The organism is Streptomyces sp. LARHCF249 (assembly GCF_052871255.1).
Genome location: NZ_JBIXJQ010000005.1, coordinates 1 through 57,671 on the forward strand (window position 1 = coordinate 1; position 57,671 = coordinate 57,671).

Below are 57,671 nucleotides of genomic sequence, written 5' to 3' on the forward strand. Positions count from 1 at the left end.
GGGCAGGGCAATTACGCGGCGGCGAACGTCTTCCTCGATGCCCTCGCCGCGCACCGCCACGCCGAGGGGCTGCCCGCGACCGCGATGGCCTTCGGCCTCTGGGGTGTCAACACCGGCATGACCACCATGCTGGACCTGGCCGAAGAGCGGATGGCGGCCCAGGGTCTGCCCGCCCTCTCCCCGTCCGAAGGGCTCGCACTGTTCTCGCTGTCCCTGCGCTCGGGGCAGCCCGCCGTGGTCCCGCTGCGCATCGACACGAACGTCCTGCGCGGCCGAGCCGACCGGATCCCAGCCCTGCTCCGCGGCATCGTACGTACCCCCGTACGCAGGGCGGCCCAGTCCGGGGACGGTGCCGAGGGGCTCGCCGCGCGGCTGGCCGGACTGGACGCGAGCGGACGGGCCGCCGCGCTGCTGGACCTCGTACGGGGCCAGGTGGCCGGTGTCCTCGGGCACGCCTCGCCGGAAGCGATCGAGCCGGAGCGGGCGTTCAGCGAGCTGGGCTTCGACTCGCTCGCCGCGGTGGAGCTGCGCAACCGGCTCGGCTCGGCGACGGGACTGCGGCTGCCCGCCACGCTGATCTTCGACTACCCGACCGCGCAGTCCGTCGCCGACCACATCGGCGCCGAGGTGGCCGGCCGGGACCACGCCGCACCCGCCCCCGTCCGAGCCGTACCCGCCGTCGGCGGGGCGGACGTGGACGACCCGATCGTGATCGTGGGCATGGGCTGCCGCTACCCGGGCGGGGTGGCCACCCCGGAGGAGCTGTGGGAGCTCGTCGCCGAGGGCGTGGACGCCATCGGCGGGTTCCCGGCCGACCGGGGCTGGGACCCGGAGGTCTACGACCCCGAACCGGGCACGCCGGGCCGTACCTACGCGCGGGAGGGCGGTTTCCTCTACGACGCGGCCGAGTTCGACCCGGTGTTCTTCGGGATCAGTCCGAACGAGGCGCTGATGATGGATCCGCAGCAGCGGCTGCTGCTGGAGGTGTCCTGGGAGGCGATCGAGCGGGCCGGCATCGATCCCACCACCCTCAAGGGCTCGGCGACCGGAGTGTTCGCGGGCGTCATGTACCACGACTACGCCCTCGGCGTGGAGGCCGCGGCCAGCAGCGGCGGAAGCCTCGTGTCCGGCCGTACGTCGTACACGCTCGGCCTCGAAGGCCCCTCGGTCACCGTGGACACGGCCTGCTCCTCCTCCCTGGTGGCCCTGCACATGGCGGCCCAGGCGCTGCGGTCGGGGGAGTGCTCCCTGGCCCTGGCGGGCGGTGTCGCCGTGATGGGTACACCGGGCATGTTCGTCGAGTTCAGCCGCCAGCGCGGGCTCGCGCCCGACGGCCGCTCCAAGTCCTTCGCGGCCTCGGCCGACGGTGTGGCCTGGGGTGAGGGCGCGGGAGTCCTGCTGCTCGAGCGGCTCTCCGACGCGCGCCGCAACGGCCACCCGGTGGTCGCCGTCGTCCGCGGGTCCGCGCTGAACCAGGACGGGGCCTCCAACGGCCTGACCGCCCCCAACGGGCCCTCGCAGCAGCGGGTGATCCGCCAGGCCCTGGCCAACGCGGGCCTTTCGGCCGCCGAGGTCGACGCGGTCGAGGCGCACGGCACCGGCACCACCCTCGGCGACCCGATCGAGGCGCAGGCGCTGCTCGCCACGTACGGGCAGGACCGCCCCGACGGGCAGCCGCTGTACCTGGGTTCCATCAAGTCCAACATGGGGCACACCCAGGCCTCCGCGGGTGTCGCGGGCATCATCAAGATGGTCATGGCCATGCGCCACGGGACCCTGCCGAAAACCCTGCACGTGGACGCGCCGTCCGACCAGGTGGACTGGGAGGCGGGGAGCGTGGAACTGCTCACCGAGGCGCGGGACTGGCAGGCGGCGGGCCGGCCCCGCCGGGCCGCGGTCTCCTCCTTCGGGATCAGCGGGACGAACGCCCACGTCATCGTCGAGGAAGCGCAGGAGGGAGCTGAGGAGGCGACCGTACGGTCCGAACCGCCAGCGCTGCCTTGGGTGTTGTCGGCCAAGACCCCGGATGCCCTGGCTGCCCGGGCCGAGCGGCTGCTGGACCGGCTCGCGGAACGGCCGGAGAGCGAGCCGGCGGACATCGGCCTCTCGCTGGTCGCCTCGCGCACGGCCTTCGCCCACCGTGCGGTGGTCGTGGGCACGGAGCGCGCGGAGCTGCTGCGCGGTCTGACCGCACTGGCGCAGCACCGCAACGCGCCCGCCGTGGTCCGCGACCTGGCGCGCCGCACCGGAAAGACGGCGTTCCTGTTCACGGGGCAGGGTGCGCAACGGTTGGGGATGGGGCGTGAGTTGTACGCGTCCTTCCCGGTGTTCGCGGAGGCTTTCGATGCCGTGTGTGCGGAGGTCGACCCGCACCTCGGCAGGTCGCTGCGCGAGGTGGTGTGGGGTGAGGACGCGGAGGCGCTGAACGCGACCGCGCTCACCCAGCCCGCCCTGTTCGCCCTCGAAGTGGCGTTGTTCCGACTCGTCGAAGCGTGGGGTGTACGGCCGGATGTGGTGGCCGGGCATTCGATCGGTGAGCTGGCAGCCGCTCACGCGGTCGGGGTGCTGTCCCTCGCGGATGCGGCCCGGCTGGTGGTCGCCCGTGGCCGACTGATGCAGGAACTCCCCGCCGGGGGCGCCATGCTCGCCGTCCAGGCGACGGAGGAGGAAGTCCTGCCGCTGCTGACCGACGGGGTCGGAATCGCGGCGGTCAACGGACCGGAATCCGTGGTCGTTTCGGGTACCGAGGAAGCCGTGCTCGCGGTCGGTGAGGAGTTGGCGGCAGTCGGCCGCAAGACCAGCCGACTCGCGGTCTCGCACGCCTTCCACTCCGCCCTGATGGAACCGATGCTTGCGAAATTCGCCTCCATAGCCGCGGAGTTGAACTACGCCGAACCGCGCGTACCCGTCGTCTCCACGGTCTCCGGAGAGCTGTCCGACGCGTGGCGGTCCCCCGAGTACTGGGTCGGCCAGGTCCGCGAGGCCGTCCGCTTCGCCGACGCCGTCCGCACGCTGGAACAGCAGGGCGCCACCCGGTTCCTGGAGGTCGGGCCCGGCGGCGTGCTCACCGCTCTCGCCCAGCAGGTCCTGGACTCCGAGCAGGCCGTCTCGGCGGCCGCCCTGCGCAAGGACCGCGCCGAGCCCGAGTCGCTGGTCTCGGCGCTCGCCCACCTGTACGCGGCGGGCGTGCCCGTCGACTGGGAGGCCTTCTACGCGGGCACCGGAGCCCGGCGGGTCGACCTGCCCACCTACCCCTTCCAGCGCACCCGCTACTGGGTCGACGCCGCCAAGCCCGCCACCGATGCCGTCGCCGTCGGCCAGGACGCCCTCGACCACCCGCTCCTCGCGGCCGTGCTGCCGTCCCCCGACTCCGACGCGGTCACCTTCACCGCGCGGATCTCCCTCGACGCCCAGCCGTGGGTGGCCGACCACGCCGTGCACGGCGCCGTCCTGCTTCCCGGCACGGGCTTCGTGGAGCTCGCGCTCCAGGCCGGCGACCACGTCGGCTGCGGACTCCTCGAGGAGCTCACCCTCCAGGCCCCGCTCGTACTGCCCGAGCGCGGCGGCGTCTCCGTCCAGGTCGTCGTGGGCGAACCCGACGACCGGGCCCGGCGCTCCGTACAGGTCTACTCGCGCCCCGAGGCCCGGCCCGACGAGCCGTGGACCCGGCACGCCGACGGCTTCCTCGCGGCCGGCACCGCCGAGCCCGGCGACGGCCTGACCGTGTGGCCGCCCGCCGGCGCGGCCGAGCTGGACCCGGACGGACTGTACGACCGGCTCCAGGAACGCGGGTTCGGCTACGGCCCCGTCTTCCAGGGCCTGACGGCCGCCTGGCGGCTCGACGACGCGCTCTACGCCGAGATCAAACTGCCCGAGCAGGCGCACGCCGACGCCGGCCGGTTCGGCCTCCACCCGGCCCTGCTCGACGCCTCGATGCACGCGCTCGGCTTCGGCGGGCTCGGCGCGGAGGAGGACGCGGGGGGCGCGCTGCTGCCCTTCGCCTGGGCGGGCGTCACCCTGCACGCCGCGTCCGCGACCGCCGTACGGGTCCGGCTCGCGCCCGTCGAGGGGCAGCGCAACGCCGTCCGCCTCGACCTCGCCGACCCGTCCGGGGCGCCGGTGGCCTCGGTCGCCGCCCTGCTGCTGCGGCCGGTGGCCGCCGAGCAGCTGCCCACCGGCGGCTTCCGGGACGCGCTGCTCTCCGTGGAATGGCAGCCGGTCGGCGGCGGATCCGGACCCCGCGGGGCGTGGGCGGTCGCCGGCCCGGGCCTGGCGGTGGCCGGGGTTCCGGTGGCGCCCGGGCTCGACGCGCTCGGCGCGGACCCGGACGGCGTACCGGACACCGTGCTCCTGCCCGTCCTTCCCGTCCTGGCAGCCGGGCCCGGCGCGGGCCGCGAGGAGGAGGTGCCCGCCGGGGTCCGCTCGGCGGTGGACACGGCCCTGGCCGCCGTACAGCAGTGGCTGGCCGAGCCGGCGTTCGCGCGGTCGCGGCTGGTCCTCGTCACCCGGGCCGCGTCGGCCGTCGCCGACGGGGACCCGGTCGACGTACGGCAGGCCCCGGTGTGGGGGCTGGTGCGGGCCGCGCAGGCGGAGAACCCGGGCCGGTTCGTGCTGCTGGACCTGGAAGAGTCCGAGGTGTCCCCGAAGGCGCTGGCCGCCGCGCTCGCCTCGGGCGAGCCCGAGCTGGCGATCCGGCAGGGCAAGGTCCTCGCGCCGCGCCTGGCCCGGAACGCGGCACCGGGCGGCGACACGACCTGGGACACCGAGGGAACCGTCCTGATCACCGGCGGCACCGGCGGCCTGGGCGCCCTCGTCGCCCGCCACCTGGTGACCGCGCACGGCGTACGGCACCTCGTACTCACCAGCCGGCGCGGACCCGGCGCGCCCAACGCGGCCGGACTCCGCGACGAACTGGCCGCGCTCGGCGCCCGGGTGGAGATCGCCGCCTGCGACGTGTCCGACCGGGACGCCGTGGCCGCGCTGATCGGCGGCATCGACCCGGCGCACCCGCTGCGCGGGATCGTCCACGCCGCCGGAGTCGCCCACAACGGCCTGGTCGGGGCGCTCACCCCCGAGCAGGTGGACACCGTACTGCGGGCGAAGGCAGATGCGGCCTGGCACCTGCACGAGCTGACGGCCGGTCACGACCTGTCCGTCTTCGCGCTGTTCTCCTCGGCCGGCGGCCTGGTCATGGCCGCCGGACAGGGCAACTACGCGGCGGCGAACGTCTTCCTGGACGCGCTCGCCCAGCACCGCCGCTCGAAGGGCCTGGCGGCCACCTCCATGGCCTTCGGCCTCTGGGACACCGAAACCGGACTGAGCCAGTGGCTCGGCGAGGCCGACCTCCAGCGGATGCGGCGCAGCGGAACCCCCGCCCTGTCGGAGGAGGAGGGCCTGTGGCTCTTCGACGCGGCGGTCGCGGCCGACGCCCCCGCCCTCGTACCGCTGCGGGTGGACCTGGCCGCCCTGCGGGCCCGCACGGACGAGGTGCCCGCCCTGCTGCGCGGCCTCGCCCCCGCGGTGCGCCGCCGGGCCGGTGCCGCGGCCGGAGCCGCCGAGGCCGGCGCGCTGCGCGCGACAGTGCGCGCGCTCGGCGGTGCGGAGCGCGAGAACGCGGTGCTCGACGCGGTGCTCACCCACGCGGCCGAAGTCCTCGGGCACGCCGACGCGAGCGCGGTCGACGCGGAAGCCGGCTTCCTGGAAGCCGGATTCGACTCTCTGACCGCGGTCGAACTCCGCAACCGGCTGAACACCGCGTCCGGGCTCTCCCTGCCGGCCATGGTGGTCTTCGACAGCAAGAACCCGCTGGAGCTGGCCCGGCTGCTCGCCGGCCGCCTGGCCGCGGCACCAGGGGAGCCGGGGCGGGCCGACGCGCCGTCCACGCACGGCGAAGCCCGCGCCGACGACACCCTGTACGGACTGTTCCTCGACGCGATCATGTCGGGGAACCTCCAGCCCGGCCTGGCCATGCTGCGGTCCGTGGCGGCGCTGCGGCCCGCCTTCGCCTCGGCGGCCGACCTGGCGGAACTGCCGGCGGCGGTCTCCTACGGGGCGCGCACCCGGCCGGAGGGTGACCGGACGCCCCGGCTGATCTGCCTCAGCACGCCGACCGTCGCGGGCGGAGTGCACCAGCACGCACGGCTCGCGGCCCGGCTCTCGATGCCCGTCTCCGGCATCCCCACCCCCGGGTTCGGGCGCGGGGAGGCGCTGCCGGAGTCCTTCGACGCGGCGGTGGACGTCCTCACCGAGGCCGTGCTGCGCGCCGCGGACGGGGAGCCGTTCGCCCTGCTCGGCTTCTCTTCGGGCGGTCTGCTCGCGCACGCCGCCGTGGCCCGCCTGGAGCAGCTCCACGGGGTGCGCCCCGCCGGGCTGGTGCTCCTGGACACCTACTACATGGGCGCGACGAACGACGCGCTCTTCGACCAGATGGCCTTCGCCGTCCCGGACAAGGCGGCCACGCTGGGCTCCTTCAGCAGCGCCGAACTCTCCGCGATGGGCCGGTACGTGGAACTCCTGCCGCAGTTCCGGCAGGAGGCCATCGAGGCGCCCGTGCTGTTCGTGCGGGCCGGGGACCTCTTCGCGATGGGCGAGGACGCGGACATCGCGCCCGACGCCGGCTGGCAGGCCGACTGGGACGGCGCGGACACCGTGGCGACCGTCCCCGGCACGCATTTCACCATCGTCGAGCAGCACGTCGACACGACGGCCCCCGTCATCGACAGCTGGCTGACGGACCTGAAGGAGCGGATCTCCTGATGAGCGCTGGACGACTGACGAGCACTGGACGACGAGCAGAGGTGGCACAGCGGTGAGCCTGAGCACGGTACGCCCGGCCGCGGTCCGCGGACCGGCGGAGCGCATCCACGAGTTCATGCTGGCGGCGGCCCGGACCGCGCCGGACAGCCCCGCGGCCTGGGAGGCCGGCCCGGACGGCACCTCCCGAGTCCTGACCTACCGTCAACTCGAGCGCAGGGCCCATGACTACGCGGTCACCCTGGACTCGCTGGGCCTCGACATCGGCGACCGGGTGATCCTCGAGTCGGACAACTCCGCGGCCGCCGTGGCCGTACTCCTCGCCTGCTCGATGCTCGGGCTCACCTTCATCCCGGTGAGCCCGGAGGTCCCCACCCCGCGGCTGCTGGCCATCGCCGCCACCGCGGAGCCCGCCCTGCACCTCCAGACGGCCGACGGCAAGCGCGAGGGCGTCCCGGAGCCCATCGGCACGGCGCGCTTCGGCCCGGACGGGCTGGTCGTGGAGCGTGCGCCCGCGCCCCGCACCCGCCACCGGCGGGAGGCCGTCGGCACCGACGCCGCGTACATGATCTTCACCTCGGGGACCACCGGGCGCCCCAAGGGCGTGGTCATGAGCCACCGCGGCGTGCTCTCCTTCTACCGGGGCATGCTCCAGCACTCCATCGTCACGGCCGAGGACCGGCTCGCCACCACCTCGCCGCTCCAATTCGACTTCGCGCTGCTGGACATCGGGCTCGCCCTCGGCTCGGGCGCCCAGCTGATCCCCGTACCGCGGGAGTTGATGCACTGGCCGCGCCGGCTGCTGCGCTTCCTGGCCGACACCGGCGCCACCCAGGTCGACGGGGTGCCGTCGATCTGGCGGCCCGTACTGCGCCACGAGGCCAAGGGGCTGGCCGCGCTGGCCGGCCAGGTGCGCGGGGTGCTGTTCTCCGGCGAGGCCTTCCCGCTGCCGGAACTGCGTCAGCTTCAGAGCCTGTTGCCGCAGGCCCGGGTGGTGAACTGCTTCGGCCCCACCGAGGCGATGGCCTTCTCCCTCACCGACGTGCCCAGCCCGCTGCCCGAGGGCGTCGACAAGCTGTCCATCGGATTCGCCTACCCGGGCGCCGAGATGCTGCTGATCGACGAGAAGGGCCGGCCCGTCGAGGAGCCGGGCGCGGTGGGCGAGATCCACCTGCGCGGCCCCTCCCTCTTCACCGGCTACTGGGACGATCCGGAAGCCACCCGGGCCGTCCTGGTGCCCGATCCGCTCAATCCCCGGTCGGGCCAACTCGTGTACAAGTCAAATGACTTGGCATACCGGGGCGAGAGTGGTGAGCTGTACTTCGTCGGCCGGTCCGATCTCCAGGTCAAGATCCGGGGCAATCGCGTGGAGCTGGGGGAGATCGAGCGCAGGCTCCTGGAGTTCCCGGGCGTCGAAGCGGCCGCCGCGGTGGTCCGCCCGCGTCCGGGCGAGGATCCGGAGCTCTACGCGTACGTCGTCCCCGCCCGCGGCTTCACCGCCGACCCCGTCGTGATCAGCGCGTTCTGCAAGCAGACCCTGCCCGAGTACATGGTTCCGCGGAAGGTCGGCCTGATCCCGGGCCTGCCGCTCACGCCCAACGGGAAGACCGACCGCAGGGCCCTGGCCGCACGCGCCGCCGAGGAGTCCTGAAACGCCCGGTCCGGCTCCCTGCCCGGACTTCCGCCCGACCCCTGCCGGACCTCCGCCCGACCCCTGTCCGGCCCCCGCTCCGCCTCCGGCCCGCCCCACCCCTGTTCCGACCCCTGTCCTGACCCCTGTTCCCACCCCTGTTCCCGGTCCGGACCCACCCCGCCCCACCCGGCGTTCCGTTCACTGATACCTACGTCCCGTCCCGACAGCATTGGACAGCCCCCATGACCAGCTCCCTGAGCGATAACGACACGACCGGACCGGAGGCCAAGGCGGGCCGCAAGGAATGGATCGCCCTCGGCGTACTGCTCCTGCCCGTGCTGCTCGTCTCCATGGACCTGACCGTTCTCTACTTCGCCATCCCCGCGATCAGCGAGGACCTGCGGCCCTCCGGCAGCGAGCAGCTGTGGATGATCGACATCTACGGCTTCGTCCTGTCCGGAGTCCTGCTCACCATGGGCGCGCTCGGCGACCGCATCGGCCGTCGGCGCCTCCTGCTGATCGGTGCCGTGGTCTTCGGCGGCGGCTCGCTGCTCGCCGCCTACGCCTCCAACCCCGAGATGGTCGTCACCGCCCGCGCCCTCCAGGGCATCGGCGGCGCCACCCTCATGCCCTCCACGCTCGCCCTCATCCGGAACCTGTTCCGCGACCAGACGCAGCGGCGCACGGCCGTCGCCGTCTGGTCCACCGGCATGGCCGCCGGCGCCGCGCTCGGCCCCGTGGTCAGCGGCGCCCTCCTCACCGGCTTCTGGTGGGGTTCGGTCTTCCTCATCAACGTCCCCGTGATGCTGCTCCTGCTGGTGGCGGCGCCCTTCCTGCTGCCGGAGTCCAAGGACGCCGCGGCCGGGAAGTTCGACCTGATCAGCGCCGCGCTCTCGCTCGCCATCGTCCTGCCCGTCATCTACGGTTTCAAGAAGATCGCCGTGGACGGCTTCGCCGTCACCCACGTCGTCGCCATCGCGGTCGGCCTGGCCCTCGTCCCGGTGTTCCTGCGCCGCCAGCGCACCAGCAGCGACCCGATGGTCGACCTCTCGCTGTTCCGCAACCGCGCCTTCGGCGCCTCGGTCACCGTGAACATGCTGGCCTGCTTCACCCTCGTCGGCTACTCGCTCTTCAGCACCCAGTACATGCAGTCGGTCCTCGGCATGAGCGCGCTGAAGTCGGCACTGTGGACCATCCCCGGCACGCTCGCCGTGGGCGCCGTCGTGCCCGTCGCCACCGTCCTCGTCCGTACCGTCAAGCCCGCCCACATCATCGGCGCCGGGTTCACCATCGCCACCCTCGCCCTGCTCATGCTCACCCAGGTACCGGCCGAGGACGGCCTGGTCCTGATCCTGATCGGCATCATCGCGCTCGCCGTCGGGCTCACCCCGGTGCTCACCCTGGTCACCGAGCTCGTCGTCGGCCAGGTGCCGCCGGAGCGCGCCGGTACGGCGTCCGCCCTGCTCCAGACCGGCCAGGAGCTCGGCGGCGCCCTCGGCGTGGCCGTCCTGGGCAGCATCGGCGCCGCCGTCTACCGCAACAGCTCCGCGCTGGACTCCCCGGCCGGGGTGCCCGCCGACGCGCTGGAGGCGGCCCGCGAGACCATCGGCGGCGCCCTGGCGGCCGCCGGCAAGCTCTCGGGCGACGCGTCCACCAGCCTGATCGAGGCGGCCCGCACCGCCTTCACGACCGAGGTGCACGCCGCCTCGGTGGCCGGTGCGGTCGTCATGGCCGGCGCCGCGGTCTTCGCCCTGATCGGGCTGCGCTCCGTCCAGACCGACAACCAGCGGGCCGCGGAACTCGCCGCGCAGGCCGCCCCGGCGGCGCAGAAGGCCGGACAGCCGGGCGCGGGCGCCGCGTGAGGGCGCGGCGCGCGTAAGGGCACCGGCCCCCGCCCAGGGGCCCACCGACAGCCGCCCAGGACCTGAACCCCCGCCGGTCCTGGGCGGCTTCGCCATGTCCGTGCCCGGCCCTCGAGACGCCGCCGCCCGGGGCGCCGTAAGGGTCGGGCTGGGGTCGGATCTGGGGTCCGGTGGCCGAATCCTCTCCCTAGCATCGAACCGCATTCGAGCAGACGCTCGGAACTGCCAGGCACCAGGCTGGAGGAATATCCGCATGTCCCTGCTGGCAACCGATTCTGTCGAGACGGCACGGTTCCGCGCGTACGGGCCGCGGCAGCTCGACGAGATCGCCGACCGCCACGGCCTGCCCGCCGGCATCCGGGAGACCGTCCGGCTCGTGTCGATGGTGCTGCCCTTCCGGGTCAACGAGTACGTCCTGTCGCACCTCATCGACTGGGACCGCATTCCGGACGACCCGATGTTCCAACTGGTGTTCCCGCAGCGGGGGATGCTCACCGAGCAGAACGAGCGGGACCTCGCCGCGCTCTCCGCGGACCCCGCCTCGAAGGTCGCGCTGCGCACCCTCGTGCAGCAGATCCGCGGCCGGCTCAACCCGCACCCGTCCGGCCAGAAGGAGCTCAACGTCCCCACCCGGGACGGCGCCGAGATCCCCGGGCTCCAGCACAAGTACCGCGAGACGGTGCTCTACTTCCCGAGCCAGGGCCAGACCTGCCACTCGTACTGCACCTACTGCTTCCGCTGGGCCCAGTTCGTCGGCGACGCGGACCTGCGCTTCGCCGCCCCCGACCCCAGCGGTCTGATCTCCTACCTCGGCCGGCACCCCGACGTCACCGACGTCCTGGTGACCGGCGGCGACCCGATGGTGATGTCCACCGAGCGGCTGCGCTCCCACCTGGAGCCGCTGCTCTCCGTGGAGACCGTACGGACCATCAGGATCGGCACCAAGTCCGTCGCGTACTGGCCGCAGCGCTTCGCCGGCGACCCCGACGCCGACGACCTGCTGCGCCTCTTCGAGCAGGTCGTCGCCTCCGGGCGCAACCTCGCCGTCATGGCGCACTTCAGCCACCCCCGCGAGCTCGCCACCGACCTCGCCCGGCGGGCGCTCTCCCGGATCAGGTCCACCGGCGCCCTCGTCTACTGCCAGGCGCCGCTGATCGCCCGCGTCAACGACGACCCCGCCGTCTGGAGCGAGATGTGGCGGGCCGAACTCGCCGCCGGCTCCGTGCCGTACTACATGTTCGTGGAGCGCGACACCGGCCCCTACGACTACTTCCGGGTGCCCCTCGCGCGGGCGGCCGAGATCTTCCAGAGCGCCTACCGCACCCTGCCCGGCCTGGCCCGCACCGTGCGCGGCCCGGTGATGTCCGCGACCCCCGGCAAGGTCGTGGTGGACGGCATCGTCGAGAACGCCGAAGGCCGCTTCTTCCAGTTGCACATGGTCCAGGCCCGCGACCCCGCCCTGGTCGGCCGGCCCTTCCTGGCCCACTACGATCCGCAGGCGGCCTGGCTGGACGAGCTGCGGCTCGACCGCACCGTCCCCGCCGACATCGCCCGGGCCATCGCGGGACCGGCCTGGCAGGGCGGGCAGGAGCTCTTCGGGACGAAGGCGGCGGCGCCGGCGGGGAGCCGGGGATGAGCGACATGCGGATGTCACCGAACCTGGCCCTCAACCAGCTGGTGGCACAGCGCCAGGCGGCCGGCGAACCGCTGGTCCACCTCGGTTTCGGGGAGTCCCGGCTCCCCGCGTTCGCGCCGCTGGTGGAGCGGCTCGCCGCGGGCGCGCACCGCAACGCCTACGGCCCGGTGGCCGGTTCGCCCGGCGTCCGCAACGCCGCCGCCGGCTACTTCAGCCGCCGCCGCATCCCCACCGACGCGGAACAGATCGTGGTCGCCCCCGGCAGCAAGCCGCTGCTGATGGCCCTCAACCTGGCGGTCCCCGGCGACGTCCTGCTGCCCCGCCCCGCCTGGAACACCTACGCCCCCCAGGCCCGGCTGGCCGGCAAGCACCCGATCGCCGTCCCGATCCCCGAGGAGTGCGGCGGGGTGCCGGACCCGGACGCCCTGCGCGAGAGCATCACCGCGGCGCGCGTCCTCGGCCGCGACCCGCGCATCATGGTGCTGACCCTCCCCGACAACCCGACCGGCACCCTGGCCCCGCCCCCGCTGATCCGCGAACTGTGCGCGATCGCCGAGGAGGAGGGCCTGCTGATCGTCTCGGACGAGATCTACCGCGACGTGGTGCACGACCCGGCCACCGAGTACCTCAGCCCGGCCGAAGTGGCCCCCGGGAGCACGGTCATCGCCACCGGCCTGAGCAAGAGCCTGGCCCTGGGCGGCTGGCGCATCGGCGTGGCCCGCTTCCCGCAGGGACCCTGGGGCGAGTGGATCCGCACCGGAGTGGTCTCGGTGGCCAGCGAGGTCTGGTCGACACTGGCCGGGCCGATGCAGGAGGTGGCCGAGTACGCCTTCGGCGAGCCGCAGGAGGTACGCGACCGGCTGCGGGCCAGCGCCCGCCTGCACGGGGCCGTCGCCCGCGAGGTCCACCGCATCACCGTGGACGCGGGCGCCCGCTGCCGGCCGCCGACCGGGGCGTTCTACGTCTACCCCGACTTCGAACCGGTCCGCGAGGCGCTGGCGAAGTACGAGGTGACGGACTCGCCGACGCTCGCCCGCCGGATGCTGGACCTGGGGATCGTGGTGCTCGCCGGACACCTGCTCGGCGACGAGGGGGACGCCCTGCGGTTCAAGTGCGCCACCAGCATGCTGTACGGCGAGACGGCTCGGGAGCAGCAGCTCGCCCTCGACGCGCCGGACCCCACCGCCCTGCCGCACGTCCGTCACACGCTCGACAGGATCGAGGAGAGTTTCCGGCAACTGGTCCCCTGACCGCGTCCGGAAAACCGGTCGGAAATGCGGTGCAGAAATACCGGCGGCCCGACTCGGATCGAAATCCTCGCCGGGCCGCCGGTGGACCGATCATTCACTTGGACGATTCGGTCTGGGTGATCAGGGTGTTCCAGAGGATATCCGGGTTCGCGAAATTCTCCAGCTTCAGCGCATCGTCCAGGAAACGGACGTCATAAGCGCCTTCCAGGGCGGCGAGCAGCTCGACCGTGCCCATGGAGTCAAGCCCCAGGTCACGGAGTTCGGCATCGCCGGTCAATTTCTCATCGGGTGAGAGATAGGGCAGGAACGGGCGTACGACGGCCTCGAAAGCGCCGTCCCAGGTGTGCTTCGTGAGTTCTGGCATACGGGAATGATGGAGGCCTCCGATGACGGCTGTCAATGAGTCCCAGAAATGGTCCGGGAAATGGCTGGTCGATCATTCCCGGCGAGGAGGAGCAGAAATGGAACCCATGGCGCGGACCGCGCTGCACGCACGTTTCCTGCGCGGGCTGGAACGCTCACCGCACGGCGTGGCCGTGCGCGTCGGGAAGGAGACCGTCGACTACGCGACGGCCCACGCACTGGCCCTGACCTGGGCGGGCGCGCTGCTGGCGGCCCCCGGCGGGCCGCCGAAGGCCGTCGGCATCCTGGCGGGCCGCAGCCTCACCTCGTACGTCGCCATTCTGGCGAGCCTGTACGCCGGACTGCCCGCGGTGCCGCTGCTGGCCGACTTCCCGCCCGGCAAGATCGCCTCGATGCTCGCGTCGGCGGAGGTCTCCGCCCTCGTCGTGGACGAGGAGGGCGCGGCCCGGCTCGCGACGGACCTCGCCACCGACCTGGCGACCGCACTCGGGGACCTCCCGGTGCTCGCCCCGCACCTGACCCCCGCCGGGGCCGCGGCGCTCGCCGCCGGCAGCGGACTGCGGCCGCTCCCCGCCGGCCCGGACACCGCGCTGGCGGAGCCGACCTGGTCCGCCGGCCCCGATGACGTGGCCTACGTCCTGTTCACCTCCGGCTCCACCGGCCGGCCCAAGGGCGTCCGGCTCACGCACGGCAACCTGGCGCACTACTTCTCCCTCATGGACGCCTGGTACGACTTCACGGCCGCCGACGTGTTCTCCCAGGCCGCCAACCTCAACTGGGACTCCGCGGTCTCCGACCTGTGGTGCGCCTGGGCGGTCGGCGCGCCCCTGGTCTCGGTCTCCCCGCACGCCTACCGCGACCTGCCCGCCTTCGTCGCCGAACACGGCATCACCGTCTGGTTCTCGGCGCCCAGCGTCATCTCGCTGGCCCGCCGCACCGGCCGGCTGCTGCCGGGCAGCATGCCCTCGCTGCGCTGGACGTACTTCGGCGGCGAGGCGCTCCAGTTCCAGGACACCGACGCCTGGCAGCAGGCCGCCCCCCACTCCTCGGTGGTCAACGTCTACGGCCCTACCGAGATGACCATCACCACCCACCGCCACACCTGGTCGCCGCAGGAGTCGACCCGGCTCGGCGTCAACGGTGTGGTGCCGCTCGGCCTGCTCCACGACGGCCACGCGGAACTGCTCCTGGACGAGGAGGGCGCTGCCGTCCAGGACGAGGGAGAACTGTGGCTGTCCGGCCCGCAGTTGTCGGCCGGCTACCTGGACCCGGGCGACGGGTCCGGCAAGTACCTGGAGCGTGACGGCGTCCTCTGGTACCGCACCGGCGACCGGGTACGACGGCTCGCCGGGGGCGAGCTGGTCTACCTGGGCCGCACCGACTCCCAGGTGCAGGTGCAGGGCTACCGGGTCGAACTGGCCGAGGTGGAACACGCCCTGCGCGCCGGCACCCCGGTCGCCGACGCGGTGGTGGTCGGCGTACCGGCGGCCAACAGCACCGAGCTCGTCGCCTTCTACCTCGGCGGGCAGCGCTCACCGCAGGAGTTCCACCGCGACCTGGCCGGCCTGCTGCCCGCCCAGCTCATCCCGCGCCACTACCACCGGCTCGACGAGTTCCCGCTGAACACCAACAAGAAGACCGACCGGCTGGAGCTCACCGCGCGAGCCACCGCACTGCACGGGACCCGTGTACCGGTGACCGCGAGCTGATCCCCGAACCAACCCATCACAGCACGGAAGAGGAAGACCCATGCGCACAAGACCCCGGGCCCGCCAGGGAGCGGTCCGCAGATTCGCGCTGCTCGCCGTACTCGCGCTGCTCGCCACCCTGTTCTCCGCCCCCACCACCAGCGCCGCCAACACGGCGGCGTCCTGGCCCACCGGCGGACACGACATCCGCAACAGCCGCTCCAACCCGCTGGAAACGACGATCACCAAGGCCAACGTCGGCCGCCTGAAGGCCAAGTGGACGTACGCCACCCACGGCGACGTGTCCGCCACCCCGGCCGTGGTCGACGGCGCCGTGTACTTCCCCGACTGGGGCGGCTGGCTGCACAAGGTGAACGCGAAGACCGGCAGCCCCATCTGGTCGCGCAAGGTGTCCGAGTACACCGGTGACCCGGCCTCGGTCTCCCGGACCAGCCCCGCCGTCGTCGGCGGCAAGGTGTACATAGCGGACTGGAACAAGGCCGTCCTGATCTCCGTCGACGCGGCCACCGGCAACAAGGTGTGGAGCCGGGAAATCGACACCCAGTACAAGGCGGTGCTGACCCAGTCGCCCGTCGTGCACAACGGCGTGATCTACCAGGGGATCTCCTCCCGCGAGTCCGAGGGCGCCCTCGACCCGGCCTTCCCCTGCTGCACCTTCCGCGGCAGTGTGAACGCCTTCGACGCGGCCACCGGTGACCGGCTGTGGCGCCAGTACACGACCCCGGACAACGGCGGACAGACCGGCGGCTACAGCGGCGTGGCCGTCTGGGGCACCCCGGCCCTGGACCCGTCGACCAACACGGTGTACTTCACCACCGGCAACAACTACACCGTTCCGCAGTCCGTCAGCGACTGCCAGACCGCCGGCCACACCCCCGCCGAGTGCTACGCACCGGACAACTACGTGGACACCGTGCTGGCCCTCGACATGAAGACCGGCCGGGTCAAGTGGAACACCGGCGCCAAGCGCTTCGACGCCTGGAACACCGGCTGCCTCCCCGGCTTCCCGCCCAACAACTGCCCGCCGAACCCGGGTTACGACTACGACTTCGGCGACGGCGCGCACCTGTTCACCATCAAGGGGCCCGACGGCTGCCCCCGCAAGGTGATCGGCGCGGGCGAGAAGAGCGGCGAGTACTGGCTGATGGACGCGGCCACCGGCGCCGTGGTCTGGAGCGCGGCGGCCGGCCCCGGCGGCCACATCGGCGGCATCCAGTGGGGTACGGCCAATGACGACAAGCGGATCTACATCGCCGAGGCCAACTTCAACCGCCAGCCCTACCAGCTGGCCGACGGCACGACGACGACCCGCAGCTCCTTCGCGGCCCTCGACCCGCAGACCGGACGCATCCTGTGGCAGGTCGCCGACCGCACCGACGGCTTCGCCTGGGGCGCCCTTACCACCGCCAACGGCGTCGTCTTCGGCGGCTCCACCAGCGGCCGCATGTACGCCTTCGACGGAGCGACCGGCGCCTACCTGTGGGACTTCACCGCGCCGTACTCCTCCAACGCGGGCCCCGCGGTCGTCGACGGCACCGTCTACTGGGGCAACGGCTACGCCCGCTTCGCCAACGGCGGCGGCACCACCGGCAGCCTCACCGAGGGCACCTTCTACGCCTTCACCGTGGACGGCAGGTAACCGCACGTGAGGGAGGGGCCGGTACCCGGACGGGTACCGGCCCCTCCCCGTGCCCGCAGGGCCCGTCCCGCGGATCAGGCCGCCACCGGCAGCCGCCGCCGCACCGGCCGCATCGCCGACCGGGGCGTCACCGGCACCACCTGGAAGGCGCGCGTGGTGCACGCCACCCGGGTGAACAGCCCGTCCTGCCCGGACACGTACAGCCGGCCGACCCCGGACCGCTCCAGCGTCCTGACCACGTCCGGCCAGCGCACCGTACGCACGAAGCCGTCCAGCAGCATCCCGCGCACCCCCTCGCCGGTGGTCACCACCCGGCCGTCCTGGTCGGCGACCAGCGGCAGCCGCGGCTCGGACCAGGTCAGACCGTCGAAGACCTCGGCGTCCACCCGGTCGCGCAGCCCCCCGAAGAGGTACGAGTGCATGGGCGGCTTCATCGTGTACATCGACATGCCGCCCAGCGAGCGGATCCGCCGCTGGAGCCAGTCGAGCACCGACTCGTGCACCGTGAGCATGGTGAAGTCGTGGTCGACGACGCACGAGACGTCGCTCCACTCGCCCCGTTCCTCGAGCTCCCCGCGCAGCAGCGCGACGTTCTCCTGCGGCAGCCGGGCGATCGACTGGGTGACCAGGGCGGGGTGTTCCCGCGCGAAGTAGTCCTCCATCGTGTCGGCGAGCCGCGCGGTCATCCGTACGGCGTCGGGGAAGTCGAGCACGCCGGAGTAGACGGCGGCGGCCCGGGCGCCGAAGCTCGGCCCCGCCACGTACCCGGGCGCAGCCTCCAGCCGGTCCGTGGCCCACCGGGCCAGCGCGAGGCAGTTCACCACGAAGGAGATCTGCCCGTACGGCGAGTAGTCGCCCTCGGCCCGCTCGTAGCGGTCGGCCAGCGAGAAGCCCAGCACGTCGTCGGCGATCGCGTGCAGCTCCCGCGCGTACGGGTTGACCAGCATGAACCTGGCCACCTCGGAGAAGGCCGTCGGCTGCATCCCGGGGAAGACGATCGCCGCCCCGGTCGGCGGCGCCCCGGTCGTGGTGGCGCTGTCGGTGTGAGTGTCCATGTACCGAGGTTGGCCCGCACCGCGCAGCGCCGAGCACCCCTGCCGCCCCCCTTGTCGGCGTCCGCACAAGCCCGGCTTAAGCGGCCGCGCGGATGATCGCCGGTAAACGCGGTCCGACAGTCCACGGGCCCGCAGACGCGAGGGGATGCCGCGGATGTCAGAGTCACGCTTCGCCACCTTCACCGAACTCCTCCGCGTTCGGACGGCCGAACTCGCCGACGAGGACGTGCACGTCTTCCTCCGCGACACGGCCGGCGGAGCGCTGGCCGACCACCTCACGTACGGGGAGCTCGACCGGGAGGCGAGACGCATCGCGGCCGGCCTCCAGGAGTACGGCGCGACCGGGCAGCCGGTGCTGCTGATCTACTCCTCGACCGTCGAGTTCCTCAAGGCCTTCGCCGGCTGCCTCTACGCCGGCGCGGTCGCGGTCCCCGTACCGATGCCCGGCGAAGCGGGCCGCGACAAGCGGCTCAACCGCACCACCGCCGTCCTGAAGGACACCGGCGCCAAGGTGGTCCTCACCGAGACCGCCGCCGCCCCCGAGGTCGCGCTCTGGCTCGCCCGCAACTCCCGCCCGGACGCGGAGTGCGTGGTCACCGACGTCCCCGGCATCGGCGACGCCGACGCCTGGCAGCCCGTCACCGCACGCCCCGACGACCTCGTGTTCCTCCAGTACACCTCCGGCTCCGTCTCCGAGCCGCGCGGCGTGACCGTCTCCCACCGCAACCTGCTGGCCAACCAGGCCGCCCTGCAGAAGGTGCTGCGGACCACCCGCGAGGACGTCTTCGGCAGCTGGCTGCCGTACTTCCACGACATGGGACTGGTGGCCCACCTCCTGCACCCCGTCTGGCTCGGCAGCCACAGCGTCCAGGTCACCCCGCTGTCCTTCGTCAAGCGCCCGCTGCGCTGGCTCCAGGCCATCGACGAGTACGGCGTCACCGTCGGCGGCGGCCCCAACTTCTGCTACGACCTGTGCGTGCGGCGGATCAAGGACGAGCAGATCGCCGCCCTGGACCTGTCCCGCTGGCGCCTGGCTCTCAACGGCGCCGAACCGGTACGCCCCGAAAGCCTGGACGAGTTCGCCGCACGGTTCGCCCCGGCCGGCTTCCGCCCCGAGGCCCTGCGCCCCTGCTACGGACTGGCCGAGGCCACGCTGGTCGTCTCAGGCGGCGTCCCGGGCACCCCGCACGTCCGCAAGGACTTCAACAAGACCGCCCTGGAACGCGACCGGGTGATCGGCGCGGGACCCGCGGCCGCCGGCACCGAGCCCGTCCGGACCCTGATCGGCTGCGGCGCCCCCGTCGACATCGAAGTGCGCATCGTCGACCCGCTGACCCACCACGAACTCCCGGCCGGCGCGGTCGGCGAGATCTGGCTGCGCGGCTACAGCGTGGCCCGCGGCTACTGGCAGCGGCCCACCGAGACCGTCCGCACCTTCCGGGCCAGCCTCAACGACGAGGAGAGCGGCTTCCTGCGCACCGGTGACCTGGGCATGCTCGAGGACGGCGAGCTGTTCGTCACCGGACGGCTGAAGGAAGTCGTCATCATCAACGGCCGCAACGTGTACCCGCAGGACGTCGAATGGGCCGCGCGGACCGTCAGCCCCGCCCTGACCTTCGGCGTGGGCGCGGCGTTCTCCGTGGACGCCGGGCGCGAACACCTCGTCCTGGTCCAGGAGGTGCGCGGAGCGGGCAGCGAGGAGCTGCGCACCGTCGCACAGAAGATCCAGGCCCTGATCGGCAAGGAGTTCGAGGTCCCGGCCGGCAACATCCTGCTGGTCCGCCCCGGCACCGTACGCCGCACCAGCAGCGGCAAGGTCCAGCGCACCCTCATGCGCAAGCTCTTCCTCGACGGCGTGCTGCGCGGCGACCACGAGGTGCTGACCCCCGACGTGTGGGCGCTGGCCCGGGCCGAGGACGTGCTGTTCGGCGAGGACCTGCTGCGGCCGGAAGGAGCCGACGGAGGAAGACGGTGGTAGCCGCCCTCCTCGGCGAGCGCACGGTGGCCCACCGGCGCGAGGACGCCGTACGGACCCGGGTCGCCGCCCTGGAGTCGCTGCTCGGCGACCCCTCGGACCCGGCCAACCCGGTCGGCTACACCGCCCTGCTGGAGGCCGACCGGGCTGCGGTGCCCTTCGCCGCCGGCGAGGCGCTGCTCGACGGGTTCGGGATCACCGACGAGTACATCCCGCAGTCCCTGGGCGGGCGGCTCGACGCAATGGACACCCTGGTCAGGATCATGCGCCCGGTGTTCCGCCGGGACGTCGGCCTGGCCATGGGCCACGGCATGACCACCTTCATGGCCGCCTCCGACGTGTGGACCGCCGGGAGCTCCCGGCAGCGGCACTGGCTGGCCGGGCTGCTGGGCGCGGGGGGCAAGGCGGCCATCGCCCAGCACGAGACCGCCCACAGCAACGACTACGTCCGCAGCCAGGTCACCGCCCGGCGCGGCCCCCACGGCTATCTGATCAGCGGCGGCAAGCCGCTGGTCAACAACCTGGAGCGGGCCGGCGCACTGGTCCTGTTCTGCCGCACCGACCCGGAGCCCGGCAGCCGCAGCCACTCCGTGCTCCTGCTCGAGCCGGAGCAGCTGAACGACGTACGGGCGGCGGTGACCGCCCGCCGCACCCCGGTCGGCCTGCGCGGCTGCCGGTTCGCCGGAGTGGAGTTCGACGACTGCCCGGTGCCCGCCACCGCCCTGCTGGGCCCCGAGGGCACCGGGATCGAGACCGCCCTGCGCTCCTTCCAGATCAGCCGCACGGTGATCTCCGCCTCGGCCGTCGCCGCCCTCGACACCAGCCTGCGCACCGCCGTCCGCTTCGACCGGGAGCACTCGGGCGGGGCGCAGGCCCGCGGCGTCGACGGCAGCCGCACCGGCGCCGCGCTGACCGGCGCCTTCGTCAACCTGCTGCTCTACGACAGCCTCGCCGTCGTGGCCACCAGGGCCCTGCACCTGCTGCCCGCCGAGACCAGCGTCTACTCGGCGGCGCTCAAGTACCTGCTGCCCCGCGTGCTCACCGAGACCATGTACGACCTGTCCATCGTCCTCGGCTCCGGCTTCTACACCCGCGAGGGCACCCTGGGCATCTTCCAGAAGCACGTCCGGGACGTACCGGTGCTCAGCCTCGGCCACGCCGGGACGGTCGCCTGCCAGGCCACGGTCATCCCGCAGATGCCCCGCCTGGCCCGGAGTTCGTGGTTCCTGGAGGACGAGGCGCCCTCGGGGCTGTTCCGGCTGGCCGGAGACCTGCCGCCGCTGCGCACCGACCGGCTCTCCCTCGCGTGCGGGCGGGACTCGCTCAGCGCGACGATGCTCGCCGTCAGCTCGGCCATCGACGGCAGCGGCCCCGTCGAGCGCGCCCTGCGCACGCTCGCCGGGCAGCTCGTCGAGGAGTTCCGCGACGTACGCAGCCGCGTGCTCAGGCTGGAGGCGGCCGGTGCCGCGGCCACCGCGCAGCCGGCCCGGTTCGCGCTCATGGACCGGTACGCGCTGCTGCTGGCCGCGGCCGCCGTACTGGGGGTGTGGGACCAGGGCCGGTACGGGCCGGACCCGTTCCTCGCCGACCCGTGCTGGGCGGCCGCCGCGCTGCACCACATCGCCCGCCGGCTCGGCACGCGCGTGGCCGATCTGCCGCCGGAGTGCGAGACCCGGATCCGGCACGAGGTCCAGCTCCGCTTCAGCACCCAGATCAGCTACGACCTCTACTCCACCCCCATCCCGGGCTGACCGGGACCTGGGCCGTACGCACCGAAGGAGCCCCACGATGACCGTTCCCACCGGTCGGCACACCGCGAACACGGCGACCACCGCGGCCGAGGCCGGCGCCGAGGGCGCAGTGCCGCACGCCTGGCTGTCGGCCCGGCTCTCCGTCTACCTGCGCCGGCCTGCCGAGACCATCGACCCCACCGTGCCGCTCGCCGAGTACGGCATGGACTCGGTGGCGGCGCTGAGCCTGTGCGGGGACCTGGAGGAGGAGTTCGGGCTCGAGGTGGAGCCGACGCTGCTGTGGGACCACCCGACCGTGGCGAGCCTGGTCCGCCACCTGTCGGCCGCCCTGGCCGCCGTCGCGCCCGCCGCTGCCCCCACCGCACCCACCGCACCGGCGGACCAGCGCTGATGGGGGACATCGCCATCGTCGGCATCGACTGCGCGTTCCCCGGGGCGGCCGGCGTGCAGGCGTACTGGGACCTGCTGATGCGGGGCGGGACCGGCACCGGTCCGGTGCCCGCCCAGCGCTGGGAGGCGCACGACTTCCCCGCCGTCAGCGGCCGCGGTGGATTCCTCGACGACGTCGATGTCTTCGACAGTGACTTCTTCTCCGTCACCCCGCGCGAGGCCGCCGCGATGGACCCGCACCAGCGGCTGCTGCTGCCCTGCGCCTGGCGCGCCCTCGAGGACTCCGGCCGCGCCCCCGGAGCCCTCGCGGGCACCGAGACCGGGGTGTTCATCGGCATGATGGGCGGCGAGTGGGGCCGCCTCACCATGAGCGACCTCGCGCAGGTCACCCCGCTGCTCGGCGCCGGCAGCAGCGCCGGGATGGCGGCCAACCGGATCTCCTACCACTTCAACCTCACCGGACCCAGCCTGGCGGTCGACACGGCCTGTTCCTCCTCGCTCGTCGCCGTCCACCTCGCCGCCACCTCCCTGCTCGCCGGGGAGTGCGACACCGCCCTGGCCGGCGGGGCGAACATCGTGCTCTCGCCGTCCATGGGCATGGTCTACGGACAACTCGGCCTGGCCGCCCAGGACGGCCGCTGCAAACCCTTCAGCGCCGACGCCGACGGGATCGGGCGCAGCGACGGCGTGGGCCTGGTGGTCCTGCGCCGGCTCGACGACGCCCTCGCCGACGGACAGCGGATCTACGCCGTGCTGCGCGGCAGCGCCGTCAACCAGGACGGCCGCAGCAACGGGGTCATCGCCCCCAACCGCTGGTCGCAGGAGCGGGTGCTGAACTCCGCGTACCGGCGTGCCGGTATCACCCCGGACCGCGTCGCGTTCCTGGAGGCGCACGGCACCGGCACCGTACTCGGCGACGCGATCGAGTGCGCGGCGCTGGGCGCGGTGCACGGCATCGCACGCGACGCCCCCTGCGCGCTCGGCTCCGTCAAGGGCAACCTGGGCCACACCGAGGGCGCGGCGGGCATCGCCGGGCTCATCAAGACCGCCCTCGCCCTGCACCACCGCATCGTCCCCGCCAGCCTCTTCGCCGAGCGCGAGAACCCGAGGCTGCGGCTCGGCGAACGGGGCCTGCGGCTCCTGAAGTCCCCCTTGCGGCTGCCGCGCGGGGAGAGCCTCGCCGGGGTGAGCAGCTTCGGCATGGGCGGCACCAACGCCCACGCCGTCCTGGGCTCGGCGCCCCGGCGGACCCGGCGAACCGCGCCGGCTGCCGCCGGGGCCCGTACCGGCACCGCCCGCGGGGCCGTCGGCGTGTTCACCGTCAGCGGCGACACTCCCGAGGCGCTGCGCCGCAACCTCGCAGGGCAGGCGGAGGCGGTCGCCAGGCGGCCGCGCGGCGGCGCCGCCGCCCTCTGCTGGAGCAGCAACCGCGTCAAGACCGGCCTGCCGCACCGGTTCGCGGTCACCGTCCGCGACACCGACGAGCTCGTCGGGGAACTGCGCCGGGCGGCCGACCGGGATCCGGCCGCGAGCACCGGGCGCCCGTGGGGCAGGCCCGTCGTCGCCTTCCTCTTCACCGGCCAGGGCAGCGAGTTCCCGGGCATGACGGCGGGGCTGCACCGCGAGTCGGCGGCCTACCGCCGCCATCTCGCCGAGGCCGACGAGGTCCTCGCCGCACCCCTGGGCACCTCGGTGCGCGAGCTGATCCTGAGCGGCGACGAACGGGTGCACCGCCCCGAGTTCGCGCAGCCCGCCCTGTTCGCCGTCGGCTACGCCCTGGCCCGCACCCTCGCGGTGCTCGGGATCACTCCGGCCGCCGTCCTCGGCCACAGCCTGGGCGAGTACGCGGCGGCCGTCACCGCGGGCGCCCTCGACCTGGACGAAGCCGCCCGCCTGGTGGTCCGGCGCGGCGCGCTGACGGGCGAACTGCCCCCCGGCGGCGGCATGATCGCCGCGGCCGCCGGTGCCGAGGAGCTCGCCGAGGTCCTCGCGGGGGAGCCGGACGCCGTCGTGGCCGCGCTGAACGGCCCCGCGGACACCGTGCTCTCCGGGCCCCGGGCCGCACTGGCCAGGATCGGCGAGGAGCTCACCGGCCGCGGCGTACGGGTCAGGGAGCTGCCCGTCCCGTACGCGTTCCACTCGCCCCTGATGGCCCCGGCCGCCGCGAAGCTGCGTACCGAGGCGGTGCGGTGTGCGCCGCCCGCGGTGCCGGTGGCCTCGACCCGGTACGGCCGGCTGCTGCACCACGACCCCCGACCAGCCATGGACGCCGACTACTGGGCGGACCAGATCGAGGAGCCCGTGCTCATGGACACCGCGCTGAGAGCGCTCGTCTCGGACATCGCCCCCACCCATCTCATCGAGATCGGCCCGCGCACCCAGCTCCTCCCGCTCGCCGCCCGGGGCGGGCGGGCACCGGGGGCCGAGTTGCTGCACCCCGCGCCGGGCCCCGGGGCGACCGGCCGCGACCTCGCCGAGACCGTCGCCGCCCTGCACCGCTGCGGACTCGATCCGCAGTGGGAGGAGCTGTACGCACCCGGGCACCGGGTCGTCGAGCCGATGAGCCCGTACGTCTTCTCCTCCGCGCAGCGGTACTGGGACCGGCGCACGCCGCTGCCGGCGGCGGCGACGGCTGCGGAGACGGCGCCGGAGACGGCTCCGGCAGGGGAGCGGCCGCCGGAGCGGCAGGCCCCCGGGGCCGCGCCCGCCGGCGATCCGGTGCTGCTCGCGGTGGTCCAGGCGGTCACCGAGGTCGGCGGGTACCCGCCGGAGCGCGTGGTGGGCGAGGCCCGCTTCCACGAGGACCTCGGCTTCGACTCCGTGATGATCATGCAGCTCAAGAACCGGGTGGAGGCCCGGCTGCCGCACGTCGGCGACGTGTCCGTGCAGCAGATGCTGCCCGCGCTGCGCTCGGTCGGCTCGCTCGCCGCGTTCCTCGGCGACCTGATCGCGGCGAGGTCGGCGTGAGGGGGCGCGCCGCCTACCTGGCGGCCGCCGGAACCGCCCTGCCCGGGGACCCGGTGGACAACACCGCGCTCGGCCGGCTGCTGGGGGTGAGCGAGGAGTGGATCGACCTGTTCGTCGGCACCCGGACCCGGCACTTCGGCTGGGACCCGGAGACCGGCGAGGTCCGCGGTTCCCTGGCCGACCTGTGCGCCGAGGCCGGCGCGCAGGCCCTGGACGCCTCCGGGCTCGACCCCGCCGACATGGAGTTCCTGGTCCTCGCGACCGCGACCCCCGACCTGCTCCTGCCCACCACCGCGAGCGAGGTCGCCGACCGGCTGGGCCTCGGCCACCTGCCGGTCTTCCAGCTCCAGTCGGGCTGCTCGGGAGCGGTCCAGGCCCTCGACCTCGGCCGCACCCTGATCCTCGGCGGCCGCCGGGCCGGGCTGATCATCGGCGGTGACGTCACCCACCGGTTCCTGTCGCCCCGGCGGGACACCGCCCGGATGGCCACCGAGGAGCTGGTCAACCACGTCCTGTTCGGCGACGGAGCCGGAGCCGCCGTGCTCACCGACGAGCCCGAGGGCGAGCGGGTGGCCGTACGGGCGGTGCTGAACTCCTGGACCGGACAGGGCCGACCGCCCGGGCAGCTGCTGGACTGGTACGGGACCACCGACCGGCACTCCGGGCGGCGGATGCTGGCCGAGGACTACAAGGCGATCGAGGAGCACGTCCCGTCGATCACCGTGGAGATCCTCTGGGAGCTGCTCGGCGGACTCGGCTGGGACCTCGAGGACGTCGGCTACCTGCTGCCGCCCCAGCTCTCCGAGCGGATGACCGGGCGCATTCTGGAGCGGCTGCCGGTCACCTCCGCACAGGAGGTCTCCTGCGTCTCCGAGACCGGCAACACGGGCAACGCACTGCCGTTCCTGCAACTCGACCGGCTGTTCCCGAAGTTCACCACGGGGGAGCGCGCACTCGCCCTGTGCGTGGAGTCCAGCCGGTGGATCAGAGCCGGGTTCGCCCTGGAGAAGGTGTGAGGCGTCGATGACGACGGGACCGACCGGGACGACCGGACCGACGGGGCTCGACCGGCTGCGCGAACTCCGTGCGCTGGGCCTGCTGGAGAAGGCGTACGACGAGGTGCCGGCGCTGCTCGCGGCGGACGAGGGCCGGCCGGCGGGCGCGGGAGGCGCCGGCGGTGCGGCCGCCGCCGGGCGACTGCTCGCCGGGCTCGACCCCGATGCCGTGCTGGCCCGCCATCCGCGGACCCCCGTCGTGACGGTGGCGGTGACCGGCGAGTCCACGGTGGGGCAGGTCGTCGACCCGCTCAGGGGCGAACTGGCCCGCCACGGACTGCTGTTGCGCGCCGTCCTCGGCGAGCACGGCACCTACCTGCGCGACCTGACCGAGCCGGACGGCGAACTGTGCTCGGCCGAACCGGACCTGACGCTGTGCCTGCTCGACGCCGAGACCCTGTTCGCCCGGATCCCCGAGGTGTGGGGACCCGAGGACGTGGCGGCGGCGGGGGAGGAGGCACTGAACCGGTGCGCCGCGCTGGCGGCCGCGGCCGGCAGCGGAACCCTGGTGCTCAACACCGTCCCGCTGCCGCGCACCTACAGCCACCGGCTCCTCGACCACCGCTCCCGGGCCCTCCTCGGCGCGGTGTGGCGGGAGTTCAACGCCCGGCTGCTGCGGCTCACCGAGTCGGCCCCCCGCCTCGTGGTGATCGACCTGGAACCCCTGATCGGCGAGGGCGGGCCGGTCACCGACCCGCGCCTGGCCCGCTACGCCAAGGTGCAGCTCGGCGCGGAGCTCCTGGCGGCGTACGCCCGCGAGGTCGGCCACCTGGCCCGGGCGGTGCGCGGCATGACCCGCAAGTGCCTGGTGCTCGACCTCGACGACACCCTGTGGGACGGGGTGCTCGGCGAGCGGGGAGCCGACGGGATCGCGGCGGCCGGCACACTGCGCGGGGAGGCGTTCGGAGCCTTCCAGAAGTGCGTCAAGCAGCTCGGCTCCCAGGGCGTGCTCCTCGCCGTGAGCAGCAAGAACGACGAGGACCTCGTCCTCGGGGCACTGCGCGGCCATCCCGATCTCGTGCTGCGCGAGGAGGACTTCGTACGGATCAACGCCAACTGGGAGCCCAAGGACGGCAACCTCGCGGACATCGCGGACCGGCTGGACCTCGCCGCCGACGCCCTCGTCTTCGCCGACGACTCGCCGGCCGAGCGGGCCCGGGTGCGTTCCGGCCTGCCCGGGGTGGCCGTCGTACCGCTCGACGCGGAGCCCGCGCTGCACGTGACCCGGCTGCTCGCGGACGGCTGGTTCGACACCCTGCGGCTGACCGACGAGGACCGGGCCAGGACCGGCGAGTACCACCGCCAGCGCGAACGCCGGGCCCTGCACGAGAGGGCGGGCTCGCACCAGGAGTTCCTGCGCGACCTCGGCGTGCGCCTCGACATCGGCCCGCCCCGGCCCCACGAGTTCGCGCGCCTGTCCCAACTGACCTTGCGCACCAACCAGTTCAACCTCACCGGCGGCGGACACCAGGAGTCCGAGCTCGTCGCGCTGGCCGCCGCCCCGGACCGGCACCTGCTGCTGGCCGCCCGATCCTCGGACCGGTTCGGCGACAACGGCCTGGTCGGAGCGGTGCTGGGGACCTTCACCGACGGGGCGCTGCACCTGGACAACATGTGGCTCAGCTGCCGGGTGCTCGCCCGCGGCATCGAACAGGCCTGCCTCGCCGTGCTGCTGGCCCGGGCCCGCGCGCTCGGGCTGTCCGCGGTGACGGCCCGCTACGCGCCCACCGCGCGCAACCACCGGGTCCGCGACCTCTACCCGTCCTGCGGCTTCACCCGGGTCCGGCCCGGCGCGGCCGGGGAGGCTGTGGAGTTCCACCACGACCTGGCACGGGTGCCGGACGTACCCGGACACGTGCGCGTCACCGAATCCCTGGGGGGAAGGCCGGCCGATGAGCCTCGATAGCCTCGACACGTTCCTGCGGACGGTCCGCGACGACCTGGGCCTGGACCTCGACGTCCCCGCGGGCGCGGACACCGCGCTGGCGGACCTCCCCGGGTGGGACTCGCTCAACCTGCTGCGCCTGGTGGCCCTCCTTGAGGAGTCCGGCCACCGGGTGCCGGTGCACCGCCTGCTGGAGGCGCGCAGCTTCCGGGACGTCCACACGCTCGTGAAGGAGTACGGATGACCGCCCCGGGCAGCCCCACGCTCGGCCCGCCCCTCGGTGAGCCCGTCGCCGTGGTCCCGGGAGGTGATTCGTGGGACCGGGTCAGGGAGGACCTCGCCACCCACGGGACGGCGCTGGTCTACGCCTGGCTCAAGGACCTGGAGCCCGTCCTGCCGACCGGCGACGGGCTGCGCGAGCTGCTCGGCCGCGACTGGACGCGCTTCCTCGACCTGACGCACGCCGACGTGCGCGGCCGCTACATCGCCTCCCGGATGCTCCTGAAGTACGCGGCGGGCGCCGTGCTGGCCAGCGAACCCGCGGACCTGGAACTGGCCTACGGCCCCACCGGCCGCCCGTACCTGCGCGGCTGCGACCAGATCGACATCAGCCTGAGCCACACCGAGGACCTGCTGCTCGTCGGGCTGACCACCTGCGGGCTCATCGGGGTGGACGCGGAGCGCGCCGACCGCGAGATGTACGGCAGCGGCCTGGGCCGGCACATCTGTACGCCCTACGAGCTGATCCTGCTGTCCGGGATGCCGGAGGAGGAGCGCAACGGCGCCCTCGTACGGCTGTGGACCCTCAAGGAGGCCTACAGCAAGGCGATCGGGCAGGGCATGCAGTTCCGTTTCACCGAGTTCGGCTTCGGTCCGGACGGCAGGCCGGTGCGGGTCCAGCGCCCGGACGGGACGGCGGGCACCGGAGACGAGTGGATCTTCCGGACGTTCCCGCTGGCGGACGGGTACGTCGTGAGCGCCGCCGTCTACGACGCGGGCTTCGGCCGGCTCCAGGACGCCCACGTGACGACGATGCTCGACCAGGACTGCGTGGACGCGATCACGGAGGCGCTGGGCGGGGGTCCCGGCCGGTGACCGGCACCGCCGGGATCAGGGGGGAGGCGCCGCGGCCGGGCCGCCGGAGAGCAGTTCCTGGCGTGCGGCGTTGTAGCCCGCCTGGAAGCGGCTGGTGGCCTCCAGCTCCTCGGTGATCTCGGCGATGTGGCGGCGGCAGGTGCGCACCGACATGCCGAGCCGGCGGGCGACCATCTCGTCCTTGTAGCCCTTGGTCATCAGCCGGATGATCGACCACTTGAGCTCGTCGGAGGAGGCGGGGGTCCGTTGGGATTCCACGACGTACGGAGACGCGCCGTCCCACAGGTACTCGAAGACCGAGCACAGGAATGCCACGAGCGTGGGCTCGCGGACGATGGCTGCTCCGGGCGAGGTGTCGTGGGCGGATCTCTCCGGCAGGAACGCCACCTCGCGGTCGTAGATGATCAGCCGGTCGATGACCTCGTCGGCGGTCCGGATCTCCGCGCCCTGGAGGCTGACCTCGCGGACGTACGAGCGGGTGGGCAGGTCGTTGCGGGCGGTGTGCTGGTAGATGGTCCGGATCCGGACCCCGCGCTCCAGCGTGGACAGCGCCGATTCCCTTGCGTGCGCCAGGAGTTCGGGCGGGCGGGCACCTCCGGGCTGGACGGTGAGCATCTCGCTCTTGCAGTTCTGGGTGAGGTGGTTGAGCATCGCCTGGATCCGGGTGACATCGGTGATGATGTCGAAGGCCTCGAGCCGGTTGCGCAGCCGTCGCCCCTCGAAGTACAGGGGCGTCAGGGACAGCAGCTTCGCCCGGACGTCGGTGACCGCCTGCTGCAGTTCCCGGATGTGCCGCTCCGCGGGTGCGACCAGGGAGGCGGCGGCCACGTCGGGTGTGACGGGGGTCAGTTCGGACGGATGGCCCGGCATGGACTGCAGGAGGCGGACCCCGCGCAGTACTTTCTCCACCCGCGCGATCTCCTCGGGTGCCAGGCCCAGTTGTTCGGCGATCTTCTCGTGCACGAAGCGCCCGCACTCCACGGCGAGTCCGTATGCCGCGGCGCTGATGTCGTCCAGCTCGGCGAACCCCGAATCCGAGCCCTCCCCTTGGAACATACCAGCCCCCACTGATCGATGTAATTGCTGCCACGTAACTTTACGCCAGCGTGCGGCTCTTGGCGCGAATGATCGATATCCAGCACTCTATTCGCATCACCGAGACACCAAAGCCGGAAAAATCGGGCGAAGGTGCAGGCGTAGGAAATCTCGATCTTCGACTGGGGGCGTCGTGAGGGCAATTTCCGGTAAATTCTCTTCGATTTACTTGACTGTACTGACGGGTATGGTCATGGCCGTTATGGGGGTGCAGTTCATGTCGGGTGCTCTGCCGGGCACGCCGGGTCGGTCCGCCGCGTCCGGCGGGCTGCACGTGTCCGTGCAGGTGTCATCCGTGCAGGTGTCTCTCACCACTCCCGAGGACGACCAGTGGGGATGAGACGGAGGCGGGCATCCCGCTGGTGACCTCGTTCAGCAAGCGCTCCCCGCACGGCAGATGGGGGGAGCGCTTCGCGCTGCCGGGGCCCCGGGCGGCGCCGGCCGCGCGGCAGGCACCGCTATGGCGCTCAGCAGTACCCCGTCGCCCGCCGACCAGCGGCCGCTGAACGTCGTGGGTCCGGCGGGCGAGAGCCGGGCGGGCTCCGGCAGCAGCCGGGCGCGGAACGTCTCCTGCTCCGCGTCGACGGTGACCAGGGCGTCCGTGAAGTCGAGCTCCTGGCCGGTGAGCGGGAACCACGTCTTGTAGACCGCCTCCTTCATGCTGAAGAGCAGCCGGTCCCACGCGATCTCCGGTACCGCCCGCGCCAGCTCCCGGGTCCGGCGCAGCTCCTGGGGCAGCGTGATCGACTCCAGCACCCCCTCCGGCAGCGGGGTGTTCGGCTCCGCGTCGATGCCCAGCGCCGCGAACTGCGAGGACCGGGCGAGCGCCACCCCCCGGTAGCTCGCGCAGTGCGTCATGGACCCCACGACCGAGGGACCCCACTGCGGGACACCGCGCCGGCCCGGCACCACGGGAGTCGGCGGCACGCCCAGCGCCCCCATCGCACGGCGGGCGCACCACCGTACGGTCCCGAACTCCTGGCGCCGCTTGGGCACGGCATTGCGGATCAGGAACTCCTCCTCGGGGAAGAGGAAGACGTCCTCCGGATCGGCGGTGGACTCGGCGGTGGCGACATCCGATGGCAGGAGCTTCGTGAGCACGGCATTCCCTCGGGTCGAAGCGTCGGTCTGACAGCTCCCACGCTGCCGCCGCCGCCGCGCCCCGGCCAGGAACGAGGCACCCGCCGGCCCCGACCGGCCCCCGGACACCGGGATTCCTCCCAGGGCGCTGCCATCCGCCGCCCCGCCGGACGGCCGGCTGCCGGGGTGCTGGCAGTGCCGCCGCCGGCCTTGCCATCCGCCTGTCATGCCGCGCTGTCCCGCCCCCGCCACGTCAACTGAGGGGACGAACAGGGGTGTCCACCGCAAGATCTTCCGATCATCCTCACCGAATGCCGCACGGAAACCTCATGGGCATCAGTGATCTCCACGTCGCATTCCCGGAGAACCGCCGGATCGTCGAGGAGCTGTATCCGGACGGCCCCGACGACTGGCTCGTGGTGGCCGGCGACGTGGGCGAGTCACCCGACGATCTCCGGTGGGTGCTCGGCCTGCTCACCCGGCGCTACGCCACCGTGGTCTGGGCGCCCGGGAACCACGAGCTTTGGACCCTGCGCGACGATCCTGTGCCTTTGCGCGGAGAAGCGCGTTACCGGCACCTCGTCGAGATCTGCCGCTCCTTCGGCGTGCACACTCCGGAAGACCCCTATCCGGTCTGGTCGGGACCGGCCGGCCCGCTCGTCGTGGCCCCCCTCTTCCTGCTGTACGACTACAGCTTCCGCACGCCCCGTACGGCCAGCCGGGAGGAGGCGCTGGAGCGGGCCTACGCGGCGGGCGTCGTGTGCACCGACGAGTTCATGCTGCACCCCGACCCCCATCCGTCCCGCGAGGCCTGGTGCCGGGCCCGGGTCGCCGCCACCGAGCAGCGCCTGGCAGCCTGCGACCCCGACCTGCGCACGGTGCTCGTCAACCACTTCCCGCTGGTGGAGGCCCCCACCCGGATCCTGCGGCACCCCGAGTTCGCCCAGTGGTGCGGCACCGGGCTCACCGCCGACTGGCACACCCGGTTCCGGGCCGCGGCCGTGGTCTACGGCCACCTGCACATCCCGCGGACCACGTGGTACGACGGCGTCCGCTTCGAGGAGGTGTCGGTGGGCTACCCGCGCGAGCGGCGCACCCGGGGCCACCGGCGGGACGTCCCGCGGCTGATCTTTCCCGGCGCCGGCCGCGGGGATTGATGCCTGGCAACTTCCGGACACCGTGGGGCGGGTATTTCGAGCCTATACTGATCTTGTATTCCGGCTCAAGTGGTGCTCGACCATCTCTCTTTCTGATTCGCATTCCCTTCCGGAACGCGCGGAAAAAGGGGACACAGGGGGATCCTATGGTGTTGTTCCGGCGTGCCGAGGAATTGTCTCTGTCACATGCCCTGCTCGACGGCTGCACAGAAGGAAATGCCGGACTGCTATTAATCGAAGGTGCCGTCGGGTGTGGAAAGAGTGAATTCCTCGAAACCGTCGCCGCCCGGGCCGAGGACCGGGGAGCCACCGTCCTGCGGGCCATGGGCACCGCGGCCGAACGGGGCCATGCGCTGGGCATCCTGCGCCAGTTGGCGGCCGACGCCCCGCCCGGGACCCTGTCGGCCCCGCCCTCACCCGCAGAGGCCGGGCGGGTCGAGGCCATGCAGGTGTTCGCCGCCGCCGTCCGCGAACTGAGCGCCGCCGCACCGGTGGTGATCTGCGTCGACGACCTGCACCACGTCGACGAGCTGTCCAGCCGCTACCTGCTGCACCTCGCACGCGGCAGCCGGCAGGCCAGGGTCCTGCTGGCGCTCACCGAGTCCGTGCACGAACGCGCCGTGGACCCGCTGCTGCGCACCGAACTGCTCCGCCTGCCCCACTTCGTACGGCTGCCCCTCGAACGCTTCGCCCCCGAGGCCGTCCGCGCCATGCTGCCGGACCGCACCGAGGCGGAGACCGCGCAGCTGTACCGGGCCAGCGGCGGAAACCCGCTGCTCCTGCGGTCCCTGCTGCAGGATTCGCGGCACCGCCCCGGCGAGGCCTACACCCAGGCGGTGCTCGCCTGCCTGCACCGCTGCGGGGCGGCCACCCCCCAACTGGCCGAGGCCGTCGCCGTACTCGACGGCCTGGCGAGCGCCGCGCACCTCGCGCGCCTCACCGGCGCCGCCGAATCCGCCGCCGTCCGGGCCCTCGCCGCCCTCGACACCGCCGGCCTGCTCGCCCCCGAGGGCGGGCACGGATTCCGGCATCCGGCCGCGCGGGCCGCCGTACTCGACCGCATGGACCCGGCCGCCCGGGCCGCCCTGCACCGGGAAGCCGCCCTGCTGGCCCGCGCCTCGGGCGCGCCCGACACGGAGGTCGCCGCCCAGCTCCTGGCCGCACGGCACACCGGCGAGGAATGGGCCCTGCCCGTCCTGCGCTCCGCCGCGGACCAGTACGTCGCCGACGGAGCCCTCGCCGAAGCCGCCGACGTCCTTCAACTCGCCCGCGAGGCCTGCCCGGACGACGCACCCCGCGCCGAACTCGCCATCAGGCTCTGCGCCATCGCCGGACGCACCGACCCGGCGACCGCCGAGCGCCACCTCCTCGAACCGCTGGCCGCCCTGGCCGCGGGCAAGCTCGGCCCGCACAGCATGGGCCCGCTGGCCCGGGTGCTGGCCGCCCAGGGCCGGATCGACGAATCCGCCGACGCACTGGAACGCCTGGCGGCCACTGGAGGACGCCACCCGGGCGCGGAGCGCCGGCACGGGGACATCCCCGGGGACGATCCGCTCGACGGCCTCTCCGCCTTCCCGCAGTGGGCCGCCTCCACGCGCCGCGGCACTCCGGCCGAGGCCGGACCGCCCCCGGCCGGCCGCGCGGCCCGGACCCCCGTCCACCCGGCGGCCCTCTGGGCACTCCCCGTGGAGGCCGAGGAGGGCGCGGCCGCACACGCCGCCGAACTGTTCCTGCGCGGCGCCACGCTGGCCGAAGGCACCGTGGAGCCGGTGGTCCAGGCCCTGCGCACCCTGCTCTACCTGGACGGCGCCGCCAGGGCGCTGCCCTGGTGCGAGGTCTTCGTCCGGCAGGCCGCGGGGCGCGGGGCCACCGGCTGGCAGGCCGTGTTCGGCGGACTGCTCGCCGAGGCGCGGATGCGCCTGGGCGACCTGACGGGAGCCGCCGGGACGGCGGAGGAGATCCTGCGGGCGGTCCCCGCCCACGGCAGCAGCGTCCTGCTCAGCGGGATCGCCGGCACGCTGGTGCGCGCCCGTACGGCCATGGGGCGGCCCGAGGCGGCGGCGGCCGTCCTGAGCCGTCCCGCCCCCGCCGCACTGACCGGCAGCATCCACGGTCTCGGATACCTCCGGGCCCGCGGCCACTACGCACTGGCGACGAGCCGCTTCCACGCGGCCCTGGGCGACTTCCTGGACATCGGCCGGCACATGCGGCGCTGGGGCCTGGACCGGCCGCGGCTCCTGCCCTGGCGCACCGACGCCGCGGAAGCCCTGCTCAAGCTCGGCGAGGCCCGCCAGGCCGAACGGTTCCTCGCGGACCAGCTCACCACCCGGGACGCCGCCGACCCCTGGGTGCGCGGCATGACGCTGCGGCTGAGGGCGTCGCTGCGCGAGCCCAAGGAGCGGCAGGCGATGCTCGCCAAGGCCGTGGACGACCTGCACCGCTCCGGTGACCAGTACGAACTGGCGCGCGCGATGGGCGACTTCGGACAGGTACTGCGCGAGATCGGCGAACCGGCCCGCGCCGCCATGGTCAACCGCCGGGCCTGGCACGTCGCCAGGGAGTGCGGAGCCGAGGCCCTGTGCGTGAAGATCCTGCCCGGCCACACCGGGGACACCGCCGCCACCGCGGAGCCCGCCGAGACCCCGCACGCCGAACTCGTCGCCAGCCTCAGCGAGTCGGAAAAGCGCGTGGCCCTGCTCGCGGTGCACGGGCACACCAACCGCGAGATCGCCCAGAAGCTCTACATCACCGTGAGCACGGTGGAGCAGCACCTGACGCGCGTCTACCGCAAGCTGGAGATCCCCGGCCGGCAGGCGCTCCCGGTCGACTTCCACCTGGGGGTCGCCGAGTTCGTGTGAGGCGACGCGGAGGCACGTCCCGGACGCGGGGCGGCGTAGCAAGGTCATGGCAAGATGGCGCCGGCCCCGCCCTCCCCTGGCAGACAACTGCCGCACCCGACCCCCGTCGCTCCCGCAATCCCTCCCCGCGCGTTCTCCCGATGGTCCCCCGCGCGACACCTCGGGGAAGGTCTGGTCATGATCCGCAGCCCACCAGGGAGGGCACCATGACCACACCGACGCACGACCAGCCGTGGCGGACGGCCACGCCCGGACAGCTCCGCGACGCCATGCTCGACCGGGTCGAGGTGCGCCTCGCCCGGCTGCTCGCCGAGGAGCACCGCAGCCGGCGCACGTCCGATCCGCGCAGTGCCGTCCTGGTCGCCGGCGTCGCCGAACTCGTCCAGGCCGGGGCCGAGCGGGCCCACCCGGTCATCTGCCTCACCGGATACCTCGCCGCGGGCGGCGACCCGGACGGCGAGCACGCCGTGGCCGCGGCCGCCGCGCTCGAACTCCTCGACACCTGCCTGATGATCCGCGAGGACGTACGGGACAACGCGCCGCTGCGCCGCGGCATCCCGACCCTGCACATCAGCCACGCCGCCGAGCACGAACGCAACGGCTGGCGGGGCGAGTCCCGCCGGTTCGGGGAGGGCACCGCCGTGCTCGCGGGCGATCTCGCGCTCGCCTACGGGGACCGGCTCGCGGTCCGGCTCCCGGACGAGGCCTGGGAGTTGTGGGACGACCTGCGCACCGAGCGGGCCATCGGCGCGCACGCCGAGGCCGCCGCCGCGACCGAGTACCTCGACGACGCCTGGCCGGGCCAGTGCCTCGACGGCTGCGGCACCGGCTGCGGCGCGGGCTGGTACGGGCTGCGCCACGCGCTGCTGATCGGCGCCGCGCTGGCCCGGCGGGAGGACCTGCGCGAGACGTACGAGGAGTACGCGCGGGCCCTGCACGGGGCCTGGCGGATCCGCGGCTTCCTGCGCGGCGGCCCGGGCTTCGACGGCGACGCCCAGTTCCTGCGCGACGTGTTCTTCGACGCGCGGGCGCGGGACGGCGCCGAGGCGACCATCGCCGGACTCCTCGCCCGAGCCGACGCGGCCGTGTCCGCGGCCCGCATCGACCCCCCGTGGCGCGCCGAACTCGCCGCCTTCGCCCGCCGGGTGGCCGGCTGCGAGTAGCCTGCGGCGCTGAACGGTGGGGGACTCGGCCCGGCCCGGTGCGGCGCCGCTGCTGGGGCTCCGCCCCAGACCCTCCCCGAGACTCCGTCCGTTAGCCGGGGGCGGGCCGGGGCCCGCCCGGCCGCAGCCGCGTCAGCCATGTCCGCAGCGCGCCGCGGCGGATCCGGCCCCCGTCGTCGCGCGGAAGCGCGCCGACGATCTCCAGCCGCGTCGGCAGGAACGCCTCCGCGACCCCCGCCGCCGTGAGGTGCTCCCGCAGTTCGGCCGGGCCCGGCGGCCGGTCCTGGGCAGTCGGGACCACGACGGCGCAGGGCAGCTCCCCGTGCTCGGGATCGGTGTAGGCGACGACCGCGGCCTCGCGGACCCGGGGATGGCTCAGCAGCCGCTCCTCCACCTCGGCCACCGGGACCATGAAGAGGGCGCCGGTGCGCGTCCCCGCCCGGGCGAGCACCCGGATCCCGCCGTGCGGTCCGGCCTGCCCCGTGTCGCCCGTGTCGAGCCAGCCGTCCGCCCGCTCCCAGGTGGGCACCGGCGCCGGAGCCCCGTGCTCCCAGGTGGCCAGGCACACCGACGGGCCGCGCACCGCGAGCGCCGGACTCCCGTCCGCGGCGGACACCTCCAGCCCGGGCAGCGGGCGGAACCCGTCACCGTGATCCGGGGCGTCCCCGGAAAGGGCGCCCATGCCCAGCTCCGGCGCCCCCCACACGGACAGCACCGGGACGCCGAACACCTCGCGCAGTTCGGCGGCGAGCGGCTGCGGGGTGCTGGTGCGCCCGCCGGACAGCACCAGCCGCAGCCGGTCCAGCTCCCGGGGGCGGCGCTGCTGGGCGGTGAGCAGCTCGGAGAAGTAGGCGGGCTCCGCGTAGACCTGGTCCACCCGGGCCGCGGCCATCAGATCCAGGCACCGGCCCGGATCCCACACGTCCTGGTAGACCCCCGTCCCGCCGACCGCCAGCGGCCAGCACACGGTGTAGATCAGGGAGGCGAGCGAGGTGAGCGGCAGGGTGCTGAGGAAGACCTCGCCGGGCCGCCGCCCCGGCCCGTCGCCGCCGCGCTGCGCGGAGACGTTGGCGTACAGGGTGTTGGGGGAGTGCAGCACCGAGGTGTAGGAGTCCCGCAGGCCCATCACGCTGATCAGCAGCGCCGGCCGGTCGGCCCGCCCGGCACACGGCCGGCTCCGCCGGCCGGCCCCGGTCCGTTCGTGCGCGGTGCCCCGGAAGTAGGCCGCGAAATCGATCGCCCCGGCAGGGGCCGCCACCGTGTCCCCTGCGTGCGCCGCGTTCCCCATGACGACCCGGTGGCGCAGCCACGGCAGCCCGGGGGCGAGATCCGCGAGGGCCTCGGCGTGCGCGTAGCCCTCCCAGACGTCGGGCACCACGCAGACCCGGGCCCGGGTGCTCTCCAGGATCCGGTGCAGCCCGTGGGCCCGTACGGTCGGCAGCACCGGCACGGCCACCGCCCCGGCCCGCAGGCAGGCCAGGGTCAGCGCCGCCGTCTCCCACCAGCTCGGCAGCTGGTAGGCGACCGGGTCCCCGGGCGCCACCCCGAGCGAGGACAGGGCGGCCGCGAACCGGTCGACGTACAAGGAGAGCTGGGCGTAGCTGAGGACCACCCGGCGCCGGCCGGCGGGCCGGTGCGCCCGCTCCGCGACGATCGCCGGGCGCTCGGGCGCGGCGGCGGCCGTACGGTACAGATCGTCGAGGAAGGTCTGCGGACGCCACCATCCGGCGGCCCGGAACCGGTCCGCGATCCCGGCGGGCGGAGTGAGGCCGGCGAGGCCGGGGGGCCGGCCGTGCGCCGTGCGGTCCGAGGGGGGATCCGTCAGGCCCATCGGCCCACCGCCCCGGCGACCTGCACCCGCGAGGTGCACCCCAGGCGGCGCATCACCTGGCGGACGTGGTTGACCACCGTCCACTCGGAAATGTCCAGCCTGGCCGCGATATGGCGATTGGTCAGCCCCTCGGAGACCAGCAGGGCCACCTGGACCTGCCGTGGCGTGAGGGCCTGCGCCTCGGCGACCGCCCCGGCCGCCGGGCGGCGCGAGGAAACGGGCGCGGACAGGGCCTCGGCCACCGCCTCCCGCGCGGTCATCCGGACGCCCTCGGCCCAGGCGGTGGCGAAGTCGGACCAGTCCAGCCGCGCGCTCAGCTCCGTACGGGCCCGCTCGGCCTCGGAGCGCCACGCGTCCGGCACCTCGGCGCCCGTCGCGGCCCGCAAGGTGTCGGCCGCCGCCAGCAGGCGCACCGTACGCGGCCGCTGGGCGGGCGCGGTGCGCAGCAGCAACAGGGCGAACTCCTCCAGCAGCTCCGGCAGTTCGCTCCGCTCGTCGATGGCCCCGTACAGCCGCAGCGCCTCCCGCAGCGCCCCCTCGGCCCGGTCCGGGTCCTCGCCCTCCAGAGCGAGCGCGGCCGAGGTGCGCAGCGTGCCCGCCAGGCCCCGCGCGTCCCGGGTCCGGCGGAAGGCCTCCTCGGCCCGGTCCAGCAGCTCCAGCGCCTTGCGCCGGTCGCCCTCGGCCCGCATGACGGCCGCGAGCGCGGCCGACGCCGCGGCCGCGCCCCCGGTGACGCCCATGGATGCCAGCGCGCTCAGCGCGGCCACCAGCACGGCCCGCGCCCCCGGCGCGTCACCGGCCTTCAGCAGGGCCGTCCCGAGGTGCACGGAGGCGAGCGCGTTCTGCCGCCGGTCGCCCACCGCCTTGCCCAGCGCGAGGGCCCGCCGGTGGCGGCGCACGGCCTCCTGCGGATCGCCCAGGGCGAGCGCGAACAGCCCGGACATGTCGGCGAGCCGGGCCCGTACCGCCTCCGGCACGGGGGCCCCGGCCGGCTCGGCAGCGCTGTCGCACCACTCCAGCCCCTCCCGCAGCCGTCCCTGCGTCAACCAGGGCAGCCGGCAGCCGAGCACCAGGGCGCCGACCGCCTCGTCGTCGCCCCGCTCGCGCAGCCGCCGCAGGGCTGCCGTCACGTTCGGGCCCTCGGCGGCCAACTCCCGTAGCAACCGCTCCTGTTCGGTTCCGTTCAGCCCCGGCAGCGCGCTGGTCACCAGCAGCCGGTAGCGTTCCGCGTGCGCGTCCAGCGCCGCGCCGCCGCGCCCCGAGTCCGCCAGCTCGGCGCGGCAGTGCGACCGTACGGGCTCGGTCACGGCCAGCCGCGGCTCCCCCTGCTCCTCGTCCACCACGGCCAGCAGTCCGCGGTCGAGCAGCGTCTCGACGTCCGCTTCCGCCGACGCCCCCGCCGCCGACAGGCCGAAACCGGACTCGTACACCGAGAGCCGGTCCAGCAGGGCGCGGGCCGGGCCGTCCAGGCCGCGGCAGCTCCACTCGGCGAGCGCGGAGAGGGAGCGGTGCCGCTCGGGAGCGTGCGCCGGTCCGCCCGCCAGGACGGTCGTCCGGCCGCGCAGCCGGGCGGCCAGCGACTGGGGCGACAGCAACCGCAGGCGGCGCGCGGCGAGTTCGACGGCCAGCGGCAGACCGTCGAGCCGCGTGCAGATCTCGGTGACGGCCGCCGCGTTCTCCAAGGTCAGCGCGAAGGCCGGGTCGGCGTCCCGGGCCCGGCGCACGAACAGAGCGACCGACGCCGCCGCCGGCACCTCGTGCGGGTCGTCTCCGCTGTCCGCGTACCCCGGAACGGGCAGCGGCGCCAGCGGCAGCAGCTGCTCCCCGTACACCCCGAGCGGCTCCACGGCCGTGGCCAGCACCACCACGCGGGGATCAGCGGCGAGCGCCGCCACCGCCCCGGCGGCCGCCGGGCGCACCTGGTGGTCGCAGCCGTCGAGCAGCAGCAGGACCCGGCCCGACGTCCCGGGCCCGGCCGGCGGGAGCAGCGGTTCACGCCCGTCGGCGTACCACTGCGCCGCGTCGACCACCGCGACCCGGCCGAACCCCGCACCCGACTCGCCGCCCGACTCCGCGCCGGGCTCCCCGGCGATCTCCCTTACGGCCTCCGCCGCCAGCCGGCTCTTGCCCACCCCGGCCCGCCCGGTCACCGTGAGCAGCCGGACCGACGGATCGCGCAGCCGCTCCACCAGCGCGGCGGATTCCCTTTCCCGCCCGACGAGTTCCGTCACCGGGCCCAGCGCAACCGACATGGCTCTCCGTACGTCGCAGTAGAGTCGCAGTAGAAGGGGATCGCGTGCTCGGATCCCCCGGGCTGCCGGCCGGTCACGCGCGGACACCGGCCGGACGGATCCGCCAGAGCCCCGGGCGGATCTCCACCCCCCGCCGCGCGGCCCCCTCGCCCCCGGCTTCCGGGCCGGACAGCGCACGCAGCGAGCGCCGCGCGTACACCTCCAGCCGGTGATCGCGCAGGCTGCCCGCCAGCTCGAGGCACTCCCCGAACCAGATCCGGGCCGTCTCCCGCCCCTGCGGCCCGTCCTGGGCGAGGGCGAGCAGCGCCCGCGCCCGGCTCGCCTCGTAGCGGCCGCGGGCACGGCCCGGCGCCGACAGGGCGGCGAGGGCCGGTTCGAGCAGGGCGGCCGCCTCTGCCGCCGCACCGGCGTCCAGCCGCAGCTCGGCCAGGCCCACCAGGGCGCGGCCCGCCTCCTCCTCGTCCCCCGCCTCCCGGGCGTGCGCCAGCGCCCCCGCGAACAGCTCCCGGGCCCGATCCAGACGCCGGTACTGCCAGGCCAGATCACCGAGCGAGCGCTCCATCCGGGCCTGCGCCGACCGGTCCGCGCACCGTACGGCGGCCTCCAGGGCCACGGAGTACGCGGCCTCGGCCCCCTCCTGCACCCACCCGCCCGCGGCATCCGTCAGCCGCACCGTCAGCGCCCACAGCCCGGCCTCGTACGCGGTCCGCGCCAGCCGTACGAGCCCAAGCGCGTCGGCGTCCGGCAGCGGGCCCGGCCGCGCCGCGGCGGCCGCCGCGTACGCCCGGCACACCCGCCCCGCCGCCGCCCGCCGCACCTCGGGCGGCTCCTCCTCGGCCAGGCGCTCCACCGCCAGCAGCCGCAGCAGCTCCGGGAGGTGGCAGCCGTCCCGGTCCACGGCCAGCAGCCGCTCGTCGGCGAGCGCGTCCAGGGCCGCCGCGGCCCGCGGCTCGGCCAGGTCGAGCGCGGCGGCCGCCTGCCGGGCGCCGAACCGCCCCGGCGGCAGCAGCGCCAGTAGGCGGAAGGCCCGCCGCTGGGCGTCGGGGGCCGCCGCGTACGCCTCCACCAGGCGGGCCCGTACGTCGACGTCGCCGGTCCGCAGCGCGTCGAGCCGCCCGCCCTCGTCCCGCAGCCGGTCCGCCAGCGTGGCGGGGGACCAGTGCGGCCGGGCCGCGAGCTGGGCGGCGGCGGCCCGCACGGCGAGCGGCAGCCGCCCGCACAGCTCGGCTATCTCGGCGAGGGCGCCCGCGTCGGGTCCCGGTACGGATACGGGTACGGAGCGGGCCGTGCCGGCAGGGGTTCCCGCGCGGCCGCCGAACAGTCCGGCCAGCCGCCGTGACTCCTCGGAGCGCCACGGCCCGAGGACCACCGACCGCAGCCCCGGCAGCCCGGCGGGCACCCGGCCCGCCGTGAGCAGCAGCGCGCAGCCCCCGGCGAGCGGCAGCAGCGGCCGCACCTGCGTCTCGGAGGTGACGTGGTCGAGGACCAGCAGCATCCGACGGCCCGTCAGGGGGGTGCGCGCCAGCCGGCCGAGGACCTCCGGCCCGGTCGGCGGCGGCCCGGTGGGGCTGCGCAGGTCCAGGAAGACCTGACCGTCGGGGAAGGCGTCCGCCGCGCGGTGCGCGGCCTCCACCGCGAGCGCCGTCTTGCCGGTGCCCGGCAGGCCCGTCACGGCGACGGCGCCGCCCGCGGATGCGGTGCGCAACAGCTGTACCAGTTCGGCCAGTTCGGCCGAACGGCCGGTGAAGTCGGGGTCGGCGGGGGGCAGCGCGCCGGGCGCCGGGGACCAGCCCCTTCCGGCACGCCCGGCGGATCCGTCACCCCTTGGTCCGGCTGCCGCCGACAGATCAGGATCCCCCTCCAGGATGCGCCGCTGCAGCCGCCGCGAGGCGGGGCCCGGCTCTATCCCGAGCTCCTCCACCAGGGTCCGCCGCAGCACCGCGAACACGCGCAGCGCCTCCGCCTGCCGCCCGCACCGGTACAGCGCCACCATCAGGTGCGCGTGGAACTCCTCGTGCATCGGGTGCTCGGCCACCAGCTCCTGGAGCTCGGCCACCAGTTCGCGGTGCAGCCCGAGCTGCAGTTCGGCCCGGATGCGCTCGTCGAGCACGGTGGTGCGCGCCTCGCCCAGCCGGACGGCCGCGCTGTCCAGCAGCGGTCCGTGCGGGGTGTCGGACAGCAGCGGTCCGCGCCACAGTGCGAGCGCCCGCCGGTGGAGCTCCGCCGCGGACGCGAAGTCCGCGGCCCGCAGGGCCTGGTGGCCGCGGCGGGACAGGTCCTCGAAGGCCATCGTGTCGAGCGCGTCCGGGCCGACCCGCAGCAGGTAGCCCGGGCGGCGGGTGACCAGCGACTCCCGGCCGTTCTCCGGATCGGCGCGGCGGAGCGTCTTGCGCAGGTGGGACACGTAGACCTGGAGCGTCGTCGTCGCCGTGCGCGGGGGTGCCTCCGGCCAGAGCTCGTCGATGAGGCTCTGCGAGGACACGACCTCGTTCGCCCGGACCAGCAGGGTCCCGAGGACGACCCGCAGTTTGGCGGCCTGCGGGGCGTACGAGGCCCCCGCGCCAAGGCGGTCCGCGCCAAGGCGGTCCGCGCCAAGGCCGTCCGCGCCAAGGCCGCCCGGGCCGCCGTCGTCCGTACCGGGGCCCGTTCCGCAGCCCGTTCCTCCCGCGACCTCCAGCGGGCCCAGAATCCCGAAGCGCATCGTCCTCAGTGGTCCTGGACGACGGAGGTGCGGGCTTCGGCCACCGCGCGGCGGCGCTGCGTCAGGGTGAGCGTGACCGGTACGGAGGGCCGCCCCTCGCCGTCGCGTCCCAGCGGACCGGCCACCGCCACGCAGCGCAGCGGCAGATCGAGCTCGGCCTGGCCGCGGAAGTGCACCTGGCAGGCGCCGAGCGCGCTGCGGAGGGGGTCCAGTCCGTGCGTCCGGCCCGCCGCGAGCAGCGAGGTCTGGCGTAGCGCCTCCAGCAGGTGCAGTCCGGAGACCTGGCCGTCCTCGCCGAGGAACACGGGGCTGATGCGTCGGGTGAGCAGCCAGGTGCTGATCCGGCCGCGTGCGGCGTCCGTCGGTTCGCTGATCACCGTGTTCTCGGGCGCGTAGCGGCCCGTCTCGGCGGGGTCGGCGGGCCGCAGCGGGCCGTCGGGCGCGTCGTCGAGCTCGGGCGCGGCCTGGAGCGCCCGCCGGGAGTGCTCCAGGTGGCGGCGGTACAGCTTCGGCATGAGGAAGACCAGGCCGGCCGCCCCCGTCGCGCAGGGGCGGCCGTCGATCACCACCTCGAGGTGGAAGTCGAGTCCGCGCGGCACCTCGGCCACCACGTTCGCGGGCCGGGCCCTGAGGTGGGTTTCCATGGGGACGGGGCCGGCCGCGAGCCCGTCCGTACGCCAGGCGGAGAGATCGGTGAGGTCGAGGGTGAACCGGTAGAACAGGCCCGGGCGGTCCTCCGGCACGCCGAAGTAGCGGTGGCCGACGAACGCGCCGATGTCCCGCACGGTCTCGGTCGCGATCTGGAGGTCGTGGAAGTGGCCCGGGCCGTCGTTGAAGAGCGGATGGGCGACAGGGGTCGCGCCGACGAGGGTGAAGTTCTCCTCGCCCAGGCTCGGGACGTCGAGGCCGTAGTGGGCCCGCGAGGGCGGGCGGTGGATCAGGTGCTGGGTGGCCGTCGCGTGTCCGTGGATGGCGGGGAGCGAGGTCGTGCCGTTGTCGACTGTCATGTCCCTCTCCTTCTCTCGCGTCATGGTGGAGCTGCGCTCGAGGCGCCATCCAGCCACCGCCGTTGGCAGGAATGTGCATGGCAGGAACTCGTCCGTCGCCCGCCGCCCCTGATCCGCGTACCTGAGCTTTAGTCACGTCCAAGGGGGAGGGCGGAGCCTTCCGTACGAGAGCCCCGCCCCCCTGGGACATCCCCCCTCCCCCCGGGCGGGGCCCTTTCCCGTCGCACGCACGACCCCCACCGCTCCCCGGAAGGAAGCCCCCGATGGCCACCACAGGGTCCGGGCGAACCCGGGTCGCCCCACCGGACACCGCCCCGCGGGACACCGCCCTGCCGGCCCGGCTCCGCTTCGGCTACGCCTCCGGAGCCCTGGTCACGGGGACGTTCACCACCCTCCCCGGCCTGCTCCTGCTGCCCTACCTCACGGACACCCTCGGCGTGGGCGCCGCGCTGGCCGGCGCGATCGTGTTCGTGCCCAAGGCCTGGGACGCCGTCCTCAACCCGCTGGTCGGCCGGGCCAGCGACCGCACCCGTACCCGCTGGGGCCCGCGCCGCCCGTACGTCCTGTGCGGCGGGCTCGCGATGGCCCTCGCCTTCGCGCTGACCTTCGCGGGGCTGCTGCCGGGCTCCGCCGGAGCCTGGCTCACCGCCGCCGGATACCTGCTCACCGCGACCGCGTTCGCCTTCTTCCTGGTGCCGTACGTGGCCATGCCCGCCGAGCTCACCGACCGGCACCAGGACCGGATGCGGCTGGTCGGCGGACGGGTCGCCGTCATCGGAGTGGCGGCGCTGGTCACCGGCGCCGCCGGGCCCGCCCTCGTCGAGGCCGGGGGCGGCGGCCTCGCCGGACACCGGTGGATGGGGATCTTCGGCGGGGCGGTCATCGCCGCCGGGACGCTCTGGGTCTTCGCCGGCACCGCCGGCGCCCGCGGGGAGGCCTCGGTCGCGGAGCCCGGCTCGAGCCTGCGCCGCCAGTTCGCCGCCGCGCGCGGCAATCCCGCCTTCACGGCACTGCTGCGGTGCGTGGTCGTCCAGTCCGTCGCCACCGGGGTGCTGCTCGCGGGCGCGCCGTACTTCGCCGGGCACGTCCTGCGCGACTCCTCCGGCGTCGGCCTCCTCGTCGCAGCCTTCGTCGCGCCCAACCTGCTGACCATGCCCCTGTGGTCGCGGCTGCGCGGCCGCCACGGCTACCCGATCGCCTCCGCCCTGTTCGCCGCCGGCTGCCTGCTCTTCCTCGCCGCGCCCGCGCTGCCCCAGGGGGCGGTGCTGCTCTCCATGGCGCTGGCGGGCACCGGCCACGCGGGCCAGCTGCTCTTCCTCTACGCGATGCTGCCGGAATGCATCGCGCGGGACGCCGCCCGTACCGAGCGGCGCCAAGCGGGCGTCCTGTCGGGCCTGTTCAGCACCGGTGAGGGACTGGGCCTGGCCCTCGGCCCCTTCCTCTACGGGCTGGTGCTCCAGCTCTGCGGCTACGTGTCCTCCGGTACGGGCCGCGCCGCCGAGCAGACCCCGACGGCCGAACTCGGCATGCTGGCGGGCTTCGCGCTCCTCCCCGCCCTGGCGACGGCGCTCGCCGTCGCCCTGCTGCGGGCCGCCGACCGCCCGGACCACCGCCCCTACTGACCCCTGATCAGCCGCCGTGCCGCGACACGGGTATGCGGGGGCCCGTCCGCGCAGGATGATGGGACGATCATGAATCGCGGGCTTCGGGGGAGGCACTCGTGACGTACACACAGGAGTGGGACACGGCACAGGTCGGGTTCGGCCCGGGCGTACGGGCCTTGATCGAGGAAGCCCTCGTACCGGCCCGGTGGGCCGAACCCGGCGCCGCCACCGCCGAGGCCTTCGTGGTCCGGTCCGGCACCTACGTCGTAGACCCGCCCTTCTTCGGAAACGGGGACATCGGCCGGGTGGCCGTCTGCGGAGCCGTCAACGAACTGGCGGCCACCGGAGCGGAAGTGCGCCACCTCGCCCTCGGCATCGTGCTGGAGGCCGGGCTCCCCCTGGACCTGGTGCACCGGCTGACCGCCTCCGTACGCGGCGCGGCCGCCGAGGCCGGGGTCACCATCGCCGCCGTGGACACCCAGGTCGTCCGCGCGGGGGAGGCCGACCGGGTCTTCGTCACCGCGACCGCGTTCGGTGTGCCGGGCGGGCCGCCCCTGGAGCTCGGCTCGGTCCGGCCCGGCGACCGCATCGTGGTGACCGGGCCGCTGGGCAGCCACGCCGCCCACCTGGTCTCGCTGCGCGACGGCCTCGGGTACGAGCACCACGTGCCGAGCGACTGCGCCCCGCTGGGAGACCTGCTGCGCACGGTCCGCCCCCACATCCGGCACGCCCGGACGGTGGCCGCGGGAGGCCTCGCGGAGGTCCTGCGCCGGTGCGCCGCGGCCCGCGGCCTGACCCTGCGCGTCGAGGAGGCCGCCCTGCCCGTACGGTACGAGGCCCGGCCGGCCCTCGCCGCCCGCGGCCTGGCCCCGCTGGACGCGGCCTGCGCCGGCTGCCTGTGCCTGTTCGTGCCGCCGCAGCACACCGCCCCCGTGCTGAGCGCACTGCGCGCCCACCCCTACGGACGCCACGCCGCCGTCGTCGGCGAGGTCACCCCCGACACCCCGGGCGACGTGGAGTACCTCACCCCCGACGGTCGCCCGCACACCCGTACGACCCCTTCCGGTTCGGTCCCCGAACGCCTGCTGTGACCGGTCCGCACAACGGAACGGCTTCCCCGCAGCCCCTTCCGATCACGACGGACGGGCCGCCATACTGCACGTCCGCAACTCCCCCGGTCTCTTCCTGCCGTGGGGGAGTTCGAGCATCGGGGGATGCATGTCCACACCCGGAGCGACGTCCGGTTTAGCGGCGGCCGCCGAGCCGCGGCACATCCGCAGCGAAGCCACCCGGCTGCTGTGCGCGGGTGTCTGGTTCGACAGCGAGTTCCGCCGCCGCGTCATCGAGCAGCTGGTCGAGCACGAGGAGCGCCCGATCGCGCCCTCGCTCGGCATCGACGCCCTGCCGGTCCTCGCGCACGCCCTGGAAGCACGCCGCCGGGAGGCGGAGGCCGCGGTCGCGCTGGCGGCCCTCTGGGCGGTCTTCATCGGCCTGGGACTGGCCGGGGTCGGCGCCGATCCGCTGCTGCCCGTTCCGTGGTACCTGGCCTACGGGTTCGTCTGCTTCGTGTGCTGGTCCCTGCGCGGCGGCAGGGGCGCCGTCTTCGGCCTCGGCCGCGGGGTGCTCAAGGAGGCCACCCGGGGCCGGCTGAAGGCGGTGCTGCCGGTCGTGCCGTTCGCCGTGACGCTCGCCTACTGGGCGGCCGTGGTCTTCGCACTGTTCACCGGCGCCGACGCGTGGACCGCGGTGGTGTTCCCGGCCCTGATGGTGCTGCCCGTGTGGGCGCACCGGACGCAGGTCGTCCAGGTCATGCGCAAGAAGCTGAGCCGTGGCGCGTACGCCCGCGCGCCGCGCGAGAGACTGCCGAACACCCCTCAGTACCGGCGCATCGGGGCGGCGGTCGACCGCGAACAGCACGCCAACCTCACGATCTACGACCCCTTCCGGCCGTTCGTCGGGGCGGGCGAGCCGTACCAGCCGTGGTCGGTCGTCGCCGAACTGAAGGGCAAGCCCCCGGGAGCCCTGCGCAAACCCCTGGACCCCGCGTCCCCGTCCGGCGCGGCGGCGGCGCCCTCCCTGCTCACGGGGCGCGAGGTCGTCGACCTCATCAAGCCGCGCCTGGAGGCGCTGCGCGCCGCGGCCGCGGAGACCAGCCGCGACCGGCTGCGCTTCCTCGAGATCGACGAAGTGGTCTACCTGCCGGTCGGGGTGGCGCGCGCCCGTGTCACCTACGAGCCCGCCCGCATCCAGGAGCACCTCGACGACGCGGTCGGCGAGGGCGGCGAGGGGCGCCGCCACTTCCTGCGCGTGCGGGTCGGGGCCTGGGACGAACAGGTCGGGATCTCCCTCCTGGTCCGTGTCCACACCCAGGGCGGGATGCTGGTGCTGGAGGTCGTACCGCACGTGCTCAACCCGGTGCGGCCCGAGTACCGGTCGGTGGACGTCATCGCCGCGCGCGGCGAGGGCCGGGGGCTGCGGGACGCCGTCGTCGCGCTGCTCACCAGTCCGGCGGCGGGAGTCGCCGCGGGGCTGTCGCTGATCCACACGGGTCTCTCGGTCTTCCGCACCTGGCTGACCCTGCCGCAGCACGCGCTGCCGGACGGGCCGGTCACCTCGGTGCGGGAGCTGGGGAGCGTCAAGGACGTCTCCCTGTTCCAGGAGATGGACATCAGCCGGTACGTGCGGACGCTGCAGGACCGCATCGCGAGCGGGGTGCAGGACGCGCTGCGCACCAAGGGCTACGAGACGGGCGAGTTCGAGCAGTACGTCGTCAGCGTGAGCGGGGGCGGCGTGTTCATCGGGGCGATGAGCGGCGGAGCGGTCGCCACGGGCGAGCGGGCCTCCGCGAAGCACACGGACACGCAGATGAAGAAGAAGGGGGGCGGGTCGTCGTGACGACGGAGCACGAGGAGCAGCAGGGGGACGAGCCCGCCGTCGCCCCGGAGCAGGGGGGCATCAGCATCGGGGTGCTGACCGGTGGCGCGGTGGCGGCCGGGGAAGGCGCCACCGCCGAGGACCGCTCACGGCGCCCGGCCGGGCAGGAGCCGCCACCGCCCCCGTCCCCGTCCGCGACGCCCCGGGCCGCCCCCGGTGGCATCGGCATCGGGGTCATGACCGGAGGCGCCGCGGCGGCCGGTCCCGGCGCCAGGGCCCTCGATGCCTCCGGGGAGCCGGTCGGCGTCTCCGAAGAGTTCCGGACGGCCTTGAGCACCCTGCGCGAGCAGCTGCGCCTGCTCGGCCCCAGTGACGAGACCTCCGAGACCGCCGCCGGGATCGCCGGGGCCGAGGAGGAGATCGGCGCCACGGGGCAGGTGCGGCGCGAGCGTCTGCAGTGGCTGCGCGAGCGCCTCGACGCCGGCGCGACGGCCGCGGCCGGGCTGGCCTCGGCGGGGACGGTCGTACAGCAGATCACACAACTTCTGGCCGGGTAGGGGTGGTTCGGCGTGGCCTCATGGGACGAGGACAGTCAGGCCTGGGTGGAACCGGCCGAACCGGACGGGCCGCCACCGGGGGAGCGGACCCGGCGCATGTCCGTCGTGGTGATCGTCGCGGCGCTGCTCGCCGCCGCGGCCGGGGCCGGGATCTGGGCGCTGGTGGGCGACGGCGGCGGAGACGGCGACGGTGGCGACTCGTCGGACAGCGCGCAGGTCCTGCCCGTTGTGCCGGCCGATCCGTGCGACGCGGTCGACAGCGACGTGTCGGACGAGTGGGAGCTGGACTCGCCCGAGCCGGACCGGAGCGACAAGGTTCCGATGCGGGCGTGCAGCTGGAACTCGGACCGGGAGTCCGCGAGGCTGATGGTCATGTACTCCAGGGACATCCCCCTGGAACCGGAGCCGACCCCCACGTCCGTCGCCGGGGTGTCGTCGGCGATGGTCAGCGGCAACGACAAGGGCTGCGTCATCCTGTGGCCCGCCTCCTTCGGGAAGGTGCTGGTCGTCGCCCAGCGGGGCACCGCCGAACCGGACCGGCACGTGTGCGACATCGCCGCCGACTTCGCCGAGGCGGTGGCCCCCGAAGTGCCCGGCTGAGCCGGGCGCGAGCCGCGCCCGACACGGTCGGATAGATTGCCTGGCCGTGACAACCACCACGCCGCCGAACGGCCGCATATTCGATGCCCTGCACGCCGGTGCCGTCCAGACCACGGCCCAGCTGCGCGCGCTCTACGAGGAACCCAGTGAACTGGTCCGCCGCAAGGAGGTGGACCGGCTCCACGACGTCGCACGCGCCGTGATCGGCAGATCGTCGCTGGTGTTCATCGCCAGCGCGGGCACAGGCGGCCACTGCGACGTGACCCCCCGCGGCGGTCCCGCCGGGTTCGTCTCCGTCCTGGACGAGTTCACCCTCGCCGTTCCCGACGCCACCGGCAACAAGCGGCTGGACAGCAGCCACAACATCGTGGAGACCGGCCGGGCCGGTCTGATCTTCGTCATCCCCGGCCGCGCCACCACCCTGCGCGTCAACGGCAGGGCCTGCGTCTCCGCGGACCCGCGGCTGCTGGAGCAGCTGACCGCCGTCGGCAAGCCGCCGCGCAGCGCGATCGTGGTCGAGGTGGAGGAGGTCTACCAGCACTGCCCGAAGGCCTTCCTGCGCGGCAACGCCTGGAAGCCCGAGCAGTGGCTCGCCGAGGACGCCGTACCGAGTTCCGCCGAGGTCACCCTCTCCCACCTGGGCCTGCCGGACGTGACCATCGAGCAGATCCGCCAGAGCGAGCGCGAGTCCCTCCTGTACCGCTACGAATGAGCGCCAAGCCCTTTACGTGAACAGTCGGTTGATCCCCGCGGCGAGGGAGCCCGCGGCGCATATGCTCCGTCCGTACGCGCGCGCATCCGCACACCTCGCGAACGTGAAGGGGACCGCCCCGTGAGTGTCCGCATTCAACCCTCCTCCCAGGTCGACGAGACGGCCGAACTCGGCGAGGGGACCACGATCTGGGATCTGGCACAGGTACGGGAGGAAGCCCGGCTCGGCCGCGGGTGCATCGTGGGCCGCGGGGCGTACGTCGGGCCGGGCGTGCGGATCGGGGACCACGTCAAGCTGCAGAACTACGCGCTCGTCTACGAGCCCGCCGTCCTCGGCGACGGGGTGTTCATCGGCCCGGCGGCGGTGCTCACCAACGACTTCTACCCGCGCGCCGTCGATCCCGACGGCCGGCAGAAGCGGGGCGGCGACTGGGAGGCCGCCGGGGTCGTGGTGGCCGAGGGGGCCTCGCTGGGCGCCCGCTCGGTGTGCGTGGCCGGGGTGCGCGTCGGACGCTGGGCCCTGGTCGCGGCGGGGGCCGTGGTGTCCCGGGACGTACCGGACTTCGCGCTCGTGGCGGGCGTGCCGGCCCGGCGGATCGGCTGGGTGGGGCGGGCCGGGGTCCGCCTCGTGGAGCGCGCGGACGAGCCGGGCGTGTGGGAGTGCCCGCGCACCGGCGCGCTGCACGTGGAGAAGGACGGCACGCTCACCGAGCGCCCCTGACGGAATGCCGGCAATTTAGGGAACCGGCATTTCCTCAAAACCACAATCAACGAACATCCGTGGGCATACCGTGTCCCTGCACAAGGGATCTGAGCAGGCAACAGGCCTGTCTCAGTGGGGGGTTGTACACGACGAGGGCACCGCGGGCAGAGCCGCGCGGCGCGGATTCCACGCGCCCGCACACCCTGCCGCCGTACGCGCGCGCTCCGGTCCGAGGCATCGCTGGGGGGTCCAGTCGGCGTCCGTCGGACGGCTCGTGCCATGGCGCAACGGGCGTCGTCGGCACGGGCGTTGTCACACGCAATCCCCCTCCGCGGAATGACGACCGCCAGGTCCGTCCGAGGAGTGATCAGAGGGGGTAGGTGTGTTGGAGCCGTACAGCTCGGACATACGGGGTGCGCGCAGCACCCGGGGAGTCGGGGTGGGGACCCGATGACCACCACACGATTAGGAGCACTGGCCCGCGAGGACCTGCCGCTGCACGCCCTCGCCGAACGGCTGCTCGCCCTGGCCGAGGCGGGCCTGCCCGGCATGTACCTGCCGGGCGCCGAGACCTTCGTGTTCACCCGGGTGGGCAAGGCCTCACCCGACGGCGTCCGCCGCCTCGAGCAGCGGGGGACCAGCACCCGGTACGCGGCCATCACCGCACTCGGAGCCCGGTTCCTGCCCGAGGACCGGCAGCGCCCGCTGTTCGGCGGGCGCACCGCCGGAGAGTTCACCGGACTGCTGGTGGAACGGCTGCCCGCGGTGACGAACCTCGGCGACGCGGCGCTCATCGCCTGGGCCGCCGCCGAAACCGGCCACCCCAAGCTGGCCGACGCCCTCGACCGGGTGGCCGCGCTGGACCTGCCCGGGCAGCCGCAGTACACGGTCGAGGCGGCCTGGGTGCTCTCCGCCCTCACCGCCGCGCGCGACACGGTGGACGTGGAGTACCGCCTCGCGGCGGCCCGCGACCGGCTGCTCGCCGCCAGGATGGCCGGCAGCCCGCTGTTCCCGCACGCCACCGGGCCGGGGCTGCTGCCCGGATACCGGTCCCACGTGGCCTGCTTCGCCGACCAGACCTATCCGCTCCAGGCACTGGCCCGGCTGCACGCGAGCGGCGACGACCCGCAGGCCCTCGCGGCCGCCGACGCCTGCGCCGCCCGCATCTGCGCGCTGCAAGGGGACGGCGGACAGTGGTGGTGGCACTACGACGCCCGCCACGGCACCCTCGTCGAGGGCTACCCCGTCTACAGCGTCCACCAGCACGCGATGGCCCCGACCGCCCTGTTCGACCTCGCCGAGGCGGGCGGCACCGACTTCGGTACGGAGATCCGCCGCGGGCTGCGCTGGATGACCGAGGCCCCCGAACTCACCGGACCCTCGGGAGCCCCGCGGGAGCCCCTCATCCGCGAGGAACTCGGCGTCACCTGGCGCAAGGTCCACCGCGGCGACCCGAAGAAGGCCGTCCGCGCCGCCCGCGGACTCACCACCCGGGTGGCCCCGCAGGCCCGGCTCGCACCCCTCGACCGGCTCTTCCGCCCCGTCGCGGTCGACCGCGAGTGCCGCCCGTACGAGTTCGGCTGGATGCTGTTCGCCTGGCTCGGGGGGCCGCAGAGATGAGCCGGAGACAGTCCCTCTTCGGGGTCGGACTCGACCCCCTGACCATGGACGAGACCGTCCGGCGCTGCCTCGACGCGGTACGCCGGGGCGAGCGGATCGAGATCGGCATGGTCAACGCCGCCAAGCTGGTCAACATGCGGCGCGACCCCCGCCTCGCCCGGGCGGTGGCCGATTGCGACCTGGTCCTGGCCGACGGCCAGGCGGTGGTCTGGGCCGGGCGCGTCCTGGGCGTCCGGCTGCCCGAACGGGTCGCGGGCATAGACCTGTTCATGCGCCTGCTCGCCGCCGCAGAGGCCGCGGACATCTCCGTCTACCTGCTCGGCGCCAAGCAGCAGGTCCTGGAGATGATGCTCCACCAGATCTCCGAGCGGTTCCCGAAACTGCGGGTGGCCGGCAGCCGCAACGGATATTTCGCGGACTCCGAGCAGGAGGCGATCGCCGACGCCATCGCGGACAGCCGCGCCCAGCTGCTGTTCCTCGGCATGACCTCCCCCAAGAAGGAGATCTTCACCGCCGGTTACGGCGACCGCACCGGCGCCCACGTGGTGCACGGCGTCGGCGGCTCCTTCGACATCCTCGCCGGAATCACCAAACGGGCGCCCGTCGTCTGGCAGCGGATGGGACTCGAGTGGTGCTACCGCGCCCTCCAGGAGCCGCGCCGCCTCGGCAAGCGCTACCTCACCACCAACACCGCCTTCCTCCTCATGACGGTCCGCGAGCTCATCCGCCGCACACCGTCTGCCGGTTCCGCGAACAGGAGTCACTGATGCGCGTCGTCGTCGTGGGACAGGGATACGTCGGTCTGCCGCTGGCCGTCCGGGCCGCCGAGGTCGGGCACCAGGTGATCGGGTACGACGTGGACGCGCGGCGGGTGAAGAGCCTCGCCGCCGGAGAGTCGTACGTGGAGGACGTCAGTTCGCAGCGGCTGAACCGGGCGCTCGAGCTCGGCACCTACCGCCCCACCGAACTGGCCCGGGACTGCGGCGGCTTCGACGTGGCCGTCGTCACCGTCCCGACGCCGTTACACGATGGAGCCCCCGACCTCCGCTACATAGAGGAGTCGGCGCGCACCCTGGCCCGGTACCTGCGCCCCGGCGCGACCGTGGTGCTGGAGTCGACCACCTACCCGGGCACCACCGAGGAGCTCTTCGCCCCGATCCTGGAGGACGGCTCCGGGCTGACCGCCGGAGCCGACTTCCACCTCGGCTACAGCCCGGAGCGCATAGACCCCGGAAACGCGGTCTGGGGCTTCCAGCAGACGCCCAAGGTGGTCTCCGGTGTCGACGCCCGCTCGCTGAAGGCCGTCGAGTCCTTCTACGGGGACCTCGTCGACACCACCGTGCCGGTGCGCTCGCCCAAGGAGGCCGAGCTGGCCAAGCTGCTGGAGAACACCTTCCGGCACGTGAACATCGCGCTGGTCAACGAGATAGCGATGTTCGCCCGCCACCTCGACATCGACGTGTGGCAGGCCATCGAAGCGGCGTCCAGCAAGCCGTTCGGCTTCATGAAGTTCACCCCCGGCCCGGGCGTCGGCGGCCACTGCCTGCCGATCGACCCCTCGTACCTGTCCTGGCGGGTACAGCGCGAGCTCGGCCAGAGCTTCCGCTTCGTCGAGCTCGCCAACGACATCAACAGCCACATGCCCGAGTACGTGACCCGCCGTGTCATCGACGCGCTCAACTCCAAGCGCCGCTCCGTCAACGGCTCCCGGGTCCTGCTGCTCGGGCTCGCGTACAAGAAGAACACCGGCGACGCACGGGAATCGCCCGCGGTGCGCGTCTCGCAACTGCTCCTCGACATGGGGGCCAAGGTGCGCGCGGCCGACCCCCACGTGGTCGAGGACGTCAAGGTCGACGCCCGGCTCGTCCGGGTCGAGCCCACCCGCAAGGAACTCGCGGCCGCCGACGTGGTCGTCCTGCTCACCGACCACGACTCCTTCGACTACGCGATGGTCATCGAGCACGCCTCCTTCGTCCTCGACTGCCGCAACCGGCTGTCCGGACCGACGGTGGAGGTGCTCTGAACCATGAGCGTGGCGAAGATCGTGTGCGTCGCCGGAGCGCGGCCCAACTACATGAAGATCAAACCGGTGATGGACGCACTGGAGCGCCGCGGCGCCGAGGTGGTCCTCGTCCACACCGGCCAGCACTACGACGAGTCGATGAACGAGGTGTTCTTCCGCGACCTCGGCATCCGCGCCCCCGACCGGTACCTGGGTGCCGGATCCGGCACCCACGCCCAGCAGACCGGCCGGGTCATGACGGCCTTCGAACCGCTGCTCGCGGAAGAGGCCCCGGACGCCGTCGTGGTGGTCGGCGACATCAACTCCACCCTCGCCTGCGCCCTGGTGACCGCGAAGGCCGGCCCGCTGCTGGCCCACGTGGAGGCCGGACTGCGCAGCCGCGACTGGGGCATGCCGGAGGAGGTCAACCGGGTCGCCACCGACCGCGTCAGCGACTACCTGCTGGCCCCCTCGCCCGACGCCGCCGCGAACCTGCGGGCGGAGGGCTACCGGGAGGACCAGATCCACGTCGTCGGCAACGTCATGATCGACACGCTGCTCGCCAACCTGGACCGGGCCCGGCGCTCCGACGTCCTGGACCGGTACGGGCTCATCCGGGGCGGCTACGGCCTGGTCACCCTGCACCGCCCGGCCAACGTGGACGACCCCGGCGCCCTGCGCGGCCTGCTGAAGGCCCTGGGCGAGATCGCCGGCCGCTGTCCGCTGCTGCTGCCCGTGCACCCGCGGGCCGCCGAACGGCTCGCCGAAGCGGGCGTACCCGACGGCATCCGCCTGGTGCCGGCCGCCGGGTACCTCGACTTCATCGCCCTCCAGGACTCCGCCCGCCTGGTGCTCACCGACTCCGGCGGCATCCAGGAGGAGACCACCGCCCTGGGCGTGCCCTGCGTGACCCTCCGGGACAACACCGAGCGCCCCATCACGGTCGAGGAGGGCACCAACGTGCTGGCCGGCACCGATCCGGCGCGCATCGTGGCCACCGCGCACCGGGTGCTCGACGATCCGCCCGCACCCCGCTGCCCCGAGCTGTGGGACGGGCGCGCGGGAGACCGCGTCGCCGGTGTCCTGCTGGACGGCGGGGCCGCGCGGACCCGGCTCAGACCGACCGATCTCGTCCAGCGGCAACCGTAGCCACACGAAGGGGAAGACCATGGACCTCGCCGAGATCTGGCGAGTCATGCGCAGGCGCTGGTACGTGCTGCTGCCCGGACTGGCGATCACGGCGGCGCTCACCGCCGCCGTGTACCTGCTGGTTCCGGTGCAGTACCGGTCGCAGAGCACGGTGACGCTCCTGAACTCCGAGAAGGCCACGGTGGCCTTCGACGGCAACCCCTTCCTGAGCACCCAGACCTCGCTCACCGGAATGGCCGACGGCCTGGCCCGCAACCTCAACTCCGACGACTCGTTGGCCGATCTCAAGGAGCTGGGCGTCACCGGAACCCCCGAGGCGAAGATCGCCGACAATGCGCTGGGCCCCTTCATGTGGCTCATCGTCACCGGGAGCGACCCGGACCGCCTCCTGGAGTCGGACCGGAGGCTCACCGCCTACGCGGAGAAGCGGCTGACCGAGTTCCAGGCGAAGCAGCAGGTCGCCCCGGACGCCATGATCCGCATGGCGACGATCGTGCCGCCGCAGAAGCCGGTGGCCGAGACCAAGACCAGGCTGCAGTACCTCGTCATGGCCGGGGGCCTGGGCCTGGTGCTCAGCATGGTCGCCGCCTTTTACGCGGAGGCGCGCAAGAGGTCGCACAAGCGCGAGCCCGAGCCCGAGGCCGAGCGCAAGCCCGAGCCGGAGCCGGAGGCCCAGGGCTCCGAGCCGGAGGAGGGGACGACCGCCCCCCTCCCCCCGACCGGGGAGTCGGCCGTGGAAAGGACGCTCGCCATCCGGCGGCCGCCCACATGGGCGCGGTCCGCCGAGGACGGGCCGGCCGCCGCAGAGCCCGAGGCGCCACAGCCCGTCACGGCGGTGCCGTCCGCCGCCGAGCCGCTCGACGAGGAGTCGACCCGTGGACACCGCCCGCGCACCGGACAGTGAGCCCGGTGAGACGGGCAAGGCCCCCGCTCCTCCCGCGCCCGCACTCCCCGACTCCTCCACCCTCGGCCGGACGGTCCGTTCGGCGGCCCGGTGGAGCCTGATCAATACCGTTGTCATGCGCCTGGGCAACTTCGCGACCGGCATCGTGCTGGCGCGCTTCGCCCTGGGCCCCGCGGAATGGGGCGTGTACGGCATCGCCCAGACCGTGCTGCTGGTCCTGCTCTCCGCGAACGAGCTGGGCGTGGGCCTGGCCATCGTGCGCTGGGAGGGGGACGCACGCCGGTTCGCGCCGACCGTGCTGACCCTCAGCGCCCTCTCCAGCGGCCTGCTGTACGCGGCGCTGTTCGCGGCGGCACCGACGGTGGCGGGTCTGCTCGGCTCGCCGGACGCCGCGGGGGTCCTGCGGGTGATGTGCCTGTGCGTGGTGATCGACGGGGTGGCACAGGTGCCCGGCGGCTTCCTCACCCGTGAGTTCGCCCAGGGCAAAAGGATGATCATCGACGCGCTCAACTTCGTGCTCAGCACCTCGGTGACGCTGCTGCTGGCCTTCGAGGGATGGGGCGCGATGAGCTTCGCCTGGGGGGCCGTGGCGGGGAACGTCGTGACGCTGATCGGCTGCGGGCTGGCGGCGCCGGGCACCCTGAAATTCGGCTGGGACCCCGAACAGGCCCGGGCGCTGCTCAGGTTCGGGCTTCCGCTGGCGGGCGCGAGCATGCTGGCCCTCGCGGTGGTCAACGTCGACACCATGGTGGTGGGCGCGACGCTGGGCAGTGCGACGCTGGGCT

Annotated in this window: 39 protein-coding genes (1 of these 39 running past the window's edge); 31 read left to right on the forward strand and 8 right to left on the reverse strand. The window is 73.9% G+C overall.

The window, feature by feature from the left end; genetic code table 11:
• The 5 genes from ACIPUC_RS15145 to ACIPUC_RS15165 form a co-directional block, all read left to right on the forward strand.
• On the forward strand, positions 1-6,756 hold a 6,756-nt coding region (locus tag ACIPUC_RS15145; protein WP_446589736.1), incomplete at its 5' end, for an SDR family NAD(P)-dependent oxidoreductase.
• Positions 6,757-6,808: 52 nt separating this feature from the next.
• A complete protein-coding gene (locus ACIPUC_RS15150) occupies positions 6,809-8,404 on the forward strand; it encodes an AMP-binding protein (protein ID WP_446589737.1) in 1,596 nt (531 codons plus the stop codon).
• A gap of 224 nt (positions 8,405-8,628) precedes the next feature.
• A complete protein-coding gene (locus ACIPUC_RS15155) occupies positions 8,629-10,248 on the forward strand; it encodes an MFS transporter (RefSeq protein ID WP_446589739.1) in 1,620 nt (539 codons plus the stop codon).
• 253 nt (positions 10,249-10,501) lie between these two features.
• Positions 10,502-11,884, forward strand: coding sequence for a KamA family radical SAM protein (locus ACIPUC_RS15160; protein ID WP_446589741.1), 1,383 nt, complete (start codon positions 10,502-10,504; stop codon positions 11,882-11,884).
• Positions 11,881-13,134, forward strand: coding sequence for a pyridoxal phosphate-dependent aminotransferase (locus ACIPUC_RS15165; RefSeq protein WP_446589742.1), 1,254 nt, complete (start codon positions 11,881-11,883; stop codon positions 13,132-13,134). The genes ACIPUC_RS15160 and ACIPUC_RS15165 overlap by 4 nt, the downstream gene beginning before the upstream one ends.
• A gap of 94 nt (positions 13,135-13,228) precedes the next feature.
• Here ACIPUC_RS15165 and ACIPUC_RS15170 read toward each other — a convergent pair whose 3' ends face one another.
• Positions 13,229-13,498: a phosphopantetheine-binding protein gene (locus ACIPUC_RS15170; protein ID WP_446589744.1), complete on the reverse strand. Its 270-nt coding sequence runs from the start codon at positions 13,496-13,498 to the stop codon at positions 13,229-13,231.
• A 97-nt stretch (positions 13,499-13,595) separates the two neighbouring features.
• Here ACIPUC_RS15170 and ACIPUC_RS15175 point away from each other — a divergent pair, with 97 nt between their 5' ends.
• Entirely contained in the window at positions 13,596-15,206 is a 1,611-nt protein-coding gene (locus ACIPUC_RS15175; protein WP_446589746.1) for an AMP-binding protein, read from the forward strand.
• Between the two features lie 40 nt (positions 15,207-15,246).
• Entirely contained in the window at positions 15,247-16,845 is a 1,599-nt protein-coding gene (locus ACIPUC_RS15180; protein ID WP_446589747.1) for an outer membrane protein assembly factor BamB family protein, read from the forward strand.
• A 74-nt stretch (positions 16,846-16,919) separates the two neighbouring features.
• On the opposite strand, the gene ACIPUC_RS15185 is transcribed toward ACIPUC_RS15180, so the two are convergent.
• On the reverse strand, positions 16,920-17,900 hold the full coding sequence (locus ACIPUC_RS15185) for an ACP S-malonyltransferase (RefSeq protein ID WP_446589748.1): 981 nt from the start codon (positions 17,898-17,900) through the stop codon (positions 16,920-16,922).
• Between the two features lie 154 nt (positions 17,901-18,054).
• Between ACIPUC_RS15185 and ACIPUC_RS15190 the strand changes: the two genes are divergently transcribed.
• Genes ACIPUC_RS15190 through ACIPUC_RS15225 form a run of 8 tightly spaced genes read left to right on the forward strand, consistent with a single transcriptional unit; the run spans position 18,055 to position 29,018 of the window.
• Positions 18,055-19,878, forward strand: a complete 1,824-nt coding sequence (locus tag ACIPUC_RS15190) for a fatty acyl-AMP ligase (RefSeq protein WP_446589749.1) — start codon at positions 18,055-18,057, stop codon at positions 19,876-19,878.
• Positions 19,872-21,626 (forward strand): acyl-CoA dehydrogenase, encoded by a 1,755-nt coding sequence (locus ACIPUC_RS15195; protein WP_446589750.1) that lies wholly within the window; start codon positions 19,872-19,874, stop codon positions 21,624-21,626. Before ACIPUC_RS15190 ends, ACIPUC_RS15195 begins: the two co-directional genes overlap by 7 nt.
• Before the next feature lie 37 nt (positions 21,627-21,663).
• Positions 21,664-22,017, forward strand: coding sequence for an acyl carrier protein (locus ACIPUC_RS15200; protein WP_446589752.1), 354 nt, complete (start codon positions 21,664-21,666; stop codon positions 22,015-22,017).
• The gene (locus ACIPUC_RS15205) at positions 22,017-24,983 is read left to right on the forward strand and encodes a type I polyketide synthase (RefSeq protein ID WP_446589754.1); all 2,967 of its coding nucleotides are present in this window, start codon (positions 22,017-22,019) and stop codon (positions 24,981-24,983) included. The genes ACIPUC_RS15200 and ACIPUC_RS15205 overlap by 1 nt, the downstream gene beginning before the upstream one ends.
• Positions 24,980-25,999, forward strand: a complete 1,020-nt coding sequence (locus tag ACIPUC_RS15210; protein WP_446589755.1) for a 3-oxoacyl-ACP synthase III family protein — start codon at positions 24,980-24,982, stop codon at positions 25,997-25,999. The genes ACIPUC_RS15205 and ACIPUC_RS15210 overlap by 4 nt, the downstream gene beginning before the upstream one ends.
• A gap of 7 nt (positions 26,000-26,006) precedes the next feature.
• Positions 26,007-27,944, forward strand: coding sequence for an HAD-IIIC family phosphatase (locus ACIPUC_RS15215; RefSeq protein WP_446589756.1), 1,938 nt, complete (start codon positions 26,007-26,009; stop codon positions 27,942-27,944).
• Entirely contained in the window at positions 27,931-28,167 is a 237-nt protein-coding gene (locus tag ACIPUC_RS15220; protein WP_215149912.1) for a phosphopantetheine-binding protein, read from the forward strand. The genes ACIPUC_RS15215 and ACIPUC_RS15220 overlap by 14 nt, the downstream gene beginning before the upstream one ends.
• Entirely contained in the window at positions 28,164-29,018 is an 855-nt protein-coding gene (locus tag ACIPUC_RS15225; RefSeq protein WP_446589757.1) for a 4'-phosphopantetheinyl transferase family protein, read from the forward strand. The genes ACIPUC_RS15220 and ACIPUC_RS15225 overlap by 4 nt, the downstream gene beginning before the upstream one ends.
• A gap of 15 nt (positions 29,019-29,033) precedes the next feature.
• Here the strand turns inward: ACIPUC_RS15225 and ACIPUC_RS15230 are convergent, their stop codons facing one another.
• Together ACIPUC_RS15230 and ACIPUC_RS15235 are read right to left on the reverse strand one after the other, a co-directional pair.
• Positions 29,034-30,074 (reverse strand): LuxR C-terminal-related transcriptional regulator, encoded by a 1,041-nt coding sequence (locus tag ACIPUC_RS15230; RefSeq protein WP_446589758.1) that lies wholly within the window; start codon positions 30,072-30,074, stop codon positions 29,034-29,036.
• 411 nt (positions 30,075-30,485) lie between these two features.
• Complete coding sequence (locus ACIPUC_RS15235) at positions 30,486-31,214, reverse strand: 4'-phosphopantetheinyl transferase family protein (protein ID WP_446589759.1); 729 nt, start codon at positions 31,212-31,214, stop codon at positions 30,486-30,488.
• Positions 31,215-31,522: 308 nt separating this feature from the next.
• On the opposite strand from ACIPUC_RS15235, the gene ACIPUC_RS15240 reads away from it, so the two are divergent.
• The 3 genes from ACIPUC_RS15240 to ACIPUC_RS15250 all read left to right on the forward strand — a co-directional run bounded on the left by ACIPUC_RS15240 (position 31,523) and on the right by ACIPUC_RS15250 (position 36,371).
• Positions 31,523-32,350 carry a metallophosphoesterase family protein gene (locus ACIPUC_RS15240; protein WP_446590423.1) on the forward strand — a complete coding sequence of 276 codons (828 nt, stop codon included), beginning with the start codon at positions 31,523-31,525 and terminating at the stop codon, positions 32,348-32,350.
• A 146-nt stretch (positions 32,351-32,496) separates the two neighbouring features.
• Positions 32,497-35,208, forward strand: a complete 2,712-nt coding sequence (locus ACIPUC_RS15245; RefSeq protein ID WP_446589760.1) for an AAA family ATPase — start codon at positions 32,497-32,499, stop codon at positions 35,206-35,208.
• 206 nt (positions 35,209-35,414) lie between these two features.
• Positions 35,415-36,371: a polyprenyl synthetase family protein gene (locus tag ACIPUC_RS15250; protein WP_446589761.1), complete on the forward strand. Its 957-nt coding sequence runs from the start codon at positions 35,415-35,417 to the stop codon at positions 36,369-36,371.
• A 91-nt stretch (positions 36,372-36,462) separates the two neighbouring features.
• Here ACIPUC_RS15250 and ACIPUC_RS15255 read toward each other — a convergent pair whose 3' ends face one another.
• The 4 genes from ACIPUC_RS15255 to ACIPUC_RS15270 all read right to left on the reverse strand — a co-directional run bounded on the left by ACIPUC_RS15255 (position 36,463) and on the right by ACIPUC_RS15270 (position 44,162).
• The gene (locus ACIPUC_RS15255; protein WP_446589762.1) at positions 36,463-38,202 is read right to left on the reverse strand and encodes an AMP-binding protein; all 1,740 of its coding nucleotides are present in this window, start codon (positions 38,200-38,202) and stop codon (positions 36,463-36,465) included.
• Positions 38,193-40,454, reverse strand: a complete 2,262-nt coding sequence (locus ACIPUC_RS15260; protein ID WP_446589764.1) for an ATP-binding protein — start codon at positions 40,452-40,454, stop codon at positions 38,193-38,195. The genes ACIPUC_RS15255 and ACIPUC_RS15260 overlap by 10 nt, the downstream gene beginning before the upstream one ends.
• Before the next feature lie 73 nt (positions 40,455-40,527).
• The gene (locus ACIPUC_RS15265) at positions 40,528-43,155 is read right to left on the reverse strand and encodes a BTAD domain-containing putative transcriptional regulator (protein WP_446589766.1); all 2,628 of its coding nucleotides are present in this window, start codon (positions 43,153-43,155) and stop codon (positions 40,528-40,530) included.
• 5 nt (positions 43,156-43,160) lie between these two features.
• On the reverse strand, positions 43,161-44,162 hold the full coding sequence (locus ACIPUC_RS15270; RefSeq protein ID WP_446589768.1) for an AfsA-related hotdog domain-containing protein: 1,002 nt from the start codon (positions 44,160-44,162) through the stop codon (positions 43,161-43,163).
• A 263-nt stretch (positions 44,163-44,425) separates the two neighbouring features.
• Here ACIPUC_RS15270 and ACIPUC_RS15275 point away from each other — a divergent pair, with 263 nt between their 5' ends.
• From ACIPUC_RS15275 to ACIPUC_RS15335, 13 genes are all read left to right on the forward strand, one after another.
• Positions 44,426-45,784: an MFS transporter gene (locus ACIPUC_RS15275; RefSeq protein ID WP_446589770.1), complete on the forward strand. Its 1,359-nt coding sequence runs from the start codon at positions 44,426-44,428 to the stop codon at positions 45,782-45,784.
• Positions 45,785-45,882: 98 nt separating this feature from the next.
• Positions 45,883-46,857 carry an AIR synthase-related protein gene (locus ACIPUC_RS15280; protein ID WP_446589772.1) on the forward strand — a complete coding sequence of 325 codons (975 nt, stop codon included), beginning with the start codon at positions 45,883-45,885 and terminating at the stop codon, positions 46,855-46,857.
• 127 nt (positions 46,858-46,984) lie between these two features.
• On the forward strand, positions 46,985-48,661 hold the full coding sequence (locus ACIPUC_RS15285) for a hypothetical protein (protein ID WP_446589774.1): 1,677 nt from the start codon (positions 46,985-46,987) through the stop codon (positions 48,659-48,661).
• On the forward strand, positions 48,658-49,197 hold the full coding sequence (locus ACIPUC_RS15290; RefSeq protein ID WP_446589776.1) for a hypothetical protein: 540 nt from the start codon (positions 48,658-48,660) through the stop codon (positions 49,195-49,197). Before ACIPUC_RS15285 ends, ACIPUC_RS15290 begins: the two co-directional genes overlap by 4 nt.
• 12 nt (positions 49,198-49,209) lie before the next feature.
• The gene (locus ACIPUC_RS15295; RefSeq protein WP_446589778.1) at positions 49,210-49,797 is read left to right on the forward strand and encodes a DUF3558 family protein; all 588 of its coding nucleotides are present in this window, start codon (positions 49,210-49,212) and stop codon (positions 49,795-49,797) included.
• 46 nt (positions 49,798-49,843) lie between these two features.
• Positions 49,844-50,509: an MSMEG_1061 family FMN-dependent PPOX-type flavoprotein gene (locus tag ACIPUC_RS15300; RefSeq protein ID WP_446589779.1), complete on the forward strand. Its 666-nt coding sequence runs from the start codon at positions 49,844-49,846 to the stop codon at positions 50,507-50,509.
• 120 nt (positions 50,510-50,629) lie between these two features.
• Complete coding sequence (locus ACIPUC_RS15305) at positions 50,630-51,229, forward strand: acyltransferase (protein WP_446589781.1); 600 nt, start codon at positions 50,630-50,632, stop codon at positions 51,227-51,229.
• Positions 51,230-51,661: 432 nt separating this feature from the next.
• Positions 51,662-52,831, forward strand: coding sequence for a hypothetical protein (locus tag ACIPUC_RS15310; protein ID WP_446589783.1), 1,170 nt, complete (start codon positions 51,662-51,664; stop codon positions 52,829-52,831).
• Complete coding sequence (locus tag ACIPUC_RS15315) at positions 52,828-53,598, forward strand: WecB/TagA/CpsF family glycosyltransferase (protein WP_446589785.1); 771 nt, start codon at positions 52,828-52,830, stop codon at positions 53,596-53,598. Before ACIPUC_RS15310 ends, ACIPUC_RS15315 begins: the two co-directional genes overlap by 4 nt.
• Positions 53,598-54,854: a nucleotide sugar dehydrogenase gene (locus ACIPUC_RS15320; protein WP_446589787.1), complete on the forward strand. Its 1,257-nt coding sequence runs from the start codon at positions 53,598-53,600 to the stop codon at positions 54,852-54,854. The genes ACIPUC_RS15315 and ACIPUC_RS15320 overlap by 1 nt, the downstream gene beginning before the upstream one ends.
• Before the next feature lie 3 nt (positions 54,855-54,857).
• Positions 54,858-55,982, forward strand: a complete 1,125-nt coding sequence (wecB, locus tag ACIPUC_RS15325) for a non-hydrolyzing UDP-N-acetylglucosamine 2-epimerase (protein WP_446589788.1) — start codon at positions 54,858-54,860, stop codon at positions 55,980-55,982.
• Between the two features lie 19 nt (positions 55,983-56,001).
• A complete protein-coding gene (locus ACIPUC_RS15330; protein WP_446589789.1) occupies positions 56,002-56,886 on the forward strand; it encodes a chain length determinant protein in 885 nt (294 codons plus the stop codon).
• A protein-coding gene (locus ACIPUC_RS15335) for an oligosaccharide flippase family protein (protein WP_446589790.1) crosses the window boundary here: on the forward strand, positions 56,858-57,671 show its 5' portion. It continues 755 nt past the right edge of the window; 814 of the gene's 1,569 nt are visible here — the first part of the coding sequence; it begins with the start codon at positions 56,858-56,860; the stop codon falls past the right edge of the window. Before ACIPUC_RS15330 ends, ACIPUC_RS15335 begins: the two co-directional genes overlap by 29 nt.

What these genes read in the sequence shown, in the direction of transcription:
- ACIPUC_RS15155 (WP_446589739.1), top strand. Translation starts at nt 8,629, where the DNA reads ATGACCAGCTCCCTGAGCGATAACGACACGACCGGACCGGAGGCCAAG.
- ACIPUC_RS15160 (WP_446589741.1), top strand. Translation starts at nt 10,502, where the DNA reads ATGTCCCTGCTGGCAACCGATTCTGTCGAGACGGCACGGTTCCGCGCG.
- ACIPUC_RS15165 (WP_446589742.1), top strand. Translation starts at nt 11,881, where the DNA reads ATGAGCGACATGCGGATGTCACCGAACCTGGCCCTCAACCAGCTGGTG.
- ACIPUC_RS15170 (WP_446589744.1), bottom strand. Translation starts at nt 13,498, where the DNA reads ATGCCAGAACTCACGAAGCACACCTGGGACGGCGCTTTCGAGGCCGTC.
- ACIPUC_RS15175 (WP_446589746.1), top strand. Translation starts at nt 13,596, where the DNA reads ATGGAACCCATGGCGCGGACCGCGCTGCACGCACGTTTCCTGCGCGGG.
- ACIPUC_RS15180 (WP_446589747.1), top strand. Translation starts at nt 15,247, where the DNA reads ATGCGCACAAGACCCCGGGCCCGCCAGGGAGCGGTCCGCAGATTCGCG.
- ACIPUC_RS15185 (WP_446589748.1), bottom strand. Translation starts at nt 17,900, where the DNA reads ATGGACACTCACACCGACAGCGCCACCACGACCGGGGCGCCGCCGACC.
- ACIPUC_RS15190 (WP_446589749.1), top strand. Translation starts at nt 18,055, where the DNA reads ATGTCAGAGTCACGCTTCGCCACCTTCACCGAACTCCTCCGCGTTCGG.
- ACIPUC_RS15200 (WP_446589752.1), top strand. Translation starts at nt 21,664, where the DNA reads ATGACCGTTCCCACCGGTCGGCACACCGCGAACACGGCGACCACCGCG.
- ACIPUC_RS15205 (WP_446589754.1), top strand. Translation starts at nt 22,017, where the DNA reads ATGGGGGACATCGCCATCGTCGGCATCGACTGCGCGTTCCCCGGGGCG.
- ACIPUC_RS15215 (WP_446589756.1), top strand. Translation starts at nt 26,007, where the DNA reads ATGACGACGGGACCGACCGGGACGACCGGACCGACGGGGCTCGACCGG.
- ACIPUC_RS15220 (WP_215149912.1), top strand. Translation starts at nt 27,931, where the DNA reads ATGAGCCTCGATAGCCTCGACACGTTCCTGCGGACGGTCCGCGACGAC.
- ACIPUC_RS15225 (WP_446589757.1), top strand. Translation starts at nt 28,164, where the DNA reads ATGACCGCCCCGGGCAGCCCCACGCTCGGCCCGCCCCTCGGTGAGCCC.
- ACIPUC_RS15230 (WP_446589758.1), bottom strand. Translation starts at nt 30,074, where the DNA reads ATGTTCCAAGGGGAGGGCTCGGATTCGGGGTTCGCCGAGCTGGACGAC.
- ACIPUC_RS15240 (WP_446590423.1), top strand. Translation starts at nt 31,523, where the DNA reads ATGGGCATCAGTGATCTCCACGTCGCATTCCCGGAGAACCGCCGGATC.
- ACIPUC_RS15245 (WP_446589760.1), top strand. Translation starts at nt 32,497, where the DNA reads ATGGTGTTGTTCCGGCGTGCCGAGGAATTGTCTCTGTCACATGCCCTG.
- ACIPUC_RS15250 (WP_446589761.1), top strand. Translation starts at nt 35,415, where the DNA reads ATGACCACACCGACGCACGACCAGCCGTGGCGGACGGCCACGCCCGGA.
- ACIPUC_RS15255 (WP_446589762.1), bottom strand. Translation starts at nt 38,202, where the DNA reads ATGGGCCTGACGGATCCCCCCTCGGACCGCACGGCGCACGGCCGGCCC.
- ACIPUC_RS15260 (WP_446589764.1), bottom strand. Translation starts at nt 40,454, where the DNA reads ATGTCGGTTGCGCTGGGCCCGGTGACGGAACTCGTCGGGCGGGAAAGG.
- ACIPUC_RS15265 (WP_446589766.1), bottom strand. Translation starts at nt 43,155, where the DNA reads ATGCGCTTCGGGATTCTGGGCCCGCTGGAGGTCGCGGGAGGAACGGGC.
- ACIPUC_RS15270 (WP_446589768.1), bottom strand. Translation starts at nt 44,162, where the DNA reads ATGACAGTCGACAACGGCACGACCTCGCTCCCCGCCATCCACGGACAC.
- ACIPUC_RS15275 (WP_446589770.1), top strand. Translation starts at nt 44,426, where the DNA reads ATGGCCACCACAGGGTCCGGGCGAACCCGGGTCGCCCCACCGGACACC.
- ACIPUC_RS15285 (WP_446589774.1), top strand. Translation starts at nt 46,985, where the DNA reads ATGTCCACACCCGGAGCGACGTCCGGTTTAGCGGCGGCCGCCGAGCCG.
- ACIPUC_RS15310 (WP_446589783.1), top strand. Translation starts at nt 51,662, where the DNA reads ATGACCACCACACGATTAGGAGCACTGGCCCGCGAGGACCTGCCGCTG.
- ACIPUC_RS15315 (WP_446589785.1), top strand. Translation starts at nt 52,828, where the DNA reads ATGAGCCGGAGACAGTCCCTCTTCGGGGTCGGACTCGACCCCCTGACC.
- ACIPUC_RS15320 (WP_446589787.1), top strand. Translation starts at nt 53,598, where the DNA reads ATGCGCGTCGTCGTCGTGGGACAGGGATACGTCGGTCTGCCGCTGGCC.
- wecB (WP_446589788.1), top strand. Translation starts at nt 54,858, where the DNA reads ATGAGCGTGGCGAAGATCGTGTGCGTCGCCGGAGCGCGGCCCAACTAC.
- ACIPUC_RS15330 (WP_446589789.1), top strand. Translation starts at nt 56,002, where the DNA reads ATGGACCTCGCCGAGATCTGGCGAGTCATGCGCAGGCGCTGGTACGTG.